The organism is Gordonia sp. SGD-V-85 (assembly GCF_001456905.1).
Lineage (GTDB): Bacteria > Actinomycetota > Actinomycetes > Mycobacteriales > Mycobacteriaceae > Gordonia > Gordonia hongkongensis.
Genome location: NZ_LNQO01000012.1, coordinates 1 through 57,671, shown reverse-complemented (window position 1 = coordinate 57,671; position 57,671 = coordinate 1). Strand labels below are relative to the sequence as shown.

The 57,671-nt window shown below is 68.5% G+C and carries 39 protein-coding genes (1 of these 39 running past the window's edge); 26 read left to right on the top strand and 13 right to left on the bottom strand.

The genetic code is table 11. The features are described from left to right. A protein-coding gene (locus AS181_RS14935) for a CaiB/BaiF CoA transferase family protein (protein ID WP_058252357.1) crosses the window boundary here: on the bottom strand, positions 1 to 621 show its 5' portion. The gene continues 492 nt to the left of window position 1, outside the view; only the first 621 of its 1,113 coding nucleotides appear in the window; its start codon is at positions 619 to 621; the stop codon falls past the left edge of the window. Between the two features lie 180 nt (positions 622 to 801). On the opposite strand from AS181_RS14935, the gene mftE reads away from it, so the two are divergent. The 5 genes from mftE to AS181_RS14910 are packed head-to-tail and all read left to right on the top strand — an operon-like array spanning position 802 to position 5,506. Continuing rightward, positions 802 to 1,512, top strand: a complete 711-nt coding sequence (mftE, locus tag AS181_RS14930; protein ID WP_058252356.1) for a mycofactocin biosynthesis peptidyl-dipeptidase MftE — start codon at positions 802 to 804, stop codon at positions 1,510 to 1,512. Continuing rightward, positions 1,509 to 3,038, top strand: coding sequence for a mycofactocin biosynthesis glycosyltransferase MftF (mftF, locus tag AS181_RS14925; RefSeq protein WP_058252355.1), 1,530 nt, complete (start codon positions 1,509 to 1,511; stop codon positions 3,036 to 3,038). The genes mftE and mftF overlap by 4 nt, the downstream gene beginning before the upstream one ends. After that, a complete protein-coding gene (gene mftG / locus AS181_RS14920) occupies positions 3,035 to 4,375 on the top strand; it encodes a mycofactocin system GMC family oxidoreductase MftG (RefSeq protein WP_058252354.1) in 1,341 nt (446 codons plus the stop codon). The genes mftF and mftG overlap by 4 nt, the downstream gene beginning before the upstream one ends. A gap of 56 nt (positions 4,376 to 4,431) precedes the next feature. After that, positions 4,432 to 4,863, top strand: a complete 432-nt coding sequence (locus tag AS181_RS14915) for a PPOX class F420-dependent oxidoreductase (protein WP_058252353.1) — start codon at positions 4,432 to 4,434, stop codon at positions 4,861 to 4,863. Then, positions 4,850 to 5,506 (top strand): hypothetical protein, encoded by a 657-nt coding sequence (locus AS181_RS14910; protein ID WP_175404339.1) that lies wholly within the window; start codon positions 4,850 to 4,852, stop codon positions 5,504 to 5,506. The genes AS181_RS14915 and AS181_RS14910 overlap by 14 nt, the downstream gene beginning before the upstream one ends. Here AS181_RS14910 and AS181_RS14905 read toward each other — a convergent pair. The 10 genes from AS181_RS14905 to AS181_RS14860 all read right to left on the bottom strand — a co-directional run bounded on the left by AS181_RS14905 (position 5,465) and on the right by AS181_RS14860 (position 17,533). Beyond that, the gene (locus AS181_RS14905) at positions 5,465 to 6,280 is read right to left on the bottom strand and encodes a MerR family transcriptional regulator (protein WP_231742456.1); all 816 of its coding nucleotides are present in this window, start codon (positions 6,278 to 6,280) and stop codon (positions 5,465 to 5,467) included. The genes AS181_RS14910 and AS181_RS14905 overlap by 42 nt on opposite strands. Before the next feature lie 4 nt (positions 6,281 to 6,284). After that, positions 6,285 to 7,778, bottom strand: a complete 1,494-nt coding sequence (locus AS181_RS14900) for a flavin-containing monooxygenase (protein WP_058252352.1) — start codon at positions 7,776 to 7,778, stop codon at positions 6,285 to 6,287. Positions 7,779 to 7,788: 10 nt separating this feature from the next. Further along, the gene (locus tag AS181_RS14895; RefSeq protein WP_058252351.1) at positions 7,789 to 8,712 is read right to left on the bottom strand and encodes a hypothetical protein; all 924 of its coding nucleotides are present in this window, start codon (positions 8,710 to 8,712) and stop codon (positions 7,789 to 7,791) included. Positions 8,713 to 8,755: 43 nt separating this feature from the next. Further along, on the bottom strand, positions 8,756 to 9,616 hold the full coding sequence (locus AS181_RS14890) for an SDR family NAD(P)-dependent oxidoreductase (protein WP_058252350.1): 861 nt from the start codon (positions 9,614 to 9,616) through the stop codon (positions 8,756 to 8,758). Beyond that, positions 9,613 to 10,620, bottom strand: coding sequence for an alpha/beta hydrolase (locus AS181_RS14885; protein WP_058252349.1), 1,008 nt, complete (start codon positions 10,618 to 10,620; stop codon positions 9,613 to 9,615). The genes AS181_RS14890 and AS181_RS14885 overlap by 4 nt, the downstream gene beginning before the upstream one ends. A gap of 138 nt (positions 10,621 to 10,758) precedes the next feature. Beyond that, a complete protein-coding gene (locus AS181_RS14880) occupies positions 10,759 to 12,402 on the bottom strand; it encodes an NCS1 family nucleobase:cation symporter-1 (protein WP_058252348.1) in 1,644 nt (547 codons plus the stop codon). A gap of 122 nt (positions 12,403 to 12,524) precedes the next feature. Beyond that, positions 12,525 to 13,217 carry a GntR family transcriptional regulator gene (locus AS181_RS14875; protein WP_058252347.1) on the bottom strand — a complete coding sequence of 231 codons (693 nt, stop codon included), beginning with the start codon at positions 13,215 to 13,217 and terminating at the stop codon, positions 12,525 to 12,527. Between the two features lie 8 nt (positions 13,218 to 13,225). Next, positions 13,226 to 15,139 (bottom strand): alpha/beta hydrolase family protein, encoded by a 1,914-nt coding sequence (locus tag AS181_RS14870; protein ID WP_058252346.1) that lies wholly within the window; start codon positions 15,137 to 15,139, stop codon positions 13,226 to 13,228. Beyond that, the gene (locus tag AS181_RS14865) at positions 15,136 to 16,935 is read right to left on the bottom strand and encodes an N-acetylglutaminylglutamine amidotransferase (RefSeq protein WP_058252345.1); all 1,800 of its coding nucleotides are present in this window, start codon (positions 16,933 to 16,935) and stop codon (positions 15,136 to 15,138) included. Before AS181_RS14865 ends, AS181_RS14870 begins: the two co-directional genes overlap by 4 nt. 121 nt (positions 16,936 to 17,056) lie before the next feature. Further along, positions 17,057 to 17,533: a hotdog fold domain-containing protein gene (locus AS181_RS14860; protein WP_058252344.1), complete on the bottom strand. Its 477-nt coding sequence runs from the start codon at positions 17,531 to 17,533 to the stop codon at positions 17,057 to 17,059. Positions 17,534 to 17,938: 405 nt separating this feature from the next. Between AS181_RS14860 and rpsJ the strand changes: the two genes are divergently transcribed. The 15 genes from rpsJ to AS181_RS14785 all read left to right on the top strand — a co-directional run bounded on the left by rpsJ (position 17,939) and on the right by AS181_RS14785 (position 28,167). Next, complete coding sequence (gene rpsJ, locus AS181_RS14855; protein ID WP_003938093.1) at positions 17,939 to 18,244, top strand: 30S ribosomal protein S10; 306 nt, start codon at positions 17,939 to 17,941, stop codon at positions 18,242 to 18,244. A 19-nt stretch (positions 18,245 to 18,263) separates the two neighbouring features. After that, positions 18,264 to 18,920: a 50S ribosomal protein L3 gene (rplC, locus tag AS181_RS14850; RefSeq protein WP_058252343.1), complete on the top strand. Its 657-nt coding sequence runs from the start codon at positions 18,264 to 18,266 to the stop codon at positions 18,918 to 18,920. Further along, positions 18,917 to 19,606 carry a 50S ribosomal protein L4 gene (gene rplD, locus AS181_RS14845; RefSeq protein WP_058252342.1) on the top strand — a complete coding sequence of 230 codons (690 nt, stop codon included), beginning with the start codon at positions 18,917 to 18,919 and terminating at the stop codon, positions 19,604 to 19,606. The genes rplC and rplD overlap by 4 nt, the downstream gene beginning before the upstream one ends. A 1-nt stretch (position 19,607) precedes the next feature. Continuing rightward, on the top strand, positions 19,608 to 19,913 hold the full coding sequence (gene rplW, locus AS181_RS14840; protein ID WP_058252341.1) for a 50S ribosomal protein L23: 306 nt from the start codon (positions 19,608 to 19,610) through the stop codon (positions 19,911 to 19,913). A gap of 30 nt (positions 19,914 to 19,943) precedes the next feature. Continuing rightward, the gene (rplB, locus tag AS181_RS14835) at positions 19,944 to 20,780 is read left to right on the top strand and encodes a 50S ribosomal protein L2 (RefSeq protein WP_004020552.1); all 837 of its coding nucleotides are present in this window, start codon (positions 19,944 to 19,946) and stop codon (positions 20,778 to 20,780) included. 17 nt (positions 20,781 to 20,797) lie between these two features. Next, positions 20,798 to 21,079 carry a 30S ribosomal protein S19 gene (gene rpsS / locus AS181_RS14830; protein ID WP_004020551.1) on the top strand — a complete coding sequence of 94 codons (282 nt, stop codon included), beginning with the start codon at positions 20,798 to 20,800 and terminating at the stop codon, positions 21,077 to 21,079. Then, entirely contained in the window at positions 21,079 to 21,489 is a 411-nt protein-coding gene (gene rplV / locus AS181_RS14825; protein WP_058252340.1) for a 50S ribosomal protein L22, read from the top strand. Before rpsS ends, rplV begins: the two co-directional genes overlap by 1 nt. A gap of 2 nt (positions 21,490 to 21,491) precedes the next feature. After that, positions 21,492 to 22,298 carry a 30S ribosomal protein S3 gene (gene rpsC, locus AS181_RS14820; RefSeq protein WP_004020549.1) on the top strand — a complete coding sequence of 269 codons (807 nt, stop codon included), beginning with the start codon at positions 21,492 to 21,494 and terminating at the stop codon, positions 22,296 to 22,298. 3 nt (positions 22,299 to 22,301) lie between these two features. Continuing rightward, positions 22,302 to 22,718: a 50S ribosomal protein L16 gene (rplP, locus tag AS181_RS14815; protein ID WP_004020548.1), complete on the top strand. Its 417-nt coding sequence runs from the start codon at positions 22,302 to 22,304 to the stop codon at positions 22,716 to 22,718. Then, a complete protein-coding gene (gene rpmC, locus AS181_RS14810) occupies positions 22,718 to 22,951 on the top strand; it encodes a 50S ribosomal protein L29 (RefSeq protein ID WP_004020547.1) in 234 nt (77 codons plus the stop codon). The genes rplP and rpmC overlap by 1 nt, the downstream gene beginning before the upstream one ends. Further along, entirely contained in the window at positions 22,948 to 23,238 is a 291-nt protein-coding gene (rpsQ, locus tag AS181_RS14805; RefSeq protein ID WP_058252339.1) for a 30S ribosomal protein S17, read from the top strand. Before rpmC ends, rpsQ begins: the two co-directional genes overlap by 4 nt. A gap of 214 nt (positions 23,239 to 23,452) precedes the next feature. After that, on the top strand, positions 23,453 to 24,757 hold the full coding sequence (locus tag AS181_RS14800) for a sensor histidine kinase (protein ID WP_058252338.1): 1,305 nt from the start codon (positions 23,453 to 23,455) through the stop codon (positions 24,755 to 24,757). Beyond that, on the top strand, positions 24,754 to 25,857 hold the full coding sequence (locus tag AS181_RS14795; protein WP_231742454.1) for a hypothetical protein: 1,104 nt from the start codon (positions 24,754 to 24,756) through the stop codon (positions 25,855 to 25,857). Before AS181_RS14800 ends, AS181_RS14795 begins: the two co-directional genes overlap by 4 nt. Continuing rightward, on the top strand, positions 25,841 to 27,070 hold the full coding sequence (locus tag AS181_RS14790; protein ID WP_058252336.1) for a sensor histidine kinase: 1,230 nt from the start codon (positions 25,841 to 25,843) through the stop codon (positions 27,068 to 27,070). Before AS181_RS14795 ends, AS181_RS14790 begins: the two co-directional genes overlap by 17 nt. Further along, the gene (locus tag AS181_RS14785; protein WP_139114213.1) at positions 27,067 to 28,167 is read left to right on the top strand and encodes a hypothetical protein; all 1,101 of its coding nucleotides are present in this window, start codon (positions 27,067 to 27,069) and stop codon (positions 28,165 to 28,167) included. Before AS181_RS14790 ends, AS181_RS14785 begins: the two co-directional genes overlap by 4 nt. Before the next feature lie 24 nt (positions 28,168 to 28,191). Here the strand turns inward: AS181_RS14785 and AS181_RS14780 are convergent, their stop codons facing one another. Beyond that, entirely contained in the window at positions 28,192 to 28,563 is a 372-nt protein-coding gene (locus AS181_RS14780) for a GNAT family N-acetyltransferase (RefSeq protein ID WP_058252335.1), read from the bottom strand. Continuing rightward, complete coding sequence (locus AS181_RS14775; protein WP_058252334.1) at positions 28,563 to 29,057, bottom strand: phosphoribosyltransferase; 495 nt, start codon at positions 29,055 to 29,057, stop codon at positions 28,563 to 28,565. Before AS181_RS14775 ends, AS181_RS14780 begins: the two co-directional genes overlap by 1 nt. A 428-nt stretch (positions 29,058 to 29,485) precedes the next feature. Between AS181_RS14775 and AS181_RS14770 the strand changes: the two genes are divergently transcribed. The 6 genes from AS181_RS14770 to AS181_RS14745 form a co-directional block, all read left to right on the top strand. Further along, positions 29,486 to 30,364, top strand: a complete 879-nt coding sequence (locus AS181_RS14770; protein WP_058252333.1) for a glycosyltransferase family 2 protein — start codon at positions 29,486 to 29,488, stop codon at positions 30,362 to 30,364. Positions 30,365 to 30,592: 228 nt separating this feature from the next. After that, positions 30,593 to 32,041, top strand: a complete 1,449-nt coding sequence (locus AS181_RS25160; RefSeq protein ID WP_175404338.1) for an ATP-binding cassette domain-containing protein — start codon at positions 30,593 to 30,595, stop codon at positions 32,039 to 32,041. A gap of 1 nt (position 32,042) precedes the next feature. Continuing rightward, entirely contained in the window at positions 32,043 to 32,873 is an 831-nt protein-coding gene (locus AS181_RS14760) for an ABC transporter permease (protein WP_058252332.1), read from the top strand. Then, complete coding sequence (locus AS181_RS14755) at positions 32,873 to 33,742, top strand: ABC transporter permease (RefSeq protein WP_058252331.1); 870 nt, start codon at positions 32,873 to 32,875, stop codon at positions 33,740 to 33,742. Before AS181_RS14760 ends, AS181_RS14755 begins: the two co-directional genes overlap by 1 nt. Before the next feature lie 372 nt (positions 33,743 to 34,114). Further along, a complete protein-coding gene (locus AS181_RS14750; protein WP_058252330.1) occupies positions 34,115 to 42,250 on the top strand; it encodes an amino acid adenylation domain-containing protein in 8,136 nt (2,711 codons plus the stop codon). Between the two features lie 58 nt (positions 42,251 to 42,308). Beyond that, positions 42,309 to 57,671, top strand: a 15,363-nt coding sequence (locus AS181_RS14745; protein ID WP_139114212.1) for a non-ribosomal peptide synthetase, incomplete at its 3' end; no start/stop codon positions are given.

Below are 57,671 nucleotides of genomic sequence, written 5' to 3'. Positions count from 1 at the left end.
GAGAACGGAAGCGCCGTCGACCATGGCCGCGTCGACGACCTGCCCCCGGCCGGACACCCCGCGCTCGAGCAGTGCCGCGAGCACACCGACGACGAGGAACATCGAACCGCCGCCGAAGTCACCGGCCAGGTTGAGCGGGGGCACGGGACGATCGTCCTTGCGTCCGATGGCGTGCAGCATGCCCGTGAGCGAGATGTAGTTGATGTCGTGGCCGGCGAGGTTGGCACGGGGTCCGTCCTGTCCCCAGCCGGTCATGCGCCCGTAGACGAGGCCGGGATTGACCTTCTCGAGGTCGTCGGGTCCGAGTCCGAGCCGTTCCATCACGCCGGGACGGAAACCCTCGAGGATCACATCGGCCTTGGCGACGAGGCCGAGAATGGTCTCCCGGTCGTTGTCGTCCTTGAGGTTGGCCTCGACGACGCGTCGGCCGCGGAGCAGAGCATCGGCATTGCGGCCGGGCTTGGGCAGCGACCCCGGGCGCTGAACGCGCACGACGTCGGCGCCGAGATCGGCCAGCAGCATGGCGGCATGCGGACCGGGGCCGATACCGGCGAACTCGATGACCCGGATCGAACTCAGAGGGCCGGGCTTGCCGCTGTCGTGTGGTGTGGCACTGCTCATGGGTGTCGTCCTCCCGATCGTTGTTCGCGCACTGTGTCAGGTGTCACTGGATGCTCTCAGCATTCCACAACCGATCGAACGCTCGTCAGAGTGGTGGTTCGCGACATCTGGACGCGTTTTTCGCTCCGTTTTTCGGGCGAGACCGACACACTCGCAGGCACCATCGCTAGCATTGGTCGAATGACGGTGCCATCGGCGTTGGGGCAGTGCAACTGGCCAGACCTCGATGGGCAGGTGATCACCCTGCTGGTGCCCCTCGGTTCGGTCGAGCAGCACGGGCCCCACCTCCCGCTCGACACCGACACGCGTATCGCGTCGGCGATCGCCGAGCGCGTCTGCGGGCGATCGAAGGCCTCCGGACTCCTGTGCGCACCGGATCTGAACTACGGCGCCAGCGGCGAACACGAGGGCTTCGCCGGGACCATCTCGATCGGACACGAGGCGTTGCGCGGCCTCCTCGTCGAGTACGGCCGCAGTGCGTGCCGATGGGCGGCGCGCGTGGTGTTCGTCAACGGACATGGCGGGAACACCCGGACGCTGATCGAGGCGGTGACCCGACTCCGCTACGAGGGCCGGGACGTCGCCTGGTTCCCGTGCGCTTTCGAAGGCGCCGACGCCCACGCGGGATTCACCGAAACATCTGTGCTGCTGCATGTTTCGCCGTCCGTCGTGGATCCCGACCGTGCCGTGGCGGGCAACCGGGAGCCGGTGGGGGCGCTGATGGGGGCGATGCGGTCGGGCGGTGTCGCCGCCGTGAGTCCCAACGGTGTCCTCGGCGACCCGGAGGGCGCGAGCGCCGAGACGGGGGCGGGTCTGGTCGACGGGGTGACCGACCGCCTGTGGGCCGCCCTGGAGTCGTGGCAGATCGACGATCTGGGGCGCCTGGGATGACGGCCCTCGACGACTCGGCCCCACGACGCTGGGCCGGGAACCAGGACGCGGACGACGCCTCCGCCCGGGACGACTCGGAGTCCGTCGAACCCGGAGCGCACTCGGACGCCGACGCGCCTCCGGGGCCGCGCACCGATCTGCCCGACGGCTTCCAGGTGCAGATCGACCTGCGCTGTGCCAAGGCGGGCGACTTCCGGTATCTGGTCGGCGGTTCGCCGACGCGGCTGCTGCGCATGTCCGACACCGCACTCGGGATGACCTCCGAGGACGGTCGGATCGAGGTGTGCGACAACGTGACCCGACGACTGGCGCGCGCACTGCTGGACGCGGGGATCGCCAATCCCCGGCCCATGTTCGGGCCGCAGCCGCAGGACGTGACCGTGGTCGTCCCGGTCCGGGACAACCAGGTTGGCATCGATCGCCTGCTCGATGCCCTCGACGGGCTGACGGTCATCGTCGTGGACGACGGCTCCGCGACCCCGATCGTGGCGGACCGGCCCACGGCGCGGGTCCTGCGCTTCGACGACAACCGTGGTCCGTCCGCGGCGCGCAACGCGGGGGCGGAGGCCGCGACGACCGACTTCGTCGCATTCCTCGACTCCGACGTCGTGCCCGACCCGGATTGGCTCACCATCCTGCTGACGCACTTCTCCGACCCCACGGTCGGGCTCGTCGCGCCGCGCATCGTCGGATTGCAGTCCGACGCGGCGGTGGCCTCATCGCTGGCCGAGCGGTACGAGAACGGGTGGTCCTCCCTGGACATGGGACCCGAGGAGTCCGCGGTGGCGCCCTCGACCCGGACCCCGTATGTGCCCAGCGCCGCGATGGTGGTGCGGCGCAGCGCTTTCTGCGGTTTCGACGAGTCGTTGCGGGTGGCCGAGGACGTCGACGCGTGCTGGCGGATGCACGCGGAGGGGTGGCGGATCCGTTACGACCCGGTGGCTCGTGTGGCCCATGAGCACCGCGCCGACCTGCGCTCGGTGCTCTCGCGTCGCTGTTTCTACGGCACCGGCGCCGCGCACCTGGCCTCCCGGCACGGTGACCGGGCGGCGCCGATGAAGATGTCGGTTCCGATGGCCGCCGCGGTGGTCGCGTTGCTGTCGCGGACGCGGTTCGGTGCCGCCCTGGCGATGATCATCCTCACCCATCTGGCGGTTCGGATGCGGCGCCGACTGGGCGACCTGCCGTCGGCCCCGCTGGTGTCGGCGCAGATGACCGGACGAGCGGCCGCGTTCGGACTGCTACAGGCGGCGGACGCCATCTGCCGTCACTACTGGCCGGTGGCGGTGTTGCTCGCCCTCGTATCCAAGCGTTTCCGCACCCTCGCCGTGCAGGTGGCGATCGTCGAGGGGGTGGTGTCCTGGGTCCGGGATCTGCTCGCCGATCCGACCAGTCCGCCCACGCTCGGTCCGCTGCGCTACATCCTCATGCACCGGCTCGACGACCTGGCCTACGGTGCGGGCCTGTGGCAGGGGGTCATCACCCATCGAGACCCGGAAGCGTTGCGCCCGGTCATCTCTCGATGACGACGACCTACCGGTCGCTCACCGCCGACGTCGTCATCGTCGGCGGCGGCAGCGCCGGATGCGTGCTCGCCGAGCGGCTCTCGCGGAACCCCGACCGTGCGGTCGTGCTGCTCGAACGCGGGCCGGAAGGCCTGCCGACCCCGGCGGACCTCCAGCTGTCTAGGCTACCGATCGACGACGCCGCGCCGCACGCGGTCCGCCACGACACGAACCTCGGGGTCTCGGCGGCCCGCGGGTCGGCTCTCGGCGGTTCGTCGGCGGTGAACGGCGGGTACTTCCTCAGGTGGCATCGCGACGACTTCGGAACGTGGCCGGCCGGGTGGGGGCTCGACGCCATCGCCGATGCGTACGACGAACTGGACGCGCCCGGCGGCACCATGGGTGTCGAACCCGTCGCCGACGACGAACTCGGAGACGCCGGAACCGCTTTCGAGCGCTACTGGACGGCGCGGGTGCCGGTCCGTCCGCTCGCGCTGCGGTGGCCGGTGGTCGGGCTCAACCGGGTGCCGATCAATCGGAGCGGGCTCGCGCGCCGCTCGGCGGCCGACGCGTACCTCGTCCCGGCGCTGTCGCGACCCAACCTCCGGGTCGTGACCGGTTGCACGGTGGACCGTGTGGCGTCGGCCGGGGGTACGACGGTGACGGGCGTGCACGCGGGCTCGCTCACGGTCGGCGCGGGCGAGGTGATCCTCGCCGCGGGCACCCTCGGCACCGCGGGGATCCTGTTGCGTTCGGAGTTGCCCGCACTCGACATCGGGGGTCGTGCGGATGCCCGTTCGCTGGGTGCCGGGGAGCATCGAGGCCTGGCGGTGTCGTACGCCAGGCGGGCACCGGCGGGGCCGGGCATGGTGTTGCCGACGGTGGTGCACACCGACAGCGGTCTCGAAATACGCTGTTATCGAGATGATTTCGCCTCGTACATACGCGGCCTGCGCGCCTGGGGTCCGATCGTCGAGGTGACCGCGATGAGGCATTCGGCGGTACGGATCGTCGCCGACGGCGCCGCTGTACGGCTGGCGTTCGACGAGCCCGACCCGGCCACCGCCGTCGCGCTGCGGACGGCGGCCGCGGAGGTCGTGGTGATGCTGCGCGCGCCCGAGTTCGCCGACGTCGTCGTTCCGGGGAGCGTGCGGATCGCCGATCGGGCGGGGTTCTCCCAGCACGCGTGGGGGACGATGCCGATGGGCGTCCGGACCGATTGGCTCGGCGGGGTGCACGGGGTTCGCGGACTCCGGATCGTCGACGGGTCCATTCTGCCCACCAGCGGGCGCAGTGGCCCGCACGCGACGATCATGATGATGGCGTGCCGGATCGGTGATGTACTCGCGCAACGGTGAGGCGGTCGAGTCCGAACACCTCGCGGTTGTGGCCGGGTCTCTCTAGGGTGAGAGGCATGTCTGAGCCCACGCTGTCCGATCCGGCCATCCGCGACTTCCTCACCAGCGGCACGAAGACCGGGCACCTCGGATACACCGCCGCCGACGGTCGACCGCTCGTCGTCCCGGTGTGGTTCGTCCTCGACGGCGACCGGATCGCGTTCAACACCGGGGCCACGACTGCCAAAGGCCGTGCGCTGTTGCGTGATCCACGTGTCGTGATGGCGGTCGACCTGCCCGCACCGCCGTTCGGTTTCGTGCAGGTGCAAGGCATCGCGCGGGTCACCGACGACCTCGACGAGGTGCGTCGCATCGCGACGATGTGCGGGGCGCGCTACATGGGTGCCGAGCGGGCCGAAGAGTTCGGAGCCCGAAACGGGGTCCCCGGCGAGCTGGGGATCTGGATCGAGCCGAGCAAGGTCATCGCGAGCCTTGATGTCACCGCATGACCGCACACATGCATTCCTGACGCCGACGCTGCCCAAGCAGTGCTGGGGGTTCATGATCGGGTCGGCGCTGTTCGCGCTGGGGTCGGCCCCCGGGCTGGCCCACTTGATGGGCGCCGGGTTCGCCAACAGCTGCTACTTTGTCGGCGCCTGGTTCTTCACCGCAGCCGGATTCATCCAGCTGATCCGCAGCGGTACCGTGGCCGAACTGCGGTCGTCGGCGCCCGGTTCGGTCATCCGTGCCGAATGGCTCACAGCAGCCACGCAATCGGTGGGTACGATCCTGTTCAACGTGTCGACCACGGGAGCTCTGGTCGCGCATACGATCTGGGGCGACCGGCACCTGGTCTGGACCCCGGACGCGGGCGGGTCCATCGCCTTCCTCATCAGTGGCGCGGTCGCCTTCGCCGGCTACACCCGCGCCACCGGACGCCGGTGGGATCTCCGCGATCGGGACTGGTGGTCGGTGCTGATCAACTGGATCGGGTGTGTCGCATTCGGGGTGTCGGCCGTCGGAGCATTCGTGACCAGGGGTGGCGTCACCGCCGACGCGGTGGCCGCGACGGTCGGTACGTTCGTGGGAGCGATCTGCTTCTTCCTCGCCTCATTGGTCGTTCTGCCGAAGCGGCACAACGGGTCCGGCTGAGGGCTCGACGGATTCCCGGCCGGGCTGCGGCGCGTCGGCGTCCGCGCGCTCGTCGACGGCGCTCTGGTGGGCCGAGAGTTCCCGGTCCAGCGCCGTGTCGAGGGCGCGGTCGAGTGCGGCGTGGGCGTTCTCGGTTCCGACGCGGCGCATCATCCCCAGGAGGTTCACCGCCCAGGCGACGTCGTCGTCGTTCTCCGGCAGCCAGCCCGGGCCCTTGCGTCGGTCCACCTCGTCATGCGCGGCAGCGAGCAGGATCTCGGCGGCCTCGTTGATCTTTGCGGTGAACCGTTCGTGGACATCTGCCAGCGCGGTGATCTGCACGCCCCGTCGCACGAGTTTCGCCAGGTTTCCGATGATGCGCGGGTCGATGGCCTCGTACACCCCATCGCGCGGGGTCTCCGAGATCACACCGGCTCGCACGAGAGCCGCGACCTGGGCATCGTCCAGCGGACCGAATCGCTCGTCGAGCTCGTCGCGGGTGATCTCCGGGCGTGACGTGCTCGACCAATGCTCGTCGAGGATCTCGTTGAGCTCCAACGCATCCCCGATGCGAGCGCCGGGATTCGTCATGAAGGTGGCGATGTGCTTGAGGGTGAACCCGCTCCCGAGCAGTTTGTTGATGGCCCGGAGGTTACGCAGGTGCTTCTCGGTGTAGATCGCGACGCGTCCGCGCCGCAGCGGCTGGGGGAGCAGCCCGCGTTCCTGATAGCCGCGGATGTTCCGGGTCGTGGTTCCGGACACGCGCGCCAGGTCGTCGATCCGGTACTCGGTCATCCCCTCACTGTAACGCTGCGGTGGCCGGAGTCCGAGCGTCCCGGTGAACGAGGATCCGGTAGTCGCGCAGTTCGACGCGGCGCAGCTGATTGACGTACTGGGTCGCGAAGCCGGGGTACATCGTCGCGTTGAACCCGTCGTCGGTCAGGTACCAGCTCTGGCATCCGGAGTTCCAGGTGGTCGAGGTCAGTCGACACTGGATGTCCTGGTTGTATCGCTCCTGCGCCTCGGCGCGCACGTCGAGAGCCTTCCAGTCGTTCTCGAGCAGCTGGGTGACCGCTTCGGTGATGTAGTCGATCTGGGCCTCCATGTAGACCAGCGCGGAGCTGTGGCCCGGGCCGGAGTTGGGTCCGAACGTGAAGAACAGATTGGGATAGCCGGACACGGCGACGCTGCGGTACGCGAACGCGCCCCGGCCCCACTCGGACGCGAGGTCGCGGCCGTCGAGGCCGGTGATCGGGATCGGCGTCCCGGTCTTGGACACGTCGAACCCGGTCGCGAACACGATGCAATCGAACTGGTGCTCAACACCTTCGACGGTGCGGATGCCGCGTTCGGCGATGCGGGCGATCGGCCAGGTCACCAGTGTGCAGTTCGGTCGCTGGAGCGCGGGGTAGTAGTCACTGGTCATGAGCAGTCGTTTGCATCCCGCGGCGAAGTCGGGGGTGAGCTGCCGGCGCAGCCACGGGTCGTCGACCTGTGACCGCAGGTGCATTTTGCTGACCGCCTCGACGACGCGGGTCAGGGGAGTGTTCCAGACGACGCCCAGCGCCACCGTCTCGTGACCCCAGAACCAGAGTGAACGCGCCAGTCGCTGGGTGCCGGGCACCGCCCGATAGAGCCGCTTGGTCGTCGCACGGGTCCGCACGTTCGCGCGGGGCAGGACCCAGCCGGGCGTGCGCTGGAAGACCTTCACCGACGCGGCGGTCTCGACCAGCTCCGGCACGATCTGGACCGCGCTCGCCCCGGTGCCCACGACAGCGACCTTCTTGCCGGTGAAGTCGTAGTCGTGATCCCAACGTGCGCTGTGGATCTTGTGCCCCTCGTAGTCCTCGATGCCGGGGATGTCGGGGAAGGAGGCGTTCGCGAGCGGACCCGAGGCCAGGACGACGGCGCGCGCCCGTACCGGTTCGTGCCCTTCGTCGAAGGTGATGGTCCACAGACCGTCGTCGGCGTTGTACTCCATCCCGGTCACCGTGTGGCCGAACCGGATGTGCGGTCCGATCCCGGAGTCGTCGACCATCGACCGGATGTAGTCGAGGATCTCGGCACTGCGCGAGTAGGTGTGCGACCAGTCCGGGTTGGGCGCGAAGCTGTAGGAGTACAGGCGCGACGGGATGTCGCACGCGGCACCCGGATAGGTGTTGTCGCGCCACGTGCCGCCGACCCGGTCGTCGCGTTCGAAGATCGCGAGGTCGTCGATTCCGTGCTCCCGGAGACGGATCGCCGCGCCGATACCGGCGAATCCGGCTCCGATGATGGCCACCGAGGTGTGCATCACCGCCGCCTCAGGCCGTCGGCTCGTAGGTGAGTTCCTGCGACCACGTGGGTGTTCGGTGGACCAGCCCGAACGGGATGCGATCGGTGAGCTTCACCATCGAGTCGGCGAACAGGTGGTAGGGCACGTTGCCTCGATTGATCACCGCCGCACCGTGGTACGCGACCACCTGGAACATGGGCAGGCGCCGCACGTACTCACTTCGATCTCCCACCGCCCGGTAGCGCTTCATCGCGCTGTACAGCCGTTCCTCGTCGACCCCCATCGCGACGATGTTGTCGCGCATCTTGTTCAGGAGCGGTACATAACTGAGAGCTCCGATCAGGAAGGTCGGCTTGACCCACCCGCCGACGAAATCGATCGTCCGTTTGCGCAACCCCGCGTGTCCGAGGATCTCCATCACCTCGAAGTCGACTGCGAGGTGCCGCGATTCATCGGAGTTGATCCGTCTGAACACCTCCTGGGCCACCGGGTCCTTGACCTCGTCGGTGATGAACTTGATCAGCGCGCCGTCGAGCGCGACCTCGAGCATCGGGATCACGGTTCCCAGAAAGGACAGGGACATGTCGTCGGAGTGTCGGTCGAGCCAGTTGATCACCAGCTGCACGTTGACATTCGGTGACGGGATCTCGTCGCCGTCGAGCATGCCCCACCTGCGCATCAGTGCCAGTTCGGCATTGGCATGCTTCTGTTCCTCGGCGTGGAAGTGTTCGTAGATGCTCTTCAGCGTCGGGGTCGGCGCCTTCTTGGCCATGGCCGCGAAGCCCCGTGCGCCGACGTTCTCGATCCACATCAGGTCACTCATGAAGGGTTTGAGCTTGGCGTGGAGGTCGGGGTCGATGAGCTCGGCGCCCGGTGCGTCCCAATCGATGTCGATCAGGGCCCATTGACGGTCCTTGATCTTCTGCAGCATGTTGTCGAGGTCGATGGCCATGAGAGTGGTCCTTTCGTGTGGTCGGTGCGCTGAGGTCGCCGGGTCAGGACGACGGCAGGAGGCGGTTGAGGAGTCCGAGTCCGCGGACGTAGGACGCCGGGAAGTGTCGTTTGAGATGCCAGATCACGCGGGCGTCCAGTTGCGGCAGGACGTAGAGACGTCCCAGATCGTGGGCGTCGAGTGTCGATGCGGCCACGCCGGCCGGGGACACCCCGGTCCAGCGCATCAGCGTCCCGGCGAGATCCTGTGCGTCCGAGGTGATCCGACCGTCGCGGGCCACGTTGGTCTTGACGAACGTGGGGCACAGAACCGTGACACCGACGCCGGCGGAGGCCAGCTCGGCGGCGAGTGTCTCGCTCAGCGAGACCACGCCGGCCTTCGACACGTTGTAGGGCGCCATCACCGGCGCCGCGGCGAAACCTGCGGCCGACGCGACGTTGATGATCCCCCCGCGGCCCGCTTCGCGCAGCATCGGCGCGAAGAGTTCGCACCCGTGCACCACACCCCAGAGGTTGATCCCGAGCGTCCAGTCCCAGTCGTCGAACCCGATGTCGCCGACCGGGCGGCCCCCGATGCCGACCCCGGCGTTGTTGACGACGAGAGTCGGTGGACCGTCGAAGGTGTCGCGGGTGAACGCCGCGAGCGAGGTCATCGCGGCACGGTCGGCGACATCGCAGGTGAACGCATGGGCCACCCGCCCGGTCCGGGAGGTGACCAGCGACGCGGTCTCGTCGGCGCGTGTCTCGTCGATGTCCGCGCAGATCACCTCGCCGCCGCGTCGGCCGAGTTCGAGCGCGAATGCGCGACCGATCCCGCTGCCGGCACCGGTGACGAGGGCGCGGGCATTCTGCGACAACGGATTCCGGAGGAACCGGCGCCGGATTCCGTCGACCGCGGTGATCATGACGCGTCCGCCTCGGTGGGCGAAGCCGGGGCCGTCGCCGGAGACGGCCGGTTCGCCGCCTGGTCGCCCAGGAACTGCGCCACCCGCCGCAGTGCGGCGTCGGCCTCGGGGCCGAGTCGAGGGAGGGCCTGGAAGACGTGCATCAGGCCCGGCCAGATCTCCAGCCGGCTGTCACCGCCGTGCGCGCGGAGTTGCTCGTGCAGGTGGCGGGCGTCGGCGCTGAGCATCTCGGCGCCGCCCGCCTGGATGAGGAACGGTGGAAGGTGCCGTGCCGCAGCGAAATCAAACGCGACTCGCGGGTCGTCGGCGGCAACGTCGCGGGTGTAGAGCGCCACCAGGCGGGCGGCCGCCGCAGCCGTGATCGCCGGGTCGCGCCGGATGCGTTCCTGGGTGCGCGCCAGCTCGAAGGTGAGGTCGATGAGCGGGGAGAACAGGACGACCGCGGCGGGTTGGGCGGCGCCGCCGTCCGCGCGCCGGAGGGTCAGATCGCAGGCCAGATGACCGCCGGCGGAGTCGCCGGCGACCACGATGTCGGAAGGGAGGAAGCCCTGGCGGAGCAGCCAGTCGAAGCCGTCGGCGACGTCCTCGGCGGCGGTGGGGAATCGGTGCTCGGGCGCCAGACGGTAGTCGACGACGAACACCGGTATCCCGGTCGCGAAAGAGAGCCGCGCGGCCAGCGACCGATGTGTGCGAGCCGAGCAGATGCTGTACGCGCTGCCGTGGACGTAGTAGATCGCGCGGCGCCCCCGTCGGACATCCGGTCCGAGAACCCACTCGCCGCGAATGCCGTTCTCGCGGACCGGATACACGGTTGTTCCGGATGGCGTACGTCCGAGCGTGCGCATGATCGCGGCGATGAGACCGCGCGAGAGTCGGATGCCCAGCGGATTCAGTGGAATCGCGCCGGTGAACGTGCCGAGCCCCCACCTCGTCGCATGGGCGGTCACGGTGGCCCGTGCCGACGCGCGGGTCGGCAGCGGGGTCGGAGTCGTGCTGGTGTGCATCAACTCACACCATCAGCAACCGTACCATTTGTCAATGGCACAATGGATGCGTCAGGGGTGGGCGGTGGGTTCGGGAGCCGCACACACAGCAGACCGGGCCGCGCGAGATGCTCGCGCGGCCCGGTGGTTCACCGCCCGTCAGTTCCGGGTGCTGCCCCCGGGCACGGTGGACGCGGCTTCTGTGGTCGGCGTTCCCGCGGTCTCGGGCTCCGCCGACATCACTTCGATGTCAGCGGTCATGCGAGCGAGCGCCGCGGGTCCGTAGATCAGGCGGGTCGGCACGAACTTCATCCCGAGCCAGTAGAGGAGCATGCCCATGCCCGCGCCGATGAACCATGTGAAGCTGGCCTGATACACGGTGCCGAAGATGACGACACCGATCGGGAGGATCGACGCGATGGCGGTGGCGCCGACGGCAACCGGGTTCCAGCCGTTGCGGTACCAGTAGGCGCCCTCGGGCCTCATGGTGAAGAGCTCGTCCACCTCGATCTTCTGCTTCTTGACGAGGTAGAAATCGGCGATGAGGATGCCGAACAGCGGACCGATGACCGCGCCGAGGGTGTCCATCGTGTAGTGGATCGCGGTCGGATTGTTGAAGAGGTTCCACGGCGTGATGAGCACCGAGCCGACCGCCGCGATCATGCCGCCGGTTCGCCAGCTGATCTTGGTGGGCGCGACATTCGAGAAGTCGAACGCCGGCGAGACGAAGTTCGCGACGATGTTGATCCCGATCGTGGCGATGGCGAAGGTGAGCACGCCCAGCACCGCGGCGGTCGTGTTGTCGATGCGATCGACGATGTGCACCGGATCGGTGATGATGTTGCCGTCCTCGTCGGTGCCGATGACCGTGACCGCCGCGGAGACCGTGCACACCACGAGGAGTGAGAAGAAGAGGAAGTTGACCGGCAGGCCCCAGAAGTTGCCCTTCTTGACCTCGCCGAAAGTGCGCCCGTAACGCGAGAAGTCACCGAAGTTGAGCATCGGACCGGAGAAATAGGAGATCACGAGTGCGATCGCGCTGATCATCATCGTGAACGACGACCATCCCGAGAGTCCGTCGCCGACCGACAGGTCGAGACTGACGTTGTCCCAACCGGCCTCGACGACCAGGTAGGCCGCCAGCGCGATCATGACGACATACACTGCGGGACCGCAGAAGTCGATGAACTTCCGGATGGTCTCCATCCCGTTCCAGAACACGAACGCCTGCAGGATCCACATCAGGATGAAACCCGCCCAGCCGAGCGCGGACAATCCGAGGAAACCATGCTGTTCGACCTCGCCCCAGGGCTCGAGTCCGGGCCAGAACTTCAGCGCCAGGAGGCCGAAAGCGACTGAGGCGAGGTAGGTCTGGATGCCGTACCAGACGACCGCGATCACGCCGCGGATGATGGCCGGGATGTTGGCGCCCTTGACGCCGAAGGAGACCCGGGTCGTCACCGGGTAGGGAACGCCCGCCATCTGGGAGGGCTTCGCGACCAGGTTGCACAGGATGTTGACGGCCACGATGCCCACCACGAGCGCCACCAGCACCTGCCAGGCCGCGATGCCCAGCGCGAAGAGGCTGCCCGCGAACACGTATCCGCCGACGCTGTGCACGTCGGACATCCAGAAGGCGAAGATGTTGTACCACGTCCACTTCTGTTCCTTCAGTGGCGCGAGATCGGTGTTGGTGAGCCGATCGTCGTAGGTGGACTTGATGACGCTCTCACCGGCGGCGCCGGTGTGAGACGTGGCCGCGGGTACCTGCGGTCCGGGCGTCCCGGAGGGTGGTGTGGACATTGGCGTTCTCCTGGTCCTGGTCAGCGGCCGGGGTCGGAAGTCGTACGGGGCGCACGCTGATGGGAGAAATGTAAGAACGGATTGTTACCCCGCGATGAACGGGCAGATATATTTCGCGGGGCTCAGTCGTGGCGGACGTCGAGGAGTGCGGCGGTCTCGATGACGGCGCTCTCGAGGCGCTGGTGGTGACGGTGTGCGACGTCGAGGACCGATGCGGTGTCTCGGTCGCCGAAGGCCGCGAGCAGGTCGGCGTGGTCGGTGTTGAGTGCCTGCTGGGTCTCGGCGGTCACCGATCTCATCACCTGGAACGGTTCGGTGAGATTCCAGGTCGCCTCGAACATGTTGAGCAGCCGCGGCATCGCGCACGGCTCGGTGAGAGCGCGATGGAACTCGCGGGAGATGTCGTGAAAAGCCTTGCCGTCGTTGTACTTCACCGCCGCGAGCAGCTCGATGTGGTGTGCGCGTGCGGTCTCCAGGGAGGACTCGTCGATCAGGCCGACCGACCGGGCGAGTGCTGCCTGTTCGAGAGTGCCTCGGACGAAGTAGATCTCGCGTAGCTCCTCGGTGGACAGCTGACTCACCCGGTACCCCGCTCCGGGGCGGTGCACCACCAGGCCTTCGCCGACCAGTGTCTTCAGGGCTTCGCGGACCGGGATCGGACTCACGTCGAAGGCGTCGGCGATCTCGCCCGGCGGGAGTTGGGTCCCCGGGGGCGCGCCACCGGACAGGATCAGTCGACGTAGTTCCTCGAGCACATTCGCACGTGTGTTGGGCGAACGCGTCTCGGCGAGCTGGGCGAGCAGGCGGTCGGTCATCCGCCGGTTCATCGAGATGACCGATTCCGGGACGGGTGACGCGCGATCCAGTCGGCGACCGCCTCGGTGAGCCGATGTTGATTGTGCCGCTTGACGATCTCGTGACCCTCGTCGTCGAACATCAGCATCTCGGCCACGGCGCCGCGTGCCTGGAGTTCGGCGACGATCTGTTGCGACTCGCTCACCGGCACGTTGGTGTCGTGCGCTCCGTGGACGACGAGCAGCGGCGCGCGCACCGCGTCGATCCGGTGGATCGGCGACAGGTCGGCGAGGAGTTCACGGTCGAACTCCGGATGTCCGTACTTGGTGTAGGCCGCCACCGCGATCCACGGTTCGGTGTTGCGGAAGAACGACTCCAGGTCGCTCATGCCGCAGATGGCGATCCCGGCGGCGAACAGGTCGGGATGGAAGGTCAGGCATGCCAGGGTCAGATAACCGCCGTACGAACGGCCGGAGCAGTAGACCGCGTCGGGGTCGGCGATGCCCTGTCGACACAGGAACTCGGCACAGTCCGCGGCGTCGTCGATCCCGGCATACCGTCCGTATCGGTCGTCGGCGTGCGAGAACAACCGGCCGTATCCCGACGACCCGCGGACGTTCGCGGCGAAGACCGTGATCCCGGCGTCGACGAGGGGGCCGAACAGGAACTGGTAGTCCGGGCGCGACTGTCCCTCCGGTCCGCCGTGGAAGTAGAGCAGCGTGGGGCCGGGCACGGCCGTGCCCGCGGCCCGCTTGGCGCGGAACAGGAAGCCGGACAACGGCATACCGTCGCGCGCCGAGAACTCCAACAGTTCGGGCCGGAGCAGACACGAGGGACCCTCGCCGGCGACGACGTCGTCGCGGACCGGGAACACCTGCCGGTTGGCGACATCCACGAGATGGACGAGGGGGGAGTGCTGCGGGCTCGACACCGTCACCGTCACGACCGACCCCGCGGCACTGATGGACAGGTCGGAGGCCACCTCGCCGGGCAGGTCGATGGGCGGGTGCAGGGTCTGATCGGGCAGGGTCAGGATCTGCAACTCGCTGCAGCCCCGCACATTCCACAGCAGGGCGACGGTCGACTGGTCGTGGCTGACCGCGAACTCGTCGAGCCCGATGTCGACGCGCTGGGCCATCACCCGGAAGCGCACGCCGAACTTGCTGACCTCGACTCCCAGAAGCCGAGGGAACTTGGCGTCGAAATCGCTGCGCACCAGCGCCTGGACACTGTCGAGGTCGCGGGCCGGTTCGTTCGGGGCGGGGACGAACACCAGGGATGAGTGATCGAAACCCTGGTCGAGGAGATAACCCTGATCGGTGATCGCGCCCGGATCCTGCGGCAGCAGCGGGGTCATCGTGATCTCGTCGTCACCCGATTCGGGATGGCGGCGCAGCAGCAACATGTCGTGATACCCGCGCGGGCCCACCCGGACGAGGGTGGCACCCTTCCACGAGTCGATCAGCACGCTGCCGACGCGCTGATCGAGGGTGAGTGTCGTCCCGGTCCCCGGATGCACGCGGAGCGCGTGGGAGGTGCCGTCCTGATCGATGGCGGTGATCAGGACCCAGTCGGTGTCCCAGCCGACCAGGCCCACCGTGCCGAACGATCGCCCGTCGGGGCGCGTCGCGGCGATGCGATGGGCGGTGTCGTCGTCGGGATCGGTGGTGACGACCCACACCTGGTGGTGCTCACCGCCGCTCGGCGCGATCTCCACTGCGAGCCAGCGACCGTCCGTGGAGTGCACCACCTTTCGGACCGGACCGGTGGATCGGAGCTGCACCCAGCGCAACTCGCCGACGCCGTCCCGCGAGAGCGATCGCTGCGCGGCCCGCGGATAACCGGTGCCCTCGTCGACGATGTAGGCGAAGGCACTCCCGTCGGGGGAGAGCGAGGCGCCGTAGGTCTTCCAGCCGCGGTCGTCGAAGCGCAGAGCGGTCACCGTCGGGCGTTCGCTTCCATCGTCTGCAACCACATCTCCAGCAGGGCGACCTGCCACAGCTCGTTGCCGTCGAGTCTCGTGCGGATTCCGTTGGGGTCGGCGAACAGTCGGTCGAGGGCCGCGGGACGGTACAGGCCGCGATCGCGGGCCGCCTTCGACCGCAGGGTGTCCGACACGAGATCGAGGACACCGCCGGTCAGATGGCGGATACCCGGCACCGGGAAGTACCCCTTCGTGCGATCGATGACCGCCGACGGCAGCAGCGCCCGGCTCGCCTCCTTGAGGACGCCCTTGCCGCCATGCGCGAGTTTGAGATCGGGGGGACACGTGGCGGCCAGTTCGACGAACTCGTGGTCGAGGAACGGGACGCGGGCCTCCAGGCCCCAGGCCATCGTCATGGTGTCGACGCGTTTGACCGGGTCGTCGACGAGCATGACGGTCGTGTCCAGGCGGAGGGCGGCGTCGACGGCGGTGGCCGCGCCCGGTGCGGACTGGTGGGCCCAGGCGAATTCGAAGCTGGGGTCGTAACCGGCCTCGGTGAGGTAGTCGTCGGCGAGGATGCCGCGGATGTCGACATCGTCGCGGTCGAAGAACACGTCGGCGTACGCGCGCGTCGTCTTCTCCCTCGTCACGTCCAGCAGCGGGGGATACCAGCTGTACCCGCCGAGGATCTCGTCGGCGCCCTGACCGGACTGGACCACCTTGATGGACTTGCTGACCTCCTGCGACAGGAGATAGAACGCGACGCAGTCGTGGCTGACCATCGGTTCGCCCATCGCCGCGACCGTATCCGGGATCGCGGGCAGCAACCGGTCGGTCCCGATGTGGATCTTGTGATGGTCGGTACCGAAGGTGTCGGCGATGAGGTCGGAGTAGGCGTACTCGTCCCCCGATTCCCCGGCCGCGGAATCGAATCCGATGCTGAAGGTCGCGAGGTCGGTCTGACCCTGCTCGGCGAGCAGCGCGACCACCAGCGAGGAGTCGACGCCCCCGGACAGCAGCACGCCGACCGGGACGTCGGCGACCATCCGCCTGCGCACGGACGTCCGCAGCGAGTCGAGCAGCTCGTGCTGCCATCGCTTCTCGTCCCAGTCCCGGCGGTCGGGATGCGGTTCGAAAGCCGGTTCCCAGTAACGGCGTTCGGTGCGGCGTCCGTCGGGCTGGATGGTCATGACGGTGGCCGGCGGCAGCTTCCGGATGCCGTTGTAGATGGTGTGGGGTGCCGGGACGACGGCATGGAAGCTGAAGTAGTGGTGCAACGCCACCCGGTCGATCGAGGTGTCGACGTCGCCGGCGCGCAGGAGTGCCTGCACCGACGAGGCGAACCGGAGTCGACCGGGGGTGTCGGCGAGGTAGAGCGGTTTGATGCCGAGCCGGTCCCGTCCGAGGGTGACCACGCCGGTGTCGGTGTCGACGACGGCGAACGCGAACATGCCCATGAAATGGTCGACGCAGTCGGGGCCCCAGGCATGGAACGCCTTGAGGATGACCTCGCTGTCGGCGTGGGAGAAGAACGTGTAGCCCTTGCCCTCGAGTTCGGCGCGCAGTTCGTGGTGGTTGTAGATGCAGCCGTTGAAGACCAACGCCAGGCCGAGTGCCGGGTCGATCATCGGCTGACTGCCCTTTTCGGTCAGGTCGATGATCTTCAGGCGCCGATGACCGAGCGCCACACCGCCTTTCGAGAAGACGCCCGAGCCGTCAGGGCCGCGACGCGTCATCTCGCAGGTCATGGCGTCGACCGCCGAGACATCCGGAGCGGTCCCGTCGAACCGGATCTCGCCGCAGATTCCGCACATGGGTCGGTGGTCCTCCTCGTTAGCTGTCGTACTCCGGTGCCGCTGGTGCCCTGGTGCCCCGGGCGGAGGCATCCTCCCACCCTAGGAGCAGCCGGTCGGGACGGCACCCCGGGCGGGGCGACTACTTCGGCGTCACCCAGGTGGTGATGTCGCAGTGCACGACCTCGACGCCCTCGGTGTCGACGATGCTCACCGACACGGTGACGTCGGTGCCGGTGGTGATCGCGTCGAAGTCGACGGGGTCGGCCAGTCGCGCCTCGGCGGTCAGGCGCGTTGTGGCCTTCGTCAGATAGCTGGTCTGCATCGCCTTGGGAATCCAACGGTGGGTGGTGGGCGTGGTGGCCTCCATCAGCATCCCTATCGCGGCCTCGGCGAGGTTGCACGCCGCGATCGCGTGGAAGGTGCCGATGTGGTTGTGGACGCCGAACCAGTTGGGTGCAGTGACCTTGCAGTAGCCGGGCTCCATCTCCTGCACGAGAGGCAGGACGGTGCCGAAGTACGGGACCTTCGCGACCATGCCGAGGGAGAAGAGGACGTTGCCCAGCGGATTGGCGGGCAGCTTCTTGCGCAGGGCGAAGGTGGGGTTCGTGGAACTCATGGCGGTATCTTACTCATCGGTCAGGTAAGGTTCGGCCGACGGTCGCCGGCGCTGATTTGATCGTGCTCCCGACCTGATGCATACTGTTCGGGTTGCCTTGACCGGCGGACGCAGGTTGTGCCATGTGCCAGACCCGCGGTCGCGATCAGGTGAATGACTCCCAGGCCCGGTCTACGGGGACTGGGCGTGTAACGCGTGCCCCGACATCGGTTCACGGTCCCGACACGCCCGACCGCGGGTGCCGGAGCAAACCGGCTCGTACCAGGTGCGAGCCAACGTACAACGACAGATGAACAGCGTCGATTGCCGTATCTCACACGGTGGTCATGTGCTCAGCCGGCGAGAGGTCGGTCCAGATCACGCGGTGTTTGTCTGTCGAGAACAACTGACGGAAGAGGACACAGCGTGGCGGGACAAAAGATCCGCATCAGGCTCAAGGCCTACGACCACGAGGCGATCGACGCTTCGGCGCGCAAGATCGTGGAGACCGTGACCCGTACCGGGGCACGCGTCGTCGGCCCGGTGCCATTGCCCACCGAGAAGAACGTGTACTGCGTCATCCGTTCGCCGCACAAGTACAAGGACAGCCGCGAACACTTCGAGATGCGTACCCACAAGCGACTCATCGACATCCTCGACCCGACACCGAAGACGGTCGACGCGCTCATGCGCATCGACCTGCCGGCCAGCGTCGACGTCAACATCCAGTAGGACGGGGGCGAGATAACACATGAGCAATCAGAGTTCGACCAAGGGCATCCTGGGCACCAAGCTCGGCATGACCCAGGTCTTCGACGAGAACAACCGCGTCGTCCCGGTGACTGTCATCCAGGCCGGCCCGAACGTGATCACCCAGCTCCGCACCGCGGACCGTGACGGCTACACCGCCGTCCAGCTCGCCTACGGCGCCGTCGATCCCCGCAAGGTGACCAAGCCGGTCGCCGGTCAGTTCGGCAAGGCCGGGGTCACCCCGCGCCGCCACCTGGCCGAGATCCGCGTCAACGACGTCGCCGAGTTCGAGGTCGGTCAGGAACTGACCGCCGAGATCTTCGCCGACGGCGCGCTGGTCGACGTCACCGGCACCTCCAAGGGCAAAGGCTTCGCCGGCGTCATGAAGCGCCACGGCTTCGCCGGTCTGGGCGCCAGCCACGGTGCCCACCGCGTGCACCGCGCTCCGGGCTCGATCGGTGGCTGCGCCACCCCGGGTCGCGTGTTCAAGGGCATGCGCATGGCAGGCCGCATGGGTAACGACAAGGTGACCACGCAGAACCTCACCGTCCACAAGGTGGACGCCGAGGCCGGTCTCCTGCTGATCAAGGGAGCGATCCCGGGTCGCAAGGGCGGCATCGTGATGGTTCGCGACGCAGTGAAGGGTGGTGCCAAATGAGCACCGAGACGGCTACCAAGCTGACGCTGGACGTCAAGACCGCCGACGGCAAGACCAACGGAACCGTTGACCTGCCCGCCGCGCTCTTCGACGCCCCGGCCAACATCGCGCTGATGCATCAGGTCGTCGTGGCCCAGCAGGCCGCGGCACGCCAGGGCACGCACTCCACCAAGACCCGCGGCGAGGTCCGCGGCGGTGGCGCCAAGCCGTACCGCCAGAAGGGCACCGGCCGTGCGCGTCAGGGTTCGACCCGCGCCCCGCAGTTCGCCGGCGGTGGCACCGTCCACGGCCCGCAGCCGCGCGACTACAGCCAGCGCACCCCCAAGAAGATGAAGGCGGCCGCACTGCGCGGTGCGCTGAGCGACCGCGCTCGTAACGAGCGCATCCACGTGATCACCGAACTGGTCTCCGGGCAGAAGCCCTCGACCAAGTCGGCGCGTCAGTTCCTGGAGAGCCTCTCCGATCGCCGCAAGTTCCTGGTCGTGCTCGGCCGCGAGGACCTGACGGCGTGGCTGAGTGTCGCGAACCTGCAGAACGTGCTGCCGATCGCGCCGGATCAGCTCAACACCTACGACGTCCTGGATTCGGACGAGGTGGTGTTCAGCGTCGAGACGCTCAATGCCTTCATCGAGCAGAACACGGCGGATGCCAAGGCTGCCGTCGAGAAGACAGCAGAGGAGGCCTGACATGGCGACCGTTGCCGACCCGCGCGACATCATCCTGGCGCCCGTGATCTCGGAGAAGTCCTACGGGCTCATGGAGGACAACGTGTACACCTTCCTGGTGCACCCGGAGTCCAACAAGACCGAGATCAAGATCGCGATCGAGAAGATCTTCGGTGTCAGCGTTGCCAGCGTCAACACCGCGAACCGACAGGGCAAGCGCAAGCGGACCCGCACCGGCTACGGCCAGCGCAAGTCCACCAAGCGCGCCATCGTGTCGCTGACCGCAGACAGCAAGCCCATCGAGATCTTCGGGGGCTCGGTCAGCTGACCGGGGCGCCCAGAGAAGGACTAGAGACTCATGGCTATTCGTAAGTACAAGCCGACGACCCCGGGTCGTCGTGGGGCCAGCGGCTCCGACTTCGCCGAGGTCACCCGTGACCACCCGGAGAAGTCGCTGGTGCGTCCGCTGCACGGGCGTGGTGGCCGAAACGCTCACGGCCGCATCACCACTCGTCACAAGGGTGGCGGCCACAAGCGCGCCTACCGTCTGATCGACTTCCGTCGCAACGACAAGGACGGCATCAACGCCAAGGTCGCTCACATCGAGTACGACCCGAACCGCACCGCGCGGATCGCGTTGCTGCACTACGTCGACGGCGAGAAGCGCTACATCATCGCGCCCAAGGGCCTGAAGCAGGGTGACGTCGTCGAGAGCGGCTCGACCGCCGACATCAAGCCCGGCAACAACCTGCCGCTGCGCAACATCCCGACCGGTACCCAGGTCCACGCCGTGGAGCTGCGTCCGGGTGGCGGCGCGAAGATGGCCCGCAGCGCGGGATCGTCGATCCAGCTGCTGGGCAAGGAAGGCACCTACGCCACCCTGCGTATGCCCTCCGGCGAGATCCGTCGCGTCGACGTGCGCTGCCGCGCCACCGTCGGCGAGGTGGGCAACGCCGAGCAGAGCAACATCAACTGGGGCAAGGCCGGCCGTATGCGCTGGAAGGGCAAGCGCCCGACCGTCCGTGGTGTCGTCATGAACCCGGTCGACCACCCGCACGGTGGTGGTGAGGGCAAGACCTCCGGTGGTCGCCACCCGGTCAGCCCGTGGGGCAAGCCCGAGGGCCGTACCCGCAAGAACAAAGCCAGCGACAAGCTGATCGTCCGCCGCCGTCGTACCGGCAAGAACAAGCGATAACAGGAGGAGGTAAGAGAATGCCACGCAGCCTCAAGAAGGGCCCGTTCGTCGACGACCACCTCCTGAAGAAGGTGGATGTCCAGAACGAGAAGGGCACCAAGCAGGTCATCAAGACCTGGTCCCGTCGTTCGACCATCATTCCCGACTTCATCGGTCACACCTTTGCCGTCCACGACGGCCGCAAGCACGTGCCGGTGTTCATCTCGGATTCGATGGTCGGGCACAAGCTGGGCGAGTTCGCCCCCACCCGTACCTTCAAGGGTCACATCAAGGATGACCGGAAAGCGAAGCGCCGGTAATGACTACGCAGACCGATAATCCGACAGCAAAGGCGACCGCCAAGTTCGTGCGCGTCACGCCGATGAAGGCGCGTCGTGTCCTGGACCTGGTCCGCGGCAAGAACGTGGACGAGGCCCTCGACATCCTGCGGTTCGCACCGCAGTCGGCGTCCGAGCCCGTGTACAAGGTCCTGGCGAGTGCCGTGGCCAACGCGGAGAACAACCTGGATCTGGATCGCCGGACCCTGGTCGTCGCCACCGCGTTCGCCGACGAGGGCCCGACCCTCAAGCGCTTCCAGCCGCGCGCGCAGGGTCGTGCGTTCCGTATCCGCAAGCGCACCAGCCACATCACCGTGGTCGTGGAGAGCCTGCCGGAGAAGGCAGCCAGCGGCCGTGGCCGTTCGCGTCAGCCGAAGAAGAAGGGAGCCTAGTAGTGGGCCAGAAAATCAACCCGCACGGCTTCCGTCTGGGCATCACCACCGACTGGAAGTCGCGGTGGTACGCCGACAAGCAGTACGCGGACTACGTCAAAGAGGATGTCGCCATCCGCAAGCTCCTCTCCACGGGGCTCGAGCGGGCCGGCATCGCCAAGGTGGAGATCGAGCGCACCCGTGACCGGGTTCGCGTCGACATCCACACCGCGCGTCCGGGCATCGTCATCGGTCGCCGCGGCGCCGAGGCCGATCGCATCCGCGGCGACCTGGAGAAGCTGACCGGTAAGCAGGTCCAGCTGAACATCCTCGAGGTCAAGAACGCCGAGTCCGAGGCCCAGCTGGTGGCCCAGGGCGTCGCCGAGCAGCTGAGCAACCGTGTGGCGTTCCGCCGCGCGATGCGCAAGGCGATCCAGTCGGCGATGCGTCAGCCGAACGTGAAGGGCATCCGGGTCCAGTGCTCGGGTCGTCTGGGCGGCGCTGAGATGAGCCGCAGTGAGTTCTACCGCGAGGGTCGCGTGCCGCTGCACACGCTGCGCGCCGACATCGACTACGGACTCTACGAAGCCAAGACCACCTTCGGCCGGATCGGCGTGAAGGTGTGGATCTACAAGGGCGACATCGTCGGTGGACGTCGTGAGCTGGCCGCGGCCGCTCCGGCAGCCGAGGATCGCCGTCCGCGCCGGCCCAGCCGGCCCCGGCGTAGCGGTGCCTCGGGCACCACTGCGACGAGCACCGACGCCGCTCGCGCGGCCGAGGCCGCTCCCGCCGAGGCCACCGCTGGTGCGGCTGAGAAGCAGGAGGGCTAGGCCATGTTGATCCCACGTCGGGTCAAGCACCGCAAGCAGCACCACCCCAGCCTCAAGGGGCAGGCCAAGGGCGGCACCAAGGTGACGTTCGGCGATTACGGCATCCAGGCTCTGGAAGGCGCGTACATCACCAACCGTCAGATCGAGTCCGCTCGTATCGCGATCAACCGGCACATCAAGCGTGGCGGCAAGGTCTGGATCAACATCTTCCCGGACCGCCCGCTGACCAAGAAGCCGGCCGAGACCCGCATGGGTTCGGGTAAGGGTTCGCCCGAGTGGTGGGTCGCCCCGGTCAAGCCGGGTCGCGTGCTGTTCGAGATGACCTACCCGAATGAGGAGATCGCTCGCGAGGCCCTGCGTCGCGCGCAGCACAAGCTCCCCATCAAGACCAGGATCGTGACCAGAGAGGAGCAGTTCTGATGGCACTCGGAGTTGCTGCGAACGAGCTTCGTGAGCTCAACGACGCTGATCTGGTCGATCGCCTGAAAGAGTCGAAGGAAGAACTGTTCAACCTTCGGTTCCAGATGGCCACCGGCCAGCTCGACAACAACCGTCGCCTGCGGACCGTGCGTCGCGAGATCGCGCGTATCTACACCGTGATGCGCGAACGGGAGCTGGGCCTGGCGTCCGGACCGGATGGTGATGACGCATGAGTGAGGACCAGAAGGTGACCGAAACCCAGACCGAGGTGCGCGCACGCCGCAAGGAGCGCATCGGCTACGTGGTCAGCGACAAGATGCAGAAGACCATCGTGGTCGAGCTGGAAGATCGTAAGAGCCACCCGCTCTACGGCAAGATCATCCGGACCACGAGCAAGGTCAAGGCCCACGACGAGAACGGCGATGCCGGCGTCGGTGACCGCGTGCGGATCATGGAGACCCGCCCGCTGTCGGCGACCAAGCACTGGCGTCTCGTCGAGGTGCTGGAGAAGGCCAAGTAGGCCCTCTCCCAACGAGTTCTACCGTCACCGGCCCGTTCCCCACAGGGAGCGGGCCGGTTTGGTGTATCCGATCCCTGCGGAGCTCCGGAGCTTGCGGAGGAGCGTGTTGCTTCCGATCCCTGAGGAGCTCCGGAGCTTGCGGAGGAGCGTCACGAAGGGTTGGTCTCAACAGGGGATTGACCGGTCGAGCCGGACAGTGTGAGGCTGAGACGCGATGCCCACCACCGATCTCGCGAGCGGCGACACCCCCGCACGACCCGCGTGGGTGCGGCGCGCATTCGAATCGGATTCGGCGGAGCCGGATCTGGACCGCGTCCGCCGGGTGGGCGCCCGCTTCCTGGGCCTGGGTTTCATCGGTTACCCCGTGGTCTCCGCGGCGTCGATCCTCGCCTCGGCGCCGCTGACCGACGCCTGGTGGCCACCGCTGAGCATCCTGCTGTCGGTCGGACCGGGAATCCTGGTGATCGCGGCGACCTTTCGACCGGGCACGGCGTGGCTCACCCCGCTCGCCCTGACGACCTGGGCCGGGTACATCCTCGGCCTGGGTCTGTGGTTCGTGGCCTGGAACGGGACGACCCTGACGAATCCCGACGACTCGGCGCAGTGGATGGTCGCCTTCTGCGGTATGCCGAGCATGGTGCTGATGCTCGTGCGGCCGCGTCTCGCGGTGGCGGGTCTGCTCGTGTCGTCGACCCTCGCGCACATCTCCCAGCAGCTCGGCCGATTCGGTGAGGTGACTTCCGATGCGCCCGTGGAGATCCTGTGGTCGCTGGTGTTCACCGGTGTCTTCCTCGCGGTCGTGCTGGTCGCGACCCGCACCGGCCGTGAGCTCGACGAGACGCGTGAGGAGACCTACCGCACCGCGGCCAACGTGGCCGCGGCGTCGGCCCGCGAGGTGGAGAAAGAGCGGTTCGACGCCATCGTGCACGACCGGGTCATCGCCTCACTCCTGGCCGTCCGGCCGGGGCGTCCCGACGAGCGGCTCGCCGCCCAGGCCGCGTCGGCCCTCGACGAACTCGCCCGGGTGCCGGGACCCGGGGATGCGGACACCGTTCCGGATGTCGAGGTGGTCCGTCGCATCAGGTCGGCCGCCGCCGACATCTCCGAACGATTCGACGTGGAGGTCGTGGGTGGCCAGAACGCCGATGACCAGGACCCCGGTGACCAGGACCCCGGTGACCAGGACGGCGTGGAGGTTCGGCGTGCCGAGCCCGCCTCGTATCCCGTCGAGGTCCTCGATGCGGTGGTCGAGGCGATGTCGGAGTCGTTGCGGAACGTGCTGCGCCACGCCGGGGACGATGCCGAATGCGCTGTCATCGTGCAGTTGGCATCCGACGCCCTGAGCATGGCGGTCGTCGACGACGGCGTCGGGTTCGATCCGGAGTCGGTGGCGGTCGGCCGGCTGGGAATCGCGGTGAGCATCCGCGGTCGTCTCGCGAGGCTGCCCGGTGGCCACGCGCGGGTGCACAGTCGCGCCGGGCGGGGGACCACGGTTCAGGTCCGATGGGAGCGGCCGTGAGACGAGAGTGTTCTCGCGGCGTCGACGACGCCGAACGCGGCGAGGTCGTCAATGCGTTCGGCATCGGGTCGCGGCCCCTGTGGCTGATGATGGGCGCGTTCGCATGCGGCTACTTCGCCGTGACGCTCTATGCCGACTCGTCCATCACCGGGTGGTGGCAGTGGACCGGGGTGTTCGCCGGTTTCGTGTTGTTCGTCGTGGCCGGGATGACGATCCTCGATTCGCCCGGTGATCCGCTGCCCGGGTCGACGACCTCCGTCATCGCCGCGATGACCGTCTCGGCCGTGGCCGTGACGCTGTTCTCGTTGCCGTCGCCGCCGTCGCACGTGATGCAGACCGGGCCGCCGATGGGGGCATCGGTGATCATCCTGGCCTTCGTCGCGGTGCGCGGTCGTCCCCTGGCGGCGTGGCTCGCGAGCGGTTGCATCAGCGTCATCGCGGGCGTGTGGGGCGCCGTCTCGACCGCGGGAGCGGTCTGGGGACTGTCGATCACCCTGCCGGGATACGCGATCATGATCATGGGGTCGCTGTTCTCCGTCATGCTGCGCCCGATGGCCCGCAACATCTACGAACTACGCGAGGCCAACGAACGTCAGGCGGCGCTCGACGCCGCCGCCGCTGCGGCCACCGAGGTGCGGGACCGACGTCTCGCCGCCCTCGACGAACGCGCACGCCCCGTCCTCACACGCATGGCGCGCCGCGAGACCTTCACCGCCGACGAGGTGGTCGCGGCCCGACTGCTCGAGGCGCAGTTACGCGACGGCATCCGTGCCTCCGGGCTCGACCTTCCGACGGTCCGGGACGCGGCGTGGCGGGCGCGTCAGCGGGGTGTGCGCGTCGTTCTGCTCGACGACGGCGGGCTGGCCGCGCTCGACGACGCGCACGCGGCCGTGGCGCGCGAACGGCTGGCGAACGCGGTCGCCGAGCTGCTGGACGAGGTCGAGGACGGCCGCGTGACGGTACGCATCCAACCACCGGGTCGCGACGCGCTCGCGTCGGTCGGAGTGGACGCGAGCCACGTCTCTCACCGGGTCGAGTTCCACCCCCGTGTGCTGGTCCGCACCGAAATCGGGCGCGAGGCACGTGCTGAGAACGCCTAGCGCACGGAGGGTCGACGACGGCGCCGCCACCGACGCGGAACCCATCGAGACCAACGCCGATCTGGTACGCGCACAACACTATGCGGCTCGCTTCGTCGGAGCGGGCGTGATCGCCTACTCCGCGGCGATGCTGCCGGTTCTGATCGGTTCGGCCTCGCTGACGGCTTCGTGGTGGCCGCCGCTCAGTGCAGCACTCATCGTCGGACCCGCGATCGCACTGCTCGTCGGTAGTTTCCGTCCGACGACGGGATGGATACTGCCGGCGGGCATCTGCAGCGCCGCCGGTTACCTCCTGGCGACGGCATTGTGGTTCGTCGCATGGAACCCCGACACCGCGGGCGGGTACGGACGGTGGCCGGTGTGGCTGGTGCAGTTTCCCGGCGTCCCCGGGCTCGCGTTGGTGATCGCGCTCCGGTTCGGCTCGGCGATCGGCTATCTCGTGGTGGCGACGGCGATGGTGCACACCGCCAATCAGCTGGCCGTGTTCGGTGGTGTCCGGGCGACGATGTACACGAGTACCGCCCTGACCATCGGGCTGACGGGGGTGTTCATGGCGGTGGGGATTGTGACGATGCGAACCGCTCAGAAGCTGGGGGAGACGCGCTCCACCGCGGTGCGGGCGGCGGAGGTGACCGCGTCGGCGGTCGCACGGGAAGCCGAACGCTCCCGCTATGACGCGTTGATACACGATCATGTGATCGCCTGCCTCCTCGCGCTGCGGCCGTCGACCCGGGACCAGCGGGTGGCCGAGCAGGCCCGACAGGCTCTCGGCGAGATCGACGCCTGGCGTCGCGGCGACCGCGATGTGGGCGGTGACGTCGTCCCGACAGAGTTGCTCCGGAAAGTCCGGCTGACGACCGCACAGATCGACGACGACGTGGAATTCACCGTCCACGTCGTCGACAACGGCCAGACCTATCCAGCGGAGGTCGTCGAGGCCGTGCTCGCCGCTCTGTCGGAGGCGATGCGCAACAGCGTGCGCCATGCCGGGGACCACGCGGAGCGGGTCGTCGGTGGTGAACTCGCGGCCGACGCGCTCTGGGTGGGCGTCGCCGACGACGGAGTGGGGTTCGACCCCGGACATCTCGACTCGTCGCGCTTCGGCATCGACGCCGGACTCATCGGTCGAATGCGCGCGATCGGCGGCGACGCGGAGGTGCGCAGCGCTCCCGGCCGCGGGACGGTGGTGAGGCTCTCATGGTCGCCGAGATGAGCGGCGCAGGCATCCAGGCGTCCGCCGCAACTGCTTGCGCGGCCGCCGGGACCGGCGGTCAGGACGACGACTTCTTCGGGTTTCGATCCCGCGCAGTGCTTGTCGCGCTCGTCGGATTCGCGGTCGCGTACGTGACAGTGACCGTCGGAACCGGCCTGCACATCACCTCACCCCGTCGATGGGCAGGCTTGATCGTGGCATTCGGGCTGCTGGTGGTCACGGCACGACGGGTGGTGCGACTCCCGGACGGCCGATGTGATCGACGGTCGGCCGTTGCGGCCGCCGTCGCGGTGCTCGCCGCGACCGGGATTTCGTGGTGGTCGCTGCCCGCCGAGCAGTACATGACGCTGCAGAACGGCCCGGCGACCGCAGGAGGAATCGTGGTGCTGACGCTCGTCGCGGTGCGTGGGCAGCCGGGAATCGCGTGGGCCGGCGCAGTGGCGATGAGCGTGCTGTGCGGGCTGTGGGGTCTCGACCGGGGCATCGGCTTCGTTCCCGGCGTGACGATCACCGTGTGGGCATACCCGGTTCTCGTCCTGTCGGCGCTGTTCCTGCTCATCCTCCGGCCGATGGCCGATCAGAATGCCGAACTGCGGGCCCGGTCCCTCCGGGAGGCGTTCGACGCAGCATCGACGGAGGCGGCCGCCGACGAGCGCCGGCGCAATTTCGAGGACTTCGAGCAGCGTGCGCGCCCGGTCCTGGAGCGCATCGCCGCAAACGACGAGTTCTCGTCGTCGGAGATCGCCGAGGTGCATCTGCTCGAGGCCCAGCTCCGCGACGGCATCCGGGCACCCGACTGGGACACGCCCGCGATCCGGGATGCGGTGTGGGCGGCGCGAGCCCGCGGGGCGGTGGTGATCCTGCTCGACGACGGGGCGCTGCAATCGCTCGATGAAGAAGACCGCGCTTCGTCACGCGATCGGATGGCGCGCCTGTTGCTCGATGAGTTGGCTGCCGACAACGAGCGGGTGACAGCCCGGATCATGCCGCCGGGCCGACCGGTGGCGGCGTCCGTGGTCGTCTCGTCGCGAGACTGCACGCGTCGGATCGAGATGACCGCAGAGGGCGAGGTGGTGCGGAGCGTCTCGGGCACGTGAGGACGAGATTCGGATCAGTCCGGATCAGGAGCGCAACCACTCGAGGACGGCCGGCGTCACCGGAGCGGTCGCGTCGGCGTATTCCGGGTGTTTCTTCAGGAACGCGGCCACCAGCGGGCACACGCCGACAATCGTGAGGTTGCGTGCGCGGGCGTCGTCGAGGGCTTCGCGCACCAGGATCGTCGCGAGACCGCGGCCGCCGAATGCCGGGTCGACCTCGGTGTGGAAGAACACCCGCTCGGTCGCCGGAGCGTCGTCGGTCCCGGAGACTCGGTCGCGGTACTCGGCGAAGCCGGCCAGTGCGACACCACCGGGCGCGTCGACGTGGATGTCGTAGCGGTGTTCGGCGGGGTTGTCGCGCACCGTGGTCTCGGCGCCGGTCTTGTCCGCGGTCATTACTGCACCGCCGCGATCGGGCCGTGCACGGACCAGGGGAAGTCGATCCACTTGTCGGTGGTCCGCCAGCTGTAGTCGGGGATCGTGATGGTGTGCGGCTTCTTGTAGAGCACGGCGTTGCGGACCTCGGCGACCCGGCCCTGCTCCTGGCAGAAATCGTTGACCAGTTTGAGGGTCTTGCCGGTGTCGGCCACGTCGTCGACGACGAGCACCCGCTGGTCGGTCAGACCGCTCGACTCCAGCAGCGAGGGCAGCATCACCGGTTCGGACAATGTCTCGCCGACGCCGGTGTAGAACTCGACGTTCAACGAGATCATCAGCTTGCAGTCCAGGGCGTAGGCGAGCGCGCCGGCCGGGATCAGGCCGCCGCGGGCGATGCCGAGGATGATGTCCGGGACGAACGCGTCGGCGGCCACCTGTTCGGCGAGTTCACGGCAGGCTATGCCGTTGAGCTCCCAGGTGAGAACTTCGCGCTCGGGAGATGGAGTGGTCATGGGGACACTCTTCCAGAGCGCCCGCGGCGCCGGGAGCCGAGTGGCACACCGACTCGGGTCTTACGCCGAGGGGACGCGATGCGAACCGGGGCGCGAATATGGCTCGAAGGTTTCGGTGAAGAACCGGTTAATTGCTGCTATTCCCTTTCACCTCGACGAAAAAGAATGTCGGAAACACGCTATTTGATGTAGACGTTCGTGCATTTCTCGGTATCATTGCGGCCAATGAATACTGCGCTTCACAAATCTGATGCTCTTGCCGATTTGCAATCGTTGATCCATGTGTACTCGAGCAAGCATCATTGTCTGGCGCTTGCGGTCGTGTTAGGAGAACACAACCAAATCAACTTGCAAAAACGATTTCATGAATGCCCGCAAGGTGTACGAACGTTGGTCAGTGTCGGTCCGTATTTGGTGGTGGGGGCGTTGTGAGTACACTTTCGGTGATCGTTCCGGCATATAACGAGGCCGACACGATCAGACGATGCCTGGACCATCTGATCACCCAGACCAGGCACGTCGACGAGATCATCGTCGTCGACAACTCGTCGACGGACGCGACCGCGGCCATCGTCGACGAGTTCGCGGAACACAACGACAACGTCCGGCGCATCGTCGAGCCTCGGCCCGGGGTCATCCCGGCGCGCAATTGTGGATTCGATTCCGCCACGTCGGACATCATCGCAAAAACCGATGCGGACTCGTTCGTGCGGGAGGACTGGGCCGAGCGGATCGTGACGTTCTTCGATTCCGAGGAAGGACAGGCTTACGACGGTCTGACGGGCGTGGTACTCACCTGGGACGGTCCGTCGCGCGCACTGCAGCATCGTCTCGTGACCCTGACGCTGGGCGCATTGGCCGACGGGGGAAAGATCGGGGGTCTCAGCGGCCCTAATTACGCGATCCGTCAGGTCGCATGGAAACAAGTGCGGGATTCGCTGAGGTCCGACCCGGACATCTGGGAGGAACTCGACCTGAGTCTGGCTTTGTCCGACTGGGGCCTGATGATGTATTTCGACCCGCGCGTCCAGGTAGACACCTCGTGCCGACAGTTACGTCACTCACCGTGGCAGAACCGCTCCTACATCGCCGGTGGTGTACGCACGGCCGCGCGGCGGGGCGACGATGCGGCGGTGAAGGTGCTCCGGGTCGATCGGCCGTTCCGATTCTTGGGATTCACCGTGATGTGGTTGTTGTTCCGGCCTTGGGATGACGAGAAGCACAACTGGCGCCCCCACCGACTGCTCATGCCGCTCGAACGGCGCCGCGCCCTCGTCACCTGTGAACGCCGCGCCGACGACCGGTGACCGCGGTGATGGCGTGCGGCGGGTCGCGAACGCCCGCGTAACCTTTCCGCGCGGCCCGACGACAAATTCGTGAATGACGGACCGGGTCAAATTCGTCCGAAACGGCGAATCGTGCGTAAGTTTGTTGTCGTGGATGCCTAGCTTCAGATGGTCGTGCCCCGCCCTGCGGACTCTCGGCTGACGAGCGGGCTGTCCGTGTTGTCCTGTCGTCGACGCGTAGAGGAAGACATGTCCGAGGCCAGTGGTCAGCGACCCTCAGTCGCGTCCTACGAGCCGCGTCATCAACGGCACGACCCGCCCCTTCCGCCACTGCCCGAGGACCCGTTCGTACTGCCGGACCCGGTAGCGGAGCAACTTCGGCGCTGGCGTGCCGAACGGGAGAGTCCCTCGACGCCGACCGCGGACGACGCGGATTCGGACGTCACCTCACCCAACGGCCATACCGCAGGCCCGGCCGCCCGGGCCCCCTATCGCGCCGCACCGCCCGAGGACGAGGCCCTCGTCGGCGAGCGCCCTGTTGATGGGGTGCGTGGCGGCGGCGATGAACGGGCCGACCAGCGAGACTTCGCATCCCCGGATCACAACGGCCACGTCGTCGAGACGGCACCGTTCGATACACCGGCGCGGATGGTTCCGCAGTGGCATCGACCTCCGGCCGATGGGTCCGGATCGCCGACAGTTGACGTGCCGTCGCCGGAGCCGCCCCCGCCGACCACCGCGGCCCCATCAGGGCTCGCGATCGAGGCCAGGAACCTGCACAAGAAATTCAAGGACATGGTCGCCGTCGAGGACGTGAGCTTCACCGTCCCGGCCGGCAGCATCGTCGCGTTGCTCGGGCCCAACGGCGCGGGTAAGACCACGACGGTCAACATGCTTTGCACCCTGTTGAAGCCCGACGGCGGCACCGCCACCGTTAACGGTCACGATGTCGCACACGACGCGGCATCGGTCCGGAAGTCCATCATGCTGACCGGGCAGTTCGCCGCCCTCGACGAGGCCCTGACCGGCCGCGAGAACCTGGTTCTGTTCGGTCGTCTCCTCGGCCTCGACAAGTCGGCTGCCCGCGCCCGCGCCGACGAACTGCTCGACGCCTTCTCGCTGACCGATGTCGGCGGCAAGCGGGTCCGCGAGTATTCCGGCGGTATGCGCCGACGAATCGACATCGCCTGTGGACTTGTCACCGCGCCGCGGATCGTCTTTCTCGACGAGCCCACGACCGGGCTCGATCCGCGCAGCCGCCTCGAGGTCTGGTCGCTCGTGGAGAAGCTCCGCGACTCCGGTGTCACCATCCTGCTGACCACCCAGTATCTCGAAGAGGCCGACGTCCTGTCCGACAACATCGTCGTCATCGACAAGGGGCGGGTCATCGCCGAAGGAACGTCCGACGAGCTGAAGGCGTCGACCGGTGCGGCCTACTGCGAGGTCACACCCGCCGACCCCGCCGACCGTGCCCGGCTCCGCGACACCCTCGCCGATCTCATCGCCGATCACGTCCAGGGCGATGACGACCACTTCGTCGCGGTGCCGGCGCCGGACGGCCCCGAGACCCTCGTCGAGGTCATCCGCCGGACGGCGGCGGCCGACATCCCGCTGTCCGACGTCGCGATGCGGCGGCCATCGCTCGACGAGGTCTTCCTGGCGCTGACCGATCCGCGCCGGGACCGGAGTTCGACCTGACATGACGACTTCTGACGTACTGCGATCGGGGGCGATGTCGTCGGGCTCGGTCACAACCGTGCTGACCGAGCCGCGCGTGCGGCCCGTCCAGCAGTGGTGGGCGCTGTCTGGTCGCGGGATCTCGAAGGTGTTCCGGGGCGGCGAGGTGATCTTCGCGTTCGTGTCCCCGGCCTTCCTCGCGATCTGCTTCTACCTACCGCTGCGCAGCATCGTCGAGGTCACGCCCGGGATCAACTACGGGCAGTTCCTGATGCCGATCATCGTGCTGCAGTCGGTGAACTTCGCTGCGTCCTCGGCGGCGATGCGTGCGGCCTTCGACGGCGTCCAGGGGATCAACACCCGGTTCCGGGTGATGCCGATGTCGCCGGTGATCCCGATGTTGGCGCGGACCGCGACCAACGGTGTCCTGCTGGTGATCTCGCTCGTCTGCGCGGCGGTGGCCTGCCTGATCATCGAGTGGCGTCCGGGCGGCGGTCTGTGGGGCACCGTCGGGCTGTTCGGTTTGGCGTTCCTGATCGGCGCCCTGTTCTCGTGGGCGGCCGACGGCCTGGGACTGGTGGCCGGAAGTCCGGAGGCCACCAGTCAGGCGCTGGCGCTGCCGACGCTGATCCTGGGCATGATGTCCACGGGGTTCGTGCCGCTGACCCAGTTCCCGGAGTGGATTCAGCCGTTCGTGCGCAACCAGCCGATCTCGCAGTTCGCGGATTCGATGCGCGCTCTCGACGCCGGGACCGCCACATGGCACCAACTGCAGCCGTCGCTGTGGTGGTGCGCCGGCCTGGCCGCGACCGCGCTGCTTCTGCTGGCGATCAGTACGCGGAGGGCGCGCTGATGAGCGCCGTCGACGTGAGCACGGCGACCGTCGGGGAACCGGGCGTCCAGCGACAATTCTTGACGACCGCAGCCACCGACGTGCCGCGGGAGTCGTCGTTCCGGGCGTGGTGGCACCAGAGTCTCCCGCTCGCCGGCCGACAGATCGTGGTGTTCGTCCGCGACGTCCCTACCCTGATGCAGGCGCTGCTCTTCCCAGCGCTGAGCATGATCATGTTCAAGGTCGTACTCGGCGACACCATCGGGTCGGCAACCGGCCAGAACAGCGCCTATGGCACGGTGCCGCTGGTGATCCTCGTCGGTGCGATGTTCGGTTCGATCGCCTCGGCGACTCGGCTGAACCGGGAACGGGCCACGGGTCTGCTGGCCAGGCTGTACGTCCTGCCGATCCATCGGGCGGCCGACCTCACCTCGCGGGTGATGTCCGAGCTGGTCCGCATCCTCGTGACGACGCTCATCCTGCTCGCCGCCGGCCACCTGATCGGTTTTCGGTTCACCCAGGGGTTCGGATCGGCGATCGGACTGGTACTGGTGGCTCTCGCGTACGGCGCCGCGTTCGCCACCCTCACCCTCGCACTCGCCGTCAGCGCCCGGCCGGGAGCGCCGATCGTGCCCTATCTCGGACTGGCATCGAGTCTGCTGATGTTCTTCAATTCCGGTTTCTCGCCGATAAGCGCTTATCCCACCTGGCTGCAGCCGATCGTCGCTAATCAACCGATGACCCCGGCCATCGAAGCCATGCGTGCGCTGGCCGCGGGCGGTCCTCTCGCCGAGAATCTGGTGAAAGTCGCGGTTTGGACCGTGGTGATTCTGGTCATTTCCATCTATCCAGCTCTTCGCGGTTATCGAAAGGCCGCAAGGGACCGATGACCGCGAACCGATCCAGTGGCGTCCGGGTAACGAATGACGCTCGGTATGGCTTCAGCCGCGCCGACGTGGACCGCCCCACCATCGGCCGCGCGCACATCCACGCTGGTCAGAGTCCTATGCGCCCAGCGCGACGCCCGTCGGGGGCGGTTGTCTCGCCGGGCCTGGACACGCCGCGGCAGGTAACAAGGAAGGTGGCGTCGGCGATGGCATTCTCAGAGGCTGGCCCCGCATCCCGGTTTCATGAGACCCCCTCGCGTGAAATAGGATGGAGATTCTGTGTCGGCGTCCGATGTGGAGGGTCTGAACGATTACCAACGGCAGTGTCGTGAGGTCTAATCGACTGCAGGACTAGCGAGGGAGAGTTCAGAGGACGTGGCAATCGCCGATTACCGTGCGGGTACGCCGGGTGACGTGGACGAGACCATTCAGGTCCTCCCGCTCACCGCGGCGCAGCGCGGCATGTGGTTCGCCGAGTCGCTGTCGTCCGAGTACTCGGTCAACATCGCTCAGTACGTGGACATCCGCCACGCGCCGGGTGGACTGGACATCGACCTCTTCGCCCGTTGTTGTGAAGAGGTCGGGAAACTCGTCGAGTCGCCCTTCGTCCGTCTGACCGAGATCGACGGCATCCCCATGCAGTACGTCGACGTCGACTTCGATCAGACCGTCGACATTCTCGACTTCCGTTCCGAGGCCGACCCGGTCGCCGCGGCGATGGCGTGGATGCAGGCCGAGTACCGACAGCCGGTGGATCTCCTCACCGACCAGTTCATCATCGTTTCGATCCTGCTGATCTCCGACGATCGCACGTTCTGGTACAACCGCGCCCACCACATCATCATCGACGGCTATGCCGCGCTGTCGATCATGCGGCGCACCGTCGACCGCTACAATGCTCTTCGCCGGGGAGACGAACCGCGCGACAAGTCGCCGGCCACCATGGCCGACATCGTCGCCTACGAGGAGGCGTACCAGGGCAGCACCCGGCGCGAAACCGACCGCGCGCACTGGCTCGAGCGCGTCGCGGACCTGCCGGAGCGGGTGACGCTGTCCAAGGTCGGCACCACCGGTTCGCTGTCGTTCGACAATGTCGTGGCCAGTGCAGCTCTCGACCCGGACCGGCAACGCCGGTACGAGGCCCTCGCCGGTGAGCTGAACAGTTCGCTGGCCGTCCTGATGACCTCGGCGTTCGGCGCGTTCCTGGCGCGCATGAGCAACCACGACGACATCGTCCTCAGCCTCCCGGTCACCGGCCGGGCCACCGCGAAGATCAAGATCTCCGGTGGCATGGTGTCCAACATCCTGCCGATCCGGTTGCGTGGGGTGGCCTCGAAGTCGGTGCGGGAGCTGATCCAGACCGCGCAGCTCGAACTGACCGGCGCACTGCGGCACCAGCGCTACCGCTCCGACGACATCCGCCGCGACGCCGGTCTCGATCAGAGTTCGGTCTCGTTCGGACCCACCATCAACATGGTGTTCTTCGACGAGCAGGTCGCCATCGACGGCACCGAGATGGAGTACCGGATCCTGACCTCGGGCATCCTCGAGGATCTGCTGATCAACCTGTACCAGTCGAGCCCCGGCGCACCGCTCGTCGTGGACCTGCACGGCAACCCGCATCTGTACGCACCGGCCGAACTCGACGCTCTGCACCAGCGATTCCTGACGTTCCTGGACCGGTTCCTGTCGGAGGAGGCACTCGACACCCCCGTCGCCGACGTCGGCCTGCTCGTGGACACCGATCGCCGTCTGCTCGAGGCTCTTCCACAGCCACGACCGCGGGCGACCACGCCGACCCTCGTCGAGATGTTCGACGAGATCGCGACCGCTCATCGTCACCGGGGCGCCGTCTCCGACGCCGGCGGCACGACCCTCAGTTACGCCGAACTCGCGAGCCGCTCGGACGCGATGGCGCGAGCGTTGCACGCTCGCGGTATCGGAGCAGGCGACCTGGTCGGCGTCGCGACGGCGCGCGACTCGAGTCTCGTCGTCGTGATGCTGGCCGTTCTGAAGGTGGGAGCGGGATACCTGCCACTCGACACCGGCAATCCGGAAGAGCGTCTGCGCTACATCGTCGACGACGCCGCGCCGGCGTGCCTGATCGTCTCCGACGGCGATCGGCCCGGGTGGGCGGGGGAGTGCGAGGTCGTCGAGGCCGGGGAACTGCTCGACGAGGCGGGGACTCCGGAAGTCGCCGCGGTCCCGGTACCGCGCGGCCCGCGGACCCCGGAGGCGACGGCCTACGTCATCTACACCTCCGGATCGACGGGGGCGCCCAAGGGTGTCGAGATCGTTCATCGGAACGTCGCCACGCTGCTCGACGCGGCGTCGGCCGACTTCGAGTTCACGCCCGAGGACGTGTGGTCGGTCTTCCACTCCTATGCCTTCGACTTCTCCGTGTGGGAGATCTTCGGCCCGCTGCTCACGGGCGGTCGTGCCGTGATCGTGGACCGAATGGTCGCCCGCGCGCCCGCCGAGTTCCTGCAGTTGCTCGCCGACGAGCAGATCACCGTGGCGTCCCTGACGCCTTCGGCGTTCAGCATCGTGGCCGACGTCCGGCGCCGGACGGGAACGTCGTTGGCGTTGCGCTACATCGTCTTCGGTGGCGAGGAGCTGCGCTTCGACGAGGTGCACAACTGGTACGAGGCGTTCGGTGACGAGATCGAACTCGTCAACATGTACGGCATCACCGAGACGACGGTCCACGTGACCTACCGTCCGCTCGATCCCGATCTGGTGCGCGATGAGAGTGCGAGCCTCATCGGCCGTCCGTTGAACTCGCTCGGCCTGCGGGTCCTCGACAACCGCCTGCGTCCGGTGCCCGAGGGTGCGGTCGGCGAGATCTACGTCGTCGGCGGACAACTCGCGCGCGGGTACCGCAACCGCCACGGCCTCACGGCGACCCGATTCGTCGCCGACCTGTACGGCACCGGCGAGCGGATGTACCGGTCCGGCGATCTCGGCCGGCGGATCGGTACCGATGTCCAGTATCTGGGGCGCGCCGACACCCAGGTGCAGTTGCGGGGATTCCGTGTGGAACTGGGCGAGGTCGAGACGGCGCTGCGTGCCGTCGACGGCGTCGCCGCGGCCGCTGCGGTCGTCACCGACGCGGCATCGGTCGGCGGGGCGAAACTGGTGGGCTACGCGGTCGCCGAAAACGGTTGCGAGCTCGACGAAGCCGAAATCCGCGAGCAGGTCCGCGCCCATGTGCCCGGATACATGGTGCCCGACACCGTCATGCTGATCGACGAGCTGCCCCTCACCGCGAACGGCAAGCTGAACCGGCAGGCGCTGCCCGCGCCGGTGTTCGCGCGTGACGAACGGGTCGCCTATGTCGCGCCGTCGACTCCGCGGGAACGCGAAGTGGTCGCCATCGTCGAAGAGTTGCTCGACATCGAGCCGATCGGGCTGCAGGACAACATCTTCGCCCTCGGCGCGGACTCGCTCACCGCTGCCCGGCTGGCGTCGCGCCTGCGTACCGTCGTCGGGCTCGACATCAAGCTGGCCAACGTCTTCGAGAGTCAGAGCCTCGGCGACATCATCCGGGTCGCGACACCGGTGACCGACGACGCCGCCGCGCGCCGGCCGGAGCTGGTGCCGCAGCCGCGCCCGGACCGGATTCCGTTGGCCTTCAGCCAACGTCGTCTCTGGTTCATCAACCGGCTGGACCCGACCTCGCCGGCCTACAACATCCCGGGGGCGGTGCGGCTCGGCGCCGACGTCGACGCCGCCGCGCTCGCCGCGGCGATCGATGATGTCATCGCACGACACGAGCCGTTGCGGACGACGTTCCCCGACGAGGACGGGGAGACCTACCAGTTCATCCATTCGGCGCAGGCGGCGGCCGCGGCCCGGTTGTTCGACGTGGTCGACGTGGCACCCGTGGACACCGAACGCAGGCTCGCCGACTTCGCGGTGACCGGTTTCGACCTGAACTACGAATATCCGGTCCGCGCACGACTTTTCCGCTCCGTGGCGCCCGACGGAACGCTCGATCACGTTCTGATCGTCGTCATGCACCACATCGTTGGCGACGGTGCTTCGCTGGGACCCTTGATCACCGACGTCCTGACGGCCTACGCCGCGCGGCTCGCCCACGAGCAGCCCGCATGGCGCCCGCTGCCGGTGCAGTACGCCGACTACGCGCTGTGGCAGCGCGACGTCCTGGGGGAGGCCGCCGACGACACCTCGCTCATGTCGGCGCAACTCGACTTCTGGCGCGCCGAACTGGCGGGGATGCCCGAGCTCATCTCGCTGCCCATCGACCGGGCGCGGCCCATCCGGCCCTCCGGCGCAGGCGGATACGTCGACACCCTCCTCGACGCCGACACCGTCGCCCGGCTGCACGCGGTGGCCGCACAGCACGGAGTGACCGTCTTCGCGATCTTCCACGCCGCGCTCGCAGTCGTGTTGTCGCGCCTGTCCGGCAGCGACGACGTCGCCATCGGGACCGCGATCGCCGGGCGGGAAGAGCCGGAACTCGCCGACCTGATCGGCATGTTCGTCAACACCCTCGTGCTCCGCACCCGGGTGCATCCCGACACCGACCTCAACAGTCTGCTGCGCGAGGCCAATCACACTCGCGCGCAGGCCCTCAGCAACGCCGATGTGCCGTTCGAGCAGGTCGTGGACGCGGTGGGTGCGCGCCGTTCCACCGCGCATTCGCCGCTCTTCCAGGTCGAGCTGGTGATGCAGCGCGATCAGGTCGAGCGGCTCTTCGAGGACGAGGCCGGCATCAGCCTCATCGACGCCCGGGCACCGTTCGCCAAGTACGACCTCTCACTCAGTGTCGTCGAGTACGCCGATACCGGCGACCACGCCGGTCAGATCTCGGTGGCGTTCGGGTATGCGCGTGACCTGTTCGACGAGAGCACGATCGAACGGTTCGCCGGCTACCTCCACGATGTGTTGGGGACGATCGCCGGCTCGCTCGGGCGTGACGATGCCGGACCAGCGCTGCGCGTCGATGATCTCTTCGCGTTCCCCGACGCCGAGGTGCACACGGTCCGGGGCTGGTCCCGCGGCGCCGCACGGGAACTCTCCGCGCCTGATCTGTCGGCTGCGCTGCTGACCGGATATCGCCGGGATCCTGCCGCGGTGGCGTTGGTCTTCGCCGGCCGCGAGGTCACCTACGGCGAATTCGCTTCCCGTGCAACGGCGCTCGCACGACAGCTGATCGACGACGGTGTCGGTCCGGATGTCGCGGTGGCCGTGTGCATTCCGCGCTCGGTGGAACTACTCGTCGCGGTGCACGCCATCGTGCTGGCAGGTGGTCAGTACGTGCCGCTCGACACCGAGGCGCCGGTCGACCGCGCCGACTACATGCTCGAGACCGCCGGTACCCGGCGCGTACTCGTCGGACCGGGGCCCCGCCCCGCCGTTGTCGACGACCTCGCCGACCGCGTCACGGTCACCGTGGTCGACGCCGCGGCCGAGGTCGACTCGGACGCGGCGCCGCTCGCCTCGACCGAGCGTCGCGGGCCGCTCGGTCCGGAGAACGCCGCGTACACGATCTTCACGTCCGGGTCGACCGGACGCCCCAAGGGTGTCGTCGTGTCCCATCGCGCGATCGTCAACCGCCTCGACTGGATGCAGGAGCACTACACGCTCACCCAGCGCGACGTGGTTCTGCAGAAGACGCCGGTGACCTTCGATGTGTCGGTGTGGGAATTGTTCTGGCCCTTCATCTCCGGATCTCGGCTGGTGGTCGCCGAGCCCGGCGGGCACGGGGATCCGTCGTACCTCGTGGACATCATCCAGGACGCGGACGTGACCACACTGCATTTCGTGCCGTCCATGCTGTCGACCTTCCTCGACGTCGTCGGTGCGGACCGGCTGGCCGAACTGAGCTCGTTGCGTCAGGTGTTCACCTCGGGGGAGGCATTGACCACCTCGACCGCGAGTGGCCTGCGCACCGCGCTGCCCGCCGTCGGGTTGCACAATCTGTACGGGCCCACCGAGGCCGCGGTCGACGTCACCGAGCACAACGTCCGCGGTTCGGAGACGGTCGTGCCGATCGGGCGACCCGTGCCCAACACGACGGTCCACGTCCTCGACCACCGGTTGCGTCCGCTCCCGGTCGGAGTGCCCGGTGAGATCTATCTCGGCGGCGTCCAACTGGCGCGTGGATACGTCTCGCAGGGCCGGCTCACCGCCGAACGCTTCGTGGCCGACCCGTATGGGCCGTCCGGGTCGCGGCTCTACCGCACCGGGGATCTCGGCAAGTGGAGCCCCGCCGGAGAGATCGAGTACTTGGGCCGCAACGACTTCCAGGTCAAGCTTCGGGGTCAGCGCCTCGAGCTCGGCGAGATCGAGTCGGCGCTGATGTCGGTGCCGGGCATCGTCCACACGGCGGTGACGGTCGCCGACCTCGCCGCCGGACAGAGCCTGGTGGCCTACTACTCGCCCGACTCCGTCCGCCCGGCCGAGGCCCAGTCGCATCTGACCGGGACGGTGCCGGAGTTCATGGTGCCGACGATCTGGATACCGCTGTCGGACATGCCGCTCAACTCGGCGGGCAAGGTCGATCGAAAAGCGTTGCCCGCGCCGGTGATCGAGACCGCCGAATTCGTGCCCGCGAGCACCGCGACCGAGCGGGTCATCGCCCGGGTGTTCGCCGATGTCCTGGGCGTGGACCGGATCAGCGTGGCCGAGTCGTTCTTCGACCTCGGCGGGAACTCGTTGAGCGCGACCAAGGTCGCGGCCCGGTTGTCGGCCGACCTCGAGGTCGACATCCCCGTCGCCGCGGTGTTCGACGCGCCGTCGGTGCGCGCGATGGCGACATTCGCCAGCGACCACGGAACTCCCTCGCGCCGGCCACGTCTGGTGGCTCGCACGCACGGGGACCGCGCGCCGTTGTCCGCCGTACAACGCGGCATGTGGTTGATCAACCGGGCCGATCCGGCGTCGCCGGCCTACAACGTCGCGATGGCGCTGCGACTGTCGGGACAGTTGGACACCGGCGCCATCGGCGGCGCCATCGAGGACCTCATCGACCGCCACGAGTCGATGCGGACGCGCTATCCGCTGGTCGACGGCGAGCCGATCCAACTCGTGCTCGACCGGGACGCGGCACTCGAATTGCTGGAGCGCAGCGTCGTCGACGTCGACGACGATCCCGTGTCGGCCATCGCGGAGTTCACCGGCCGTGGCTTCGACGTCACGATCGCCCCGCCGCTGCGGATGATGTTGCTGCGGCTCACCGAGTCCGAGCACATCCTGGTCTTCGTCGTCCACCACATCACCGCGGACGGCGCCTCGATGCTGCCACTGGCCACCGATGTCATGACCGCCTATTCGGCGAGGGTGGCCGGCCGCCGGCCGGAGTGGCAGCCGCTCGCGGTCCAGTACCTGGACTACACGCTGTGGCAGCAGGAGGCACTCGCCGTCCCCGGGCCCGACGGGACGACCGAGGCGGACCGGCAGCTCATTTATTGGGCCGACCGGCTCCACAACGCGCCGGCCCGGCTGGAGTTGCCGACCGACCGTCCCCGCCCGCGGACGCCGTCCTTCGTCGGCGAGGAGGTGCGCTTCGACATCGACGGCGGCCTGGTGCACAAGCTCGAGGCGGTCGCGCGCCAGCACAACGCGACACTGTTCATGGTGATGCAGACCGCACTGGTGGTGCTCCTGAGCCGGCTGACCACCCAGCGCGACATCGTGATCGGCACCCCGTTCGCCGGGCGGGGTCAGCCCGAACTGGACGGCATGGTCGGCATGTTCGTCAACACCCTGGCCCTGCGCTCGCGGCTCCAGGACGAGGAGAAGTTCGCCGAGCTCCTGCAGCGGGTCCGCGACGAGGACCTGGCGGACATGGCGAACGCCGAGATCCCGTTCGATACGATCGTTTCATCTGTTCTCTCCTCGCCGCCCACCAGTTACAACCCGATCTATCAGGTGATGTTCGCCTACCAGAACTTCACCATCCCCTCGCTCGACATGGACTCGATGACGATCGCACCGGTATCCGAGCAGTTGACCCCAGCCAAGGTGGATCTCCAGCTCACGTTGTTCCCGAACGACTTCGGTGCACCGGCAGCAAAGGACGCTGATTCAATGACGGGCCAGTTGATCTATGCCACCGACATCTTCACCAAGAACACGGTCGAGAGCTATGCGCAGCGGTACCTGCGAGTACTCGAGGAGGTGTCGGAGAACCCGCAGGTGCTGGTGGGCGACATCGACATCGTCACCGCGGCCGAACAGGCGGCGGCCGGTGACATCGCCGACGCCGAACGCGCCGTCTCGCTCCCCGATCTGGTCGCCCGTGCCACGGCCGCACAGCCGGATGCGGTGGCGGCCGCACATCAGGATTCGCAGGTAACGTTCATGGTGCTGTCGTCGATCAGTGATGCGATGGCTGCCGCACTCCCTGACCCGGACTCTGCCCTCACCACCGCGCTGATGAGCTTGTTGCCCGGCCTCGCGGTGTCGGGGCCCGACGCACTCGGTGACGTGCTGGGAGAGCTCCGCACCAACGCACTCCGGGTTCTGGATGGCGCGCCGTGACCGGAGGCGGGTCCCGCGGGAACGAAGCAGTGCAGTCGACCAAAGGAATGACTCAGACGTGACCGATGTCGATTCAACGGCCTCCAACATCTCTCTCACCTGGGGCTCGCGGCCTTCGACACTGCACCTGATCGCCTTCTCGGCCGGCGTCGCACCCTCCGAGACCGCCTACGAGGCGGCGTCCGGTCCGGTCACCTTCGGTGAGCTGTACGCACGGGTCTCGGCAACGGCCCAGATCTTCATCGCGCAGGGGCTCGACACCGAGGCGGCCGTCGGCGCCGGGGTCACCCAGACCGAGGCCGCCGCCGGCCGCGCACCCGCGGAGATCGCCGACGCCACCCGGCGCGCGATCGCGCTGATCCGAGAGCGGGCCCTGGAGCTGATCGGCAGCACCGACCTCGGCTCACTGCCCGGTCTCGTCCGTTCCGCGGTGGCCCGCCACGCGGACCGGCCCGCGGTCAGCGACGCGACCGGCACCGTACTGTCCTATCGCGAGCTCGACGAGCGGTCCGAGGTGCTGGCCGGCGCACTCCGCGCCACCGGCGCAGGTCCGGGCCGCCTCGTAGGAGTCGCGCTCGCGCGCCGTGCCGAGCTGATCGTGGCCCTGCTCGCCGTCCTCAAGACCGGGGCGGCGTACCTGCCGCTCGACCGCTCCCAGCCGGTTGCGCGCGCGCAGTCGATCATCGACGACGCCGCGCCGCTGCTGGTGCTCGCCGACGCAGACCTGGCCGCGGCGTGGGGCGTCATCGACGTGCGGTTCGCGGCGCCCGAGGAGTTGGCAGCCGGGACTCCTCAGGGAGCGGTGAGAGCGCAGCCCGAACCCCTCGACGAGCGGCTGCCGGCCTACCTGATCTACACCTCGGGTTCGACGGGCCAGCCGAAGGGCGTCGTCGTCTCGCATCACGAGGTCGTCGCGCTGATGAAGGCCGCGGCGGAGGAGTTCTCGTTCGGTCCGGACGACGTGTGGACGCTGTTCCACTCCTACGCGTTCGACTTCTCGGTCTGGGAGATCTGGGGACCGCTGGTCACCGGCGGGCGCGTCGTCGTGGTCGACCAGGACACCACGCGCGATCCGGACGCCTTCGTCGAGCTGCTCGAGTCCGAGCGGGTCACGGTGCTGAGCCAGACGCCGTCGGCCTTCTACCAGCTCATCACCGCCCAGCGACAGAAGCAGGCCTCGTTTGCGCTGCGCTACATCGTGTTCGGCGGTGAGGCGCTGAGTTTCGAACAGGTCCGGCGGTGGTTCGACGACAACCCGGCCGACGGTGCGCAGCTGGTCAACATGTACGGCATCACCGAGACCACGGTGCACGTCAGCTATCGCGCGCTGGACCGCGACGCGGTGTCGGCGGGTGACGCGTCGTTCATCGGACGGCCGCTGTCGTCGCTGGACATCCACATCCTCGACTCGCGGCTGCGGCCGGTGCCCGAGGGCGTCATCGGTGAGATGTACGTCACCGGAACGCAACTCGCGCAAGGTTATCTCCGCCGGGCCGGCCTCAGTGCCACGCGTTTCGTCGCGAACCCGTTCGCGCCTAACGGTTCCGGTGACCGGATGTACCGGACCGGCGATCTGGCGCGCCGCGTCGGCGACGACATCGAGTACCTCGGTCGGGGCGACGCCCAGGTCCAGCTCCGCGGATTCCGTATCGAGTACGGCGAGATCGAGGCCGCACTCGTCGGTGTCGACGGGATCGCGGCGGGTGCGGCGAACGTCGTGGATCTGCCCGACCGGGGTGAGATCCTCGCCGCCTACGTGGTTCCCGAGCAGGGCGCCGAGGTCGACGAACAGGTCGTGCGCCGCCGAGTCGCGGCCACGGTTCCGGAGTACATGGTCCCCGACGTCGTCATGACGGTCGAGCGGCTGCCACTGACCCAGAACGGCAAACTCGATCGCGGCGCACTGCCGCGGCCGGTGCTGGCGTCGACGACCGAGTTCGTCGCGCCCGAGAACGACACCGAGGCGGCCCTGCGGGACATCTTCGCGGAGGTACTGGGTCTCGAGGACATCAGTGTCGTCGAGTCGGTGTTCGACGTCGGTGGTAACTCGCTGCTGGCCGCCCGCATCGTCGGCCGCGCCGCGGAGACGCTCGGCGTCGACCTCACCGTCCGTGACCTCTTCGACGCCCCGACGGTTCGCGACCTCGCACTGGCCGCGGCGTCGAAGCGCCCGGGGTTGCCCCCGATCGAGCCCGTCGCCGACCGTCCGGACCGCATCCCGCTGTCGCTTGCACAGCAGCGCATGTGGTTCATCAACCGGTTCGACCCGGCCTCGCCCGCCTACAACATCCCGATGGTCCTGCGGTTGTCGGGCGACGTGGACGCCGACGCGCTGCGTGCGGCGTTGCTCGACGTCATGACCCGCCACGAGGTCCTGCGGACCACCTATCCCGAAGCCGACGGCGACGCCTACCAACTCGTCCACGACCCCTCGGCGGCGGCTGCGATGCTCGACTGGCGCGAGGTGCCGCAAGCGGCGCTGCCGCAGGTGATGCTCGGCGGGTTCGACCTGGTCGCGGAACTGCCGGTGCGCGTCGGCTTCTCCCGGATCTCGGACACCGAGGCGGTCCTCGGGATGGTGGTGCACCACATCTCGTGCGACGGCGAATCCCTGGCGCCGCTGGTGACCGACCTGATCACCGCGTACACCGCACGGGTGGCCGGGAACGCGCCCGACTTCCGGCCGCTGCCGGTCCAGATGGCCGACGTCGCCCTGTGGCAGCGTCGGGTGTTCGGCGCCGCCACCGACGACTCCTCGCTCATCGGGGCACAGCTCCAGTACTGGGCGCGGCAACTCGACGGCGCGCCCGACGTGCTCGAGCTGCCCACCGACCGCCCACGTCCGGCCGTGGCCTCACAGCGCGGTGCGCGCGTCGAATTCAGTGTGCCGCAGGAGGTCTCGGAGCGTGTTGCGCGCCTGGCCCGCGATCGCGGGCTGACCCCGTTCATGGTCGCGCATGCGGCGCTCGCGGTCCTGCTGTCGCGTCTGTCCGCGACCGAGGACATCGCCGTCGGGACGCCGATCGCCGGTCGTGGCCAGTCGATCCTCGACCCGATGGTCGGGATGTTCGTCAACACGTTGGTCCTTCGGACCGGCGTCGACTCCTCGGCCGGCTTCGACCAACTGCTCGACGACGTCCGCCGCACCGATCTCGAGGCCTTCGCGAACGCGGACATCCCCTTCGAGGCGGTCGTCGAACGGGTGAACCCGCTGCGCACCGAGGCCTACGCGCCCCTCGCGCAGGTGTGGCTCGCCTTCGACCAGTCGGCCATCGCCGACCTGGCCTCGCAGACGTTGACGATCGGCGGGGGGACGATCGGCGAGGCCGGCGGCCTGGCCGTGACCCCGGCCGAACCGGACGAACTCTCCGCGCGCGTCGACCTGACCGTCGGCATCGCCGACAACGGCGACAACTGGCAGGGCTCGGTGCTCTATGCGACCGACCTGTACGACGCCGAATCGGTGCGCCTGTTCGCCGATCGGTTCGTACGCCTTCTCGACGCCCTGACCGCGGACCCGGGTGCGCCTGTCGGCGACGCCGAGCTGATGACCTCGGCCGAGCACGAGGCGATCGAACGATGGGTCGGTGCGGCTGACACCGACGCCGGTCCCGGGCAGGTCGTCACGGTCGCGGATGCGCTGGCGGACTCGTTCGCCCGCAACGCGTCCCGCCCCGCCGTTCGCGCGGGCGGGCGCACCTACGACCATGCCGAGTACGGGGCGCTGGTCCACGCGTTCGCACGACGACTGCTCGAGCAGGGTGTCGGGCCGGATGTGGCAGTCGCGGTTGCCGTTCCGCGGTCGGTCGAGATGCTCGTCGCGATCCACGGGATCGTGCTCGCCGGCGGAACCTACGTGCCGATCGACCCGGAGGCGCCGGCCGAGGTCGTCCGCCGGCAGCTGGCGCTGTCCGGTGCGTCGACGGTGGTCGTCGCCGGGGCACGTCCGAGCTGGGCCGAGGCCGCGTCCACCGTTCCGGAAACCTTCGTCACCGTTGATCTCGACGCGCTAGCGACCGCTGCGTCGGCTCCCGTCACGCCCGCGGAGCGTCCGGTGGCGCTGCGCGCCGGGCACCCGGTCTACACGCTGTTCACCTCGGGCTCGACCGGTCAGCCCAAGGGCGTGACGGTCACCCATCGGGGCCTGCACGACATGCTGTCCTGGTTCGGGGCCTACACCGGTGACCCGGCGGACGAACGGGTGCTGGTGAAGACCCCCTACACCTTCGACGCCTCGGTCTGGGAGCTGTTCTGGCCGTTCGTCGCGGGCGCCACGGCCGTGGTCGCAGCACCCGACGGCCACCGTGATCCGGCGCATCTCGCCCGGGTCATCGCCGACGAGCGGGTCACCTCCGTGCAGTTCGTGCCGTCGCTGCTCGCGGTGTTCCTCGACGAGAGCTTCGATCCCGCCACCGGTCTGTCCTCGGTGCGTCAGATCTTCACCGGCGGTGAGTCACTCACCCCCGCGGTGACGCAGCAGACGCTTGCGGCCGCCCCATACGCGGTGGTCGTCAACCAGTACGGGCCGACCGAGATGACGGTGGACGCGACGATCCGGCCCCTGGTCGAACCGGTCGAGGTCGTCACCATCGGCCGCCCGGCACCGGGCGTGACGGCCCGGGTCCTCGACAACCGCCTCCGCCCGGTGCCGCCCGGCGTTCCCGGCGAGCTGTACCTGGGTGGCGCGCAGATGGCCCGCGGGTATGCCGGCGCGCCGGCGCTGACCGCCCAGGCGTTCGTCGCCGACCCGGCCGGCCCAGCGGGCTCGCGGCTGTACCGGACCGGCGACCTCGCACGCTGGCGCGCCGACGGTGAACTCGAGTATCTCGGCCGCGCCGACTTCCAGGTCAAGATCCACGGACAGCGCATCGAACTCGGCGAGACAGAGGCAGTCCTGTCCGCCGCGCCGGGCGTGGTCGCTGCTGCTGCCGCGGTGACCACCACCTCCGCGGGCGATGCGCTCGTCGCCTACCTGACGGGCCATCCGGGCGACACCGTGGACGTCGACACGGTCCGCGCCTTCGCCGCGGAACGATTGCTCACCCACCTGCGCCCGACACTGTGGGTCGTCCTCGACGAGATGCCCCGTAACGCCTCCGGCAAGGTCGACCGGCGCGCGCTGCCGGCGCCCACCGTGTCCGAGTCCGAGATCGTCGAGCCGACGACGCCGGCCGAGCAGGCCCTGGCCGCTGTCGTCGCCGAGGTCCTCGGGGTCGAGCGGGTCTCGGTCGTCGACTCCTTCTTCGATCTCGGCGGCAACTCCCTGGCCGCGATGCGGGTCGCGGCCCGCGCCGGTGCGGCGCTCGGCGTCGAGGTCAGCGTCCGCGACCTCTTCGACGCACCGAGTGTGCGTGAGCTCGCGCAACGCGTCGCCGACCGCGTACCCGGCCTCCCGCCGGTCACCGCGGTACGCCCGCGCCCGGATGAGATCCCGCTGTCCTATGCGCAGCAACGCATCTGGTTCATCAACCAGTTCGACACCAGCTCGGCGGCCTACAACATCCCGATCGCCCTGCGCCTGCGCGGCAAGCTCGACCTCGCCGCGCTGCGTGCCGCGATGGTCGACGTCGTCGAGCGTCAGGAAGTGCTCCGCACGGTGTTCCCGTCGATCGACGGCGCACCGCGACAGGTCATCGGGGACGCCACCGGTGTGGGCGCCGAACTCGACTGGGATGTCGTCGACGAGGAATCCGACCTGTTCGCCGCCGCCGGCACGGGTTTCGATGTCGCCGTGCAGCGACCGATCCGCATCCGCGTGCATCGCGTCGACGACCTCGAACACATCGTCCTCATCGTGATCCACCACATCGCCGGCGACGGCGAATCGATGCGCCCGCTCGTCACCGACGTGGTGACAGCGTATGTCGCGCGCTCCCAGGGTCGTTCGCCCGACTTCGCGGAGCTGGAGGTGCAGTTCGCCGACGTCGCGCTCTGGCAACGTCGTGAGCTCGGCTCGATCGACGACCCGGATTCGCGGGTCTCGGCGCAGGTCGACTACTGGCGCACCGCGCTGGCCGGGCTTCCCGAGGTGCTCGAACTCCCCGCCGACCGTCCGCGTCCGAAGGTCGCGTCGATGGCCGGCGCCGAAGTCGGTTTCGAGATCGACTCGGCGACAGCAGATCTCGTCCGAAATCTCGCCACCGAGCGTGGTGTCACCGAGTTCATGGTCATCCATGCGGCACTGGCCGTGCTGCTGTCGCGACTCTCGGCCACCGACGACATCGCCATCGGCACCCCGATCGCCGGACGCGGCGACGCCGCCCTGGATCCGCTGGTCGGCATGTTCGTCAACACCCTGGTTCTGCGGACCGTGGTCGACCCGGCGCAGCGGTTCGCCGACCTTCTCGACGCCGTGCGGGTCACCGATCTCGACGCCTTCGCCCACGCCGATGCCCCCTTCGAGGCGGTCGTGGACGCACTCGCGCCGTCACGTTCGGAGGCCTTCGCGCCGCTGACGCAGATCCTGCTGACCGTCGACCCCACTCCCGCGGATCCGTCCACTCTCGTCGCCGACATCGACGAGCTCGCGGTGGAAGTGGTGGAGACTGAGGAGAACTCGGCCAAGGTGGACCTGACGGTCGGACTCCGCGGGGGTCGCGCCGGGTCCTGGATCGGCCGGGTCAACTACGCCACGGACCTGTTCGACGAGGCGACGGTCGCGCGGATGATGGATCGATTCGCGCGGTTGCTGCACGAGCTGGTCACCGACGCGACCGTGCCGGTGGGTGACGCCGACCTGTTCGACACCGACGAGCGCGAGCTGCTGACCCCCGTGGGCCGTCAGCCCGCGACACCGGCCGTGCCGCTGGCCGAGCTGTTCGCCGCCGCGGTCCGGCGCGGCGGAGCGGACCGGACCGCGGTCGTCGACCCCGAGCGGTCATTGACGTACGGCGAGCTCGATGCCGCGTCGAACCGGCTGGCTCGTCACCTGCTGGATCGCGGCATCGGCCGCGGCACCCTGGTCGCGCTGCTCATCCCACGGTCGGCGGAACTGATGGTCGCGATCTGGGCGGTGGCCAAGACCGGGGCCGGGTACGTACCGATCGACCCGGATTACCCGGCGGATCGCGTGTCGCACATGATCACCGATTCCGGTGCGCGGCTCGGGCTCACGCTCGGCGATGTGGCCGGGCCCGGGATGCCCGGCAGCGAGTGGCTGGAACTGGACTCGCCGGAGCTCATCGAAGCCGTTGCGGCGACCAGTGATTCGCCTGTGACCGACGCCGACCGGCCGAGCGCGGTCGGGGCCGACGACACGGCCTACGTGATCTACACGTCCGGATCGACCGGTACGCCCAAGGGCGTCGAGGTCACCGCGGGCGGCCTGCGCAACTTCGGCGTCGAGGCCGCGGAGAAATCCGGAATCACCCCGGACTCACGCGTCCTGGGTTTCGCCTCACCCAGTTTCGACGCCTTCGTACTCGAGTACCTGCTCGCCTTCACCGTGGGTGCCTCCGTCGTGTACCGGCACCGCGACGCGGTGGCCGGTGCACCGCTCGCGGACTTCATGCGCGAGCACCGCGTGACCCATACATTCCTCACCCCGACAGTGCTCGCCTCCCTCGATCCGGCCGACCTCCCGGATCTGCACACCGTCTACGCGGGCGGTGAGGCGGTCCCGGACACCTTGCGTGACCGCTGGGCACCGCTGGTGCGCTTCCAGAACCTCTACGGACCCACCGAGACCACGATCGGTGTCGCGATCGGCCCGCCCATGCGGGTCGAGGAACCGGTCCTCGTCGGACCGCCGATCGGCGGCGTCGACCTGCTGGTGCTCGACTCCCGGCTCCGCCCAGTTCCGGTCGGGGTGGCGGGCGAACTGTACGTGAGCGGCCCGGCCCTGGCGCGCGGCTACCTCGAGCGCCGCGGTCTGACCGCGGAGCGCTTCGTCGCCAACCCCTTCGGCGCGCCGGGCGACCGGATCTATCGCACCGGGGACATCGTCCGCTGGGCCCGTGACCGCGACGGGTCGCTCTCGGTGGACTATGTCGGTCGTAGCGACGACCAGATCAAGCTTCGCGGTCTGCGTATCGAACTCGGCGAGATCGAGAGTGCGCTCGGCGATCACCCCGCGGTGGCCTCCGCGGTCGTCGTCGGCGTCGACTCCGACGGCGGGCTCGCCGCGAGTGGACAGTCGGTCGTCGCGGCGCTCGCCGCCTACGTGGTGTTGCGCGACGCAGTCGACATCGCCACGCTGCGCGAGCACCTCGCCGACCGGTTGCCGTTGTTCATGGTGCCGGCCGGGATCGTCGTGCTCGACGCACTGCCGCTGACCCCGGTGGGCAAGCTCGATCGTCGGGCACTCCCCGCGCCGACCATCGAGGTCGACTCCGATCACGTCGACGCCGAGACGCCGGTCGAGCAGCAGCTCGCCACGATCATCGCCGGACTCCTGGGTCTCGAACGCGTCAGCGTCACCGACTCCTTCTTCGCCCTCGGCGGCGATTCCATCATGTCCATCCAGGTCGCTTCGGCGGCGCGGGCCGCCGGGATCGATGTGTCGCCTCGAGACATCTTCGAGCACAAGACCGTTCGTGCGATCGCCCGCGCCGTCGGCGCCCGTGGCGAGCGGGTGCCCGCCCTCGAGGAACCCGCGGGCGGCGGGATCGGCCCGATGGCCGTGCCGCCGGTGGTCTCGTGGATCCTCGATCAGACCGACGAGGTCACCGACTTCGCCGATTTCTCCCAGTCCATGGTGCTGACCGCGCCGGCCGGACTCACCGTGGAGATCGCGCAGGAGCTCCTCGCGCAGGTCGTGTCCGTGCATCCGATGCTCAGCGCGGCGGTCGAACCCGGGCAGGCCGATGGCGAATGGCGCATGCGCACCGGCGTCGCGCCACTGCATCCCGGCGCCGTCACCGCCCTCGCGAGTCCGGTACGGACCGCTGACCTCGGCTTCTCCGACACCGTCGTCGCGGCCTTCGAGGACGCCTCGCGGCGTCTCGACCCGACCACCGGGCAGCTCGTCGCGGCCGTTCTGGTCACCGACCCCGACGCCGCCGCACGGCTCGTCGTCGTCATCCACCACCTGGGCGTCGACGCCGTCTCGTGGCGGGTCATCATCGAGGACCTGCTGACCGCGTGGGCGCAACATCAAGGCGGTCAGGCGTATTCGTTGCGACCGGAGGTCACCTCGGCGCGCGCCTTCACCGCCGCGCTCGACGCCCAGCGGGCCGGGCGATCCGACGAGCTGCGCTACTGGCTCGAACGGTCGCCGGAACGGGTCACCGACCTCGGGGCGGAGGTCGACCGCACGCGTGACCGCATGTCGACCACCGAGACCGTGGTGCACACGGTCGGCTCGTCGGTGACCGAGGCGCTGCTGACGTCGGTGCCGACCGCCTTCCGCGGCAACGTCAACGACGCTCTCGTGGCTGCTCTGGCGCGCGCTGTCCGGTCGTGGCAGCAGGCCCGGGGCATTGCCGACGACCGGCCGGTGACCATCCTGCTCGAGGGGCACGGCCGATACGAGGAAGCCCTGCTACGCGGAACCGATCCGCGGACCGTGGATCTGTCCCGGACCGTCGGGTGGTTCACGACCATCGCGCCGATGGCCGTCGACGTCCGCGGTGACGCCGTCCACACGGTCAAGCTCGCCAAGGAGGAGCGGGTCGGCCAGCCCGACAACGGGATCGGTTACGGACTCCTCCGCTACGGCGACACCGAGCTGTCCCGGCGACCGTTGCCGAGCATCGGCTTCAACTACCTCGGCAACGTCGCGGGAACCGGGGCCGGCGGCGAGAACGCCTCGGCCGTGGGCGAGGCGGGCATGCCGTTCCTGCCCGACCCCGCCGCACCGCGCCTGCCCGGCACGGTCACGGGCGCCATGGTCGTGCCGAACCTGCTGAGCATCAACGCGGGAATCGCGATCGGCGACAGCGGTCGCGAGTTCGTCGCGGGATTCACGTTCCCGCGCGGCGCGATCGACACCGAGGCGGTCGACGACCTCGCGCGGCGCTGGGACGCCGAGCTCGCGACCATCGTCGACGAGGTCGCCCGCGTCGGCGATCCGGGACTCTCCCCGTCGGATGTCCTCGGTGCGCGCGTCACCCAGGACGATCTCGATCACCTGGCCCGGCGGTATCCGGGCGCCGACGTGTGGCCGCTGTCGCCGCTGCAGCGCGGCCTGCAGTTCCAGGCCGAACTCGCCGCGGCGGGCCGCGAAGCCGGGGCGGTCGACGTCTACACCGCGCAGGCGGTTCTCACGCTCAAGGGCGAGGTCGACGCCACCCGTCTCGCCGAGGCCGTGCGCGAGGTCTTCGCCCGCCATCGGGTACTGCGCTCCAGTTTCGTCCGGGTACCCAGCGGCGAGGTCGTCGCGGTGGTTCCGGAGACGGTCGAGATCCCCTGGCGGACAGTGGATGCCAACAGCGGCGACGATGCGATCGCCGCAGTCGCGCAGGTCGAACGCGCGACGGCGTTCGACCTCGAGTCCGGCCCGCTCATGCGGTTCGTCCTCGTCCGCAGTGGCACGCGCTCGACGTTGGTCGTCACCAGCCACCACATCCTGATCGACGGCTGGTCGAGCCCGCTGATCATGGCCGACCTGTTCGCGCTGTACGCCACCGGTCAGACCTACACCGGCACCGTCGCCGCCGAATCCGGGGCTCGGGGAGACTACTTCGACTACCTGCGGTACATCGCCGCCTCCGACACCGAAGCGGGACTGGCGGCCTGGCGGTCGGTGCTGTCCGCCGTCGACGAGCCGACCCTCGTCGGCTCCGGCCGCGAGGCGACCTCCGATCAGCTTCCGCGCGATCACAGCGTGCTGCTCCCGGCCGAGATCACCTCCGCCGTCGAAGACCTCACGCGCGCACGGGGAGTGACCGTCTCGACAGTGATGCAGTTCGCCTGGGCGGTGCTGCTCTCGCGCATCACCGGTCAGCGCACGGTCGTCTTCGGCGAGACGGTCTCCGGACGTCCGGCCGATCTGGACGGCGTCGAGACGATGGTCGGCCTCTTCATCAACACCCTGCCCGCGGTCTCGGACGTCGACCCGGGCGCCCGCGCCGCCGACGTCCTGGACGCGCTGCAGGCTTCGAAGGTCGCGGTGCTCGACCACCAGCACCTCGGACTGCCCGCGCTGACCGCACTCGTCGGTCGCGGACAGCTGTTCGACACCCTCGCGGTGCACGAGTCCTACCCGGTCGACGCCCAGTCCCTGAAGCAGGGGGCCGACGCCGGCGGCATCGGGATCGAGGATCTCGACGCCACCGACTCGACCCACTACCCGCTCAACCTGGTGACCGGCGTGGTCGGCGACCAGATCGAGCTGAAACTGAAGTATCTGCCCGCCTCCTTCGACGAGCGGCAGGTGCAGGTGTACTCGGATGCGTTGATCCGCATCCTCACTACCCTCGTCGCCGACCCGGCAACCGAGGTCGGGGCCATCTCCCTGCTCGACGACGCCGAGTACCGCAGCGAGCTCAAGCCGCCGGTGACCCGGACCCGCAACACCGACGTCTCGCTCGCTGAGTTGTTCGCGCGGGCAGCGCGCACCCACGCCGATCGTCCGGCGGTCACCGACACCACGTCCACACTCGACTACCGCGAGATCGACGAGCGTTCCGCCGCGGTCGCCGCGGCCCTGCACGCGCGTGGGGTGTCCACCGGCGATCTCGTCGCCGTGGCGACCTCCCGCGGTGTCGATCTCGTCTCCTCGATCCTGGGTGTGTTGCGTTCCGGCGCGGGCTATCTGCCGCTGGACACCACCAATCCCGTCGACCGTCTGCGCTTCATCGTCTCCGATGCCGCGCCGAGCGCGGTGATCATCGACGACACGACCGCGGACTTCGAACTGTGGTCCCAGTTGGGCACCACGCCGGTGGTGCCGGTCGCGCAGCTGGTCGCCGAGGGTGCCGCTGCGAGTCCGGAACCGGTTACAGTTCATCCCGATTCGCGTGCCTACGTGATCTACACGTCGGGTTCCACGGGCCGGCCCAAGGGTGTCGAGGTCACCCACCGCGACGTGGTGACCCTGATGGACACCGCCGCAGGTGATTTCGACATCGACGAGACGGACGTGTGGACGATGTTCCACTCGTACGCGTTCGACTTCTCGGTCTGGGAGCTGTGGGGACCGCTGCTGACCGGTGGCCGCTTGGTCCTGGTCGACCGGGACCTGGCGCGGGCGCCGGAGGAGTTCCTCGACCTGCTCGCCCGCGAACGGGTCACCGTGCTGAGCCAGACGCCGTCGGCGTTCTACCAGCTCGCCGAGACCCGCCGACGCCGCGACACCCCGCTGTCGTTGCGCTACATCGTGTTCGGCGGCGAGGCGCTCAGCTTCGAGCAGGTGCGGCGCTGGTTCGACGACCATCCGGACGAGACCACGACGCTGGTCAACATGTACGGCATCACCGAGACGACCGTGCACGTCAGTTTCCGGCCGCTCGACCCGCACTCGGTGGCGGCCGACGACGCGAGCTTCATCGGCCGGCCGCTGTCGTCGCTGGCCATCCACGTGCTCGACGACCGGCTGCGGCCGGTCCCCGAGGGTGTCGTGGGCGAGATGTACGTCACCGGTGGGCAACTGGCGCAGGGTTACCTGAAGCGCGCCGGGCTGTCGTCGACGCGTTTCGTCGCGTCACCCTACGGCGAGCCCGGGACCCGCATGTACCGCACCGGCGACCTCGCCCGCCGCGTGGGCGACGACATCGAGTACCTCGGCCGCGGCGACGCACAGGTGCAGTTGCGCGGCTACCGAATCGAGTTCGGTGAGATCGAGGCGGCACTCCTGGCGGTGCCGGGTGTGAGCGCGGCCGCGGCGCGTGTCGTCGACATCCCCGGTCGCGGTGAGCAACTCATCGGTTATCTCGTCCGCGACGCCGACGATGCGGTCGACGCGACCGAGGTCCGGCGCATCGCCGGCCGTGCGGTGCCGTCGTACATGGTCCCGGACCAGATCATCGACGTCGAGACGCTGCCGCTCACCGCGAACGGCAAACTCGACCGCGACGCCCTTCCGGTACCCGACTCGGCCACCGTCGTCGAGGAGATCGTCGCGCCCACCGGCCCGCAGGAGACCGCGGTCGCGCAGGTCTTCGCCGAGGTGCTCGGTGTCGACGAGATCGGGGTCACGACGAGCTTCTTCGACCTCGGCGGCAACTCGCTGTCCGCGACCCGCCTCGCCTCGCGCGTCGCCGACGCACTCGGTACCGAGGTGTCGGTGCGAGACGTGTTCGAGGCGCCGTCCGTCCGCGACCTCGTCGAGGCAGTCGCCGGACGCGGCGCGAATCTGCCACCCGTGGTGGCGGTGTCGCCGCGCCCGGACCGGATCCCGCTGTCGTTCGCGCAGCGCCGGATCTGGTTCATCAACCGGTTCCAGCCCGACTCGGTCGCCTACAACATCCCGGCGGTACTGCGCCTGACGGGTCCGCTCGACACCCACGCGCTGCGCGCCGCCATCGTCGACGCGGTGGAGCGGCACGAGGTGCTCCGCACGACCTTCCCCGACGACGCCGGCGAGCCGTATCAGCTGATCCACCCCACCGGCGAGGTCGATACTCGACTCGACTGGGCGCTGGTGGACTCCGCCGACGAGCTCGAACTCGCCGCGGGAACCGGATTCGACGTCACCGCCCAGTGGCCCCTGCGGGCCCGACTCTGGCGCATCGACGACACCGAGGCGATCCTCGCGATCATCCTTCACCACATCGGTGCAGACGGTGAGTCGCTGGCGCCGCTGGTCTCCGACGTCGTCGCGGCGTACCAGGCGCGCAGCCGGGGGTCCGAACCGGAGTTCGGCCCGCTGCCGGTGCAGTTCGCCGACTACGCGATCTGGCAGCACGACGTCCTCGGCGACCCCGATGACCCGGAATCGATCCTCGGTCGCCAGCTCGGGTACTGGACGGCCCAGCTCGGCGGACTGCCGGAGGTCCTCGAACTCCCGGCGGATCGTCCACGTCCGGCGGTGGCGTCCAACCACGGTGCACACCACAGCCTGCAGATCCCCGCGGACGTCGCCGCGGCCGTCGACGCCTTGCGCGCCGAGCGGGGGATGACCTCCTTCATGGTGGTCCACGCCGCCCTCGCGGTCGTCCTCGCCCGGCTGTCGGCCACCGAGGACATCGCGGTCGCCACCCCGATCGCGGGACGTGGTCAGAGTGCCCTCGACCCGCTCGTTGGCATGTTCGTCAACACCTTGGTCCTTCGCTCCGAGGTACGGCCGGGTATGAGTTTCGACGAGCTGCTCGCCGCGGTCCGGGTTACCGACCTGGACGCGTTCGCGCACGCCGACGTGCCGTTCGAGGCCCTGGTGGAGCGAATCAATCCGGTTCGCTCAGAGGCGTTCTCGCCGCTCGCCCAGGTGATGCTGTCGTTCGATCCGGCCATGTCGGCCGGTGCGGTCGTCGACGCGGTGACCGAACTGGGGATCGCGCCGGTCGAGCGGGACTCGGTCGCCGCCCAGATGGACATGACGGTCACCGTGACCGCGACACCAGATGCCGCGTGGGACGTCTCGCTGATCTACGCGACCGATCTGTTCGACGAGCCGACGATCGCCGAATTCGGCGCGCGCTTCGTCGAGGTACTGCGCCGGCTCGTCACGTCTCCCGCCGCCCCGGTGGGTGACATCAACCTGCTCGACGATGCCGCGCATGCACAGATCGAGAGCGCCGAGTCGGGCGCCGAGACCGCCGTTCCCGCTGTCACCCTGCCCGACGCCCTCGTCGCCCGGGTCGCGGAGAACCCGGACGCGCTTGCGCTGTCGTTCGGCGGCCGGTCGGTGCGGTATGGGGAGTTCGGTGCTCGGGTGTGGACCCTCGCCCGAACCCTGCTCGCCTCCGGCGTGCAGCCCGGAGACGCAGTCGCCGTGTGCCTTCCGCGATCGATCGAGATGATGGTGGCCATTCACGCCGTCGTCGCCGCGGGCGGGCACTACGTACCCGTCGATCCGGCCGCGCCACGCGATCGCGCGGCTCACATGGTCGAGACCGCGGGTGTGCGTCACGTCCTGGTCGCGGCCGGTCCTGTGCCGGAATCAATTGCGGGACTGAGTGAATCGGTCTCGGTTGTCGTGGTCGACGCGACCGTCGAGGTCGATCTCGCCACCGCACCGGTCACCGACGACGAACGGCTCGCGCCCCTGCAGCCCGCCGATGCGGCGTACACGTTGTTCACGTCGGGGTCGACGGGTCGGCCGAAGGGTGTGACGGTGTCGCATGCGGCGATCGTGAATCGTCTGGAGTGGATGCGGGACTGGTATTCGATCAAGGACTCGGATGTCTTCGTGCAGAAGACGCCGGTGACGTTCGATGTGTCGGTGTGGGAGTTGTTCCTGCCGTTCGCGGTGGGGGCGACGTTGGTGGTGGCCGAGCCGGAGCGGCATGGTGATCCGCGGTATCTGGCGGAGTTGATCACGGCTGAGCGGGTGTCGGTCATCCATTTCGTGCCGTCGATGTTGTCGGTGTTCCTGGATGTC

Excerpts from the sequence above, each read along its gene's own strand:
- mftG (WP_058252354.1), top strand. The coding sequence starts at position 3,035 with ATGACGACGACCTACCGGTCGCTCACCGCCGACGTCGTCATCGTCGGC.
- AS181_RS14880 (WP_058252348.1), bottom strand. The coding sequence starts at position 12,402 with ATGTCCACACCACCCTCCGGGACGCCCGGACCGCAGGTACCCGCGGCC.
- rplC (WP_058252343.1), top strand. The coding sequence starts at position 18,264 with ATGAGCAATCAGAGTTCGACCAAGGGCATCCTGGGCACCAAGCTCGGC.
- AS181_RS14885 (WP_058252349.1), bottom strand. The coding sequence starts at position 10,620 with ATGCACACCAGCACGACTCCGACCCCGCTGCCGACCCGCGCGTCGGCA.
- AS181_RS14915 (WP_058252353.1), top strand. The coding sequence starts at position 4,432 with ATGTCTGAGCCCACGCTGTCCGATCCGGCCATCCGCGACTTCCTCACC.
- rpsS (WP_004020551.1), top strand. The coding sequence starts at position 20,798 with ATGCCACGCAGCCTCAAGAAGGGCCCGTTCGTCGACGACCACCTCCTG.
- AS181_RS14785 (WP_139114213.1), top strand. The coding sequence starts at position 27,067 with ATGAGCGGCGCAGGCATCCAGGCGTCCGCCGCAACTGCTTGCGCGGCC.
- mftE (WP_058252356.1), top strand. The coding sequence starts at position 802 with ATGACGGTGCCATCGGCGTTGGGGCAGTGCAACTGGCCAGACCTCGAT.
- mftF (WP_058252355.1), top strand. The coding sequence starts at position 1,509 with ATGACGGCCCTCGACGACTCGGCCCCACGACGCTGGGCCGGGAACCAG.
- AS181_RS25160 (WP_175404338.1), top strand. The coding sequence starts at position 30,593 with ATGTCCGAGGCCAGTGGTCAGCGACCCTCAGTCGCGTCCTACGAGCCG.
- AS181_RS14800 (WP_058252338.1), top strand. The coding sequence starts at position 23,453 with ATGCCCACCACCGATCTCGCGAGCGGCGACACCCCCGCACGACCCGCG.
- rplD (WP_058252342.1), top strand. The coding sequence starts at position 18,917 with ATGAGCACCGAGACGGCTACCAAGCTGACGCTGGACGTCAAGACCGCC.
- rpsQ (WP_058252339.1), top strand. The coding sequence starts at position 22,948 with ATGAGTGAGGACCAGAAGGTGACCGAAACCCAGACCGAGGTGCGCGCA.
- rplB (WP_004020552.1), top strand. The coding sequence starts at position 19,944 with ATGGCTATTCGTAAGTACAAGCCGACGACCCCGGGTCGTCGTGGGGCC.
- AS181_RS14905 (WP_231742456.1), bottom strand. The coding sequence starts at position 6,280 with ATGACCGAGTACCGGATCGACGACCTGGCGCGCGTGTCCGGAACCACG.
- AS181_RS14755 (WP_058252331.1), top strand. The coding sequence starts at position 32,873 with ATGAGCGCCGTCGACGTGAGCACGGCGACCGTCGGGGAACCGGGCGTC.
- AS181_RS14860 (WP_058252344.1), bottom strand. The coding sequence starts at position 17,533 with ATGAGTTCCACGAACCCCACCTTCGCCCTGCGCAAGAAGCTGCCCGCC.
- AS181_RS14865 (WP_058252345.1), bottom strand. The coding sequence starts at position 16,935 with ATGTGCGGAATCTGCGGCGAGATCCGGTTCGACGGGACCGCTCCGGAT.
- rplP (WP_004020548.1), top strand. The coding sequence starts at position 22,302 with ATGTTGATCCCACGTCGGGTCAAGCACCGCAAGCAGCACCACCCCAGC.
- rplV (WP_058252340.1), top strand. The coding sequence starts at position 21,079 with ATGACTACGCAGACCGATAATCCGACAGCAAAGGCGACCGCCAAGTTC.
- AS181_RS14875 (WP_058252347.1), bottom strand. The coding sequence starts at position 13,217 with ATGACCGACCGCCTGCTCGCCCAGCTCGCCGAGACGCGTTCGCCCAAC.
- AS181_RS14775 (WP_058252334.1), bottom strand. The coding sequence starts at position 29,057 with ATGACCACTCCATCTCCCGAGCGCGAAGTTCTCACCTGGGAGCTCAAC.
- AS181_RS14890 (WP_058252350.1), bottom strand. The coding sequence starts at position 9,616 with ATGATCACCGCGGTCGACGGAATCCGGCGCCGGTTCCTCCGGAATCCG.
- AS181_RS14760 (WP_058252332.1), top strand. The coding sequence starts at position 32,043 with ATGACGACTTCTGACGTACTGCGATCGGGGGCGATGTCGTCGGGCTCG.
- rplW (WP_058252341.1), top strand. The coding sequence starts at position 19,608 with ATGGCGACCGTTGCCGACCCGCGCGACATCATCCTGGCGCCCGTGATC.
- AS181_RS14900 (WP_058252352.1), bottom strand. The coding sequence starts at position 7,778 with ATGCACACCTCGGTGGCCATCATCGGAGCCGGATTCGCCGGTATCGGC.
- AS181_RS14910 (WP_175404339.1), top strand. The coding sequence starts at position 4,850 with ATGTCACCGCATGACCGCACACATGCATTCCTGACGCCGACGCTGCCC.
- rpmC (WP_004020547.1), top strand. The coding sequence starts at position 22,718 with ATGGCACTCGGAGTTGCTGCGAACGAGCTTCGTGAGCTCAACGACGCT.
- AS181_RS14780 (WP_058252335.1), bottom strand. The coding sequence starts at position 28,563 with ATGACCGCGGACAAGACCGGCGCCGAGACCACGGTGCGCGACAACCCC.
- AS181_RS14895 (WP_058252351.1), bottom strand. The coding sequence starts at position 8,712 with ATGGCCATCGACCTCGACAACATGCTGCAGAAGATCAAGGACCGTCAA.